Source organism: Alistipes sp. AF14-19 (genome assembly GCF_003461645.1).
GTDB classification, from domain to species: domain Bacteria; phylum Bacteroidota; class Bacteroidia; order Bacteroidales; family Rikenellaceae; genus Alistipes; species Alistipes shahii.
In genome coordinates, this window is sequence record NZ_QTXM01000023.1 from 1 (window position 1) to 40657 (window position 40657).

General features: G+C 51.9%; 43 protein-coding genes, 1 tRNA gene and 1 pseudogene. 13 read left to right on the top strand and 32 right to left on the bottom strand.

Annotated elements, in window-relative coordinates:
• The first annotated feature begins 721 nt into the window (after window positions 1-721).
• On the top strand, window positions 722-1309 hold the full coding sequence (locus DWW03_RS14420) for an HdeD family acid-resistance protein (RefSeq protein WP_118406931.1): 588 nt from the start codon (window positions 722-724) through the stop codon (window positions 1307-1309).
• Between the two features lie 71 nt (window positions 1310-1380).
• Here the strand turns inward: DWW03_RS14420 and DWW03_RS14425 are convergent, their stop codons facing one another.
• From DWW03_RS14425 to DWW03_RS14435, 3 genes are read right to left on the bottom strand one after another with little or no spacing between them, the layout of a single operon-like run.
• Window positions 1381-3876, bottom strand: a complete 2496-nt coding sequence (locus tag DWW03_RS14425; protein ID WP_147344326.1) for a hypothetical protein — start codon at window positions 3874-3876, stop codon at window positions 1381-1383.
• 12 nt (window positions 3877-3888) lie between these two features.
• Window positions 3889-4386, bottom strand: a complete 498-nt coding sequence (locus DWW03_RS14430; RefSeq protein WP_161988216.1) for a DUF3868 domain-containing protein — start codon at window positions 4384-4386, stop codon at window positions 3889-3891.
• A 12-nt stretch (window positions 4387-4398) separates the two neighbouring features.
• On the bottom strand, window positions 4399-4992 hold the full coding sequence (locus DWW03_RS14435) for a DUF3575 domain-containing protein (protein WP_044054779.1): 594 nt from the start codon (window positions 4990-4992) through the stop codon (window positions 4399-4401).
• Between the two features lie 256 nt (window positions 4993-5248).
• Between DWW03_RS14435 and DWW03_RS14440 the strand changes: the two genes are divergently transcribed.
• Window positions 5249-5605: a hypothetical protein gene (locus DWW03_RS14440; RefSeq protein ID WP_022061555.1), complete on the top strand. Its 357-nt coding sequence runs from the start codon at window positions 5249-5251 to the stop codon at window positions 5603-5605.
• Here the strand turns inward: DWW03_RS14440 and DWW03_RS14445 are convergent.
• The 8 genes from DWW03_RS14445 to DWW03_RS14475 all read right to left on the bottom strand — a co-directional run bounded on the left by DWW03_RS14445 (window position 5592) and on the right by DWW03_RS14475 (window position 12980).
• Window positions 5592-5966, bottom strand: coding sequence for a DUF488 domain-containing protein (locus tag DWW03_RS14445; RefSeq protein ID WP_015547129.1), 375 nt, complete (start codon window positions 5964-5966; stop codon window positions 5592-5594). The two genes, DWW03_RS14440 and DWW03_RS14445, sit on opposite strands and share 14 nt — an antisense overlap.
• The gene (locus tag DWW03_RS14450; RefSeq protein ID WP_015547128.1) at window positions 5963-6166 is read right to left on the bottom strand and encodes a VOC family protein; all 204 of its coding nucleotides are present in this window, start codon (window positions 6164-6166) and stop codon (window positions 5963-5965) included. The genes DWW03_RS14445 and DWW03_RS14450 overlap by 4 nt, the downstream gene beginning before the upstream one ends.
• A 96-nt stretch (window positions 6167-6262) precedes the next feature.
• Window positions 6263-6412 carry a hypothetical protein gene (locus tag DWW03_RS16695; protein ID WP_015547127.1) on the bottom strand — a complete coding sequence of 50 codons (150 nt, stop codon included), beginning with the start codon at window positions 6410-6412 and terminating at the stop codon, window positions 6263-6265.
• Between the two features lie 63 nt (window positions 6413-6475).
• Window positions 6476-7060 (bottom strand): RNA polymerase sigma factor, encoded by a 585-nt coding sequence (locus tag DWW03_RS14455; RefSeq protein ID WP_022061554.1) that lies wholly within the window; start codon window positions 7058-7060, stop codon window positions 6476-6478.
• Between the two features lie 319 nt (window positions 7061-7379).
• On the bottom strand, window positions 7380-8279 hold the full coding sequence (locus tag DWW03_RS14460) for a cation diffusion facilitator family transporter (RefSeq protein ID WP_015547126.1): 900 nt from the start codon (window positions 8277-8279) through the stop codon (window positions 7380-7382).
• 206 nt (window positions 8280-8485) lie between these two features.
• Window positions 8486-9970: a proline--tRNA ligase gene (gene proS / locus DWW03_RS14465; protein WP_022061553.1), complete on the bottom strand. Its 1485-nt coding sequence runs from the start codon at window positions 9968-9970 to the stop codon at window positions 8486-8488.
• Between the two features lie 140 nt (window positions 9971-10110).
• Window positions 10111-11796, bottom strand: coding sequence for an OmpP1/FadL family transporter (locus DWW03_RS14470; RefSeq protein WP_022061552.1), 1686 nt, complete (start codon window positions 11794-11796; stop codon window positions 10111-10113).
• 29 nt (window positions 11797-11825) lie between these two features.
• Window positions 11826-12980 carry a hypothetical protein gene (locus tag DWW03_RS14475; RefSeq protein WP_118406934.1) on the bottom strand — a complete coding sequence of 385 codons (1155 nt, stop codon included), beginning with the start codon at window positions 12978-12980 and terminating at the stop codon, window positions 11826-11828.
• 383 nt (window positions 12981-13363) lie between these two features.
• Here DWW03_RS14475 and DWW03_RS14485 point away from each other — a divergent pair.
• Window positions 13364-13450, top strand: a tRNA-Ser gene (locus DWW03_RS14485).
• Between the two features lie 226 nt (window positions 13451-13676).
• On the opposite strand, the gene DWW03_RS14490 is transcribed toward DWW03_RS14485, so the two are convergent.
• Window positions 13677-14576, bottom strand: coding sequence for a helix-turn-helix domain-containing protein (locus DWW03_RS14490; RefSeq protein WP_117706959.1), 900 nt, complete (start codon window positions 14574-14576; stop codon window positions 13677-13679).
• A gap of 136 nt (window positions 14577-14712) precedes the next feature.
• Here DWW03_RS14490 and DWW03_RS14495 point away from each other — a divergent pair, with 136 nt between their 5' ends.
• From DWW03_RS14495 to DWW03_RS14510, 4 genes are read left to right on the top strand one after another with little or no spacing between them, the layout of a single operon-like run.
• Window positions 14713-15492, top strand: coding sequence for an MBL fold metallo-hydrolase (locus DWW03_RS14495; protein ID WP_005924041.1), 780 nt, complete (start codon window positions 14713-14715; stop codon window positions 15490-15492).
• Between the two features lie 33 nt (window positions 15493-15525).
• Window positions 15526-15990 (top strand): cupin domain-containing protein, encoded by a 465-nt coding sequence (locus tag DWW03_RS14500; protein WP_005924039.1) that lies wholly within the window; start codon window positions 15526-15528, stop codon window positions 15988-15990.
• Window positions 15991-16013: 23 nt separating this feature from the next.
• Entirely contained in the window at window positions 16014-16682 is a 669-nt protein-coding gene (locus tag DWW03_RS14505) for a radical SAM mobile pair protein A (RefSeq protein WP_117706960.1), read from the top strand.
• Window positions 16679-17554, top strand: coding sequence for a radical SAM mobile pair protein B (locus tag DWW03_RS14510; protein ID WP_005924033.1), 876 nt, complete (start codon window positions 16679-16681; stop codon window positions 17552-17554). The genes DWW03_RS14505 and DWW03_RS14510 overlap by 4 nt, the downstream gene beginning before the upstream one ends.
• Window positions 17555-17700: 146 nt before the next feature.
• On the opposite strand, the gene DWW03_RS14515 is transcribed toward DWW03_RS14510, so the two are convergent.
• From DWW03_RS14515 to DWW03_RS14545, 7 genes are all read right to left on the bottom strand, one after another.
• Window positions 17701-19104: a mobilization protein gene (locus DWW03_RS14515; RefSeq protein ID WP_117706961.1), complete on the bottom strand. Its 1404-nt coding sequence runs from the start codon at window positions 19102-19104 to the stop codon at window positions 17701-17703.
• Window positions 19105-19385: 281 nt separating this feature from the next.
• The gene (locus DWW03_RS14520; RefSeq protein WP_117706962.1) at window positions 19386-20342 is read right to left on the bottom strand and encodes a toprim domain-containing protein; all 957 of its coding nucleotides are present in this window, start codon (window positions 20340-20342) and stop codon (window positions 19386-19388) included.
• A gap of 207 nt (window positions 20343-20549) precedes the next feature.
• Window positions 20550-21626, bottom strand: coding sequence for an AAA family ATPase (locus tag DWW03_RS14525; protein WP_117706963.1), 1077 nt, complete (start codon window positions 21624-21626; stop codon window positions 20550-20552).
• Between the two features lie 14 nt (window positions 21627-21640).
• Complete coding sequence (locus DWW03_RS14530) at window positions 21641-21949, bottom strand: DUF3853 family protein (RefSeq protein WP_008145895.1); 309 nt, start codon at window positions 21947-21949, stop codon at window positions 21641-21643.
• 223 nt (window positions 21950-22172) lie between these two features.
• Window positions 22173-23192: a hypothetical protein gene (locus DWW03_RS14535; protein ID WP_117706964.1), complete on the bottom strand. Its 1020-nt coding sequence runs from the start codon at window positions 23190-23192 to the stop codon at window positions 22173-22175.
• Between the two features lie 7 nt (window positions 23193-23199).
• Window positions 23200-24495, bottom strand: a complete 1296-nt coding sequence (locus tag DWW03_RS14540; protein WP_117706965.1) for a YhcG family protein — start codon at window positions 24493-24495, stop codon at window positions 23200-23202.
• 69 nt (window positions 24496-24564) lie between these two features.
• Window positions 24565-25848, bottom strand: coding sequence for a site-specific integrase (locus DWW03_RS14545; protein WP_117707019.1), 1284 nt, complete (start codon window positions 25846-25848; stop codon window positions 24565-24567).
• A gap of 444 nt (window positions 25849-26292) precedes the next feature.
• On the opposite strand from DWW03_RS14545, the gene DWW03_RS14550 reads away from it, so the two are divergent.
• The 6 genes from DWW03_RS14550 (at window position 26293) to DWW03_RS14585 (ending at window position 30308) form a co-directional block, all read left to right on the top strand.
• On the top strand, window positions 26293-27522 hold the full coding sequence (locus tag DWW03_RS14550; RefSeq protein WP_007478215.1) for a site-specific integrase: 1230 nt from the start codon (window positions 26293-26295) through the stop codon (window positions 27520-27522).
• Window positions 27523-27606: 84 nt separating this feature from the next.
• A complete protein-coding gene (locus DWW03_RS14555; protein ID WP_032536632.1) occupies window positions 27607-28137 on the top strand; it encodes an ORF6N domain-containing protein in 531 nt (176 codons plus the stop codon).
• Between the two features lie 634 nt (window positions 28138-28771).
• Window positions 28772-29305, top strand: coding sequence for an antirestriction protein ArdA (locus DWW03_RS14570; protein ID WP_007754113.1), 534 nt, complete (start codon window positions 28772-28774; stop codon window positions 29303-29305).
• Between the two features lie 52 nt (window positions 29306-29357).
• Window positions 29358-29570 carry a hypothetical protein gene (locus DWW03_RS14575; RefSeq protein WP_007754115.1) on the top strand — a complete coding sequence of 71 codons (213 nt, stop codon included), beginning with the start codon at window positions 29358-29360 and terminating at the stop codon, window positions 29568-29570.
• A gap of 22 nt (window positions 29571-29592) precedes the next feature.
• Window positions 29593-29814: a DUF3873 domain-containing protein gene (locus tag DWW03_RS14580; RefSeq protein WP_007754116.1), complete on the top strand. Its 222-nt coding sequence runs from the start codon at window positions 29593-29595 to the stop codon at window positions 29812-29814.
• An 11-nt stretch (window positions 29815-29825) separates the two neighbouring features.
• Window positions 29826-30308, top strand: coding sequence for a DUF6956 domain-containing protein (locus DWW03_RS14585; protein WP_028728958.1), 483 nt, complete (start codon window positions 29826-29828; stop codon window positions 30306-30308).
• A 203-nt stretch (window positions 30309-30511) separates the two neighbouring features.
• Here DWW03_RS14585 and DWW03_RS14590 read toward each other — a convergent pair whose 3' ends face one another.
• The 13 genes and pseudogenes from DWW03_RS14590 to DWW03_RS14650 all read right to left on the bottom strand — a co-directional run.
• Window positions 30512-30832, bottom strand: a complete 321-nt coding sequence (locus tag DWW03_RS14590; RefSeq protein ID WP_007754121.1) for a hypothetical protein — start codon at window positions 30830-30832, stop codon at window positions 30512-30514.
• A gap of 12 nt (window positions 30833-30844) precedes the next feature.
• The gene (locus DWW03_RS14595; protein ID WP_007754124.1) at window positions 30845-31303 is read right to left on the bottom strand and encodes a DUF3872 domain-containing protein; all 459 of its coding nucleotides are present in this window, start codon (window positions 31301-31303) and stop codon (window positions 30845-30847) included.
• A gap of 13 nt (window positions 31304-31316) precedes the next feature.
• The gene (locus tag DWW03_RS14600; RefSeq protein ID WP_007754126.1) at window positions 31317-31898 is read right to left on the bottom strand and encodes a conjugal transfer protein TraO; all 582 of its coding nucleotides are present in this window, start codon (window positions 31896-31898) and stop codon (window positions 31317-31319) included.
• 3 nt (window positions 31899-31901) lie between these two features.
• Window positions 31902-32837 carry a conjugative transposon protein TraN gene (traN, locus tag DWW03_RS14605; protein ID WP_007754128.1) on the bottom strand — a complete coding sequence of 312 codons (936 nt, stop codon included), beginning with the start codon at window positions 32835-32837 and terminating at the stop codon, window positions 31902-31904.
• A gap of 33 nt (window positions 32838-32870) precedes the next feature.
• Entirely contained in the window at window positions 32871-34184 is a 1314-nt protein-coding gene (gene traM / locus DWW03_RS14610; RefSeq protein WP_007754131.1) for a conjugative transposon protein TraM, read from the bottom strand.
• Entirely contained in the window at window positions 34162-34458 is a 297-nt protein-coding gene (locus tag DWW03_RS14615) for a TraL conjugative transposon family protein (RefSeq protein ID WP_007754134.1), read from the bottom strand. Before DWW03_RS14615 ends, traM begins: the two co-directional genes overlap by 23 nt.
• Before the next feature lie 4 nt (window positions 34459-34462).
• Window positions 34463-35086, bottom strand: a complete 624-nt coding sequence (traK, locus tag DWW03_RS14620; protein ID WP_004325451.1) for a conjugative transposon protein TraK — start codon at window positions 35084-35086, stop codon at window positions 34463-34465.
• Window positions 35087-35106: 20 nt separating this feature from the next.
• Window positions 35107-36102 carry a conjugative transposon protein TraJ gene (traJ, locus tag DWW03_RS14625; protein WP_028728967.1) on the bottom strand — a complete coding sequence of 332 codons (996 nt, stop codon included), beginning with the start codon at window positions 36100-36102 and terminating at the stop codon, window positions 35107-35109.
• 19 nt (window positions 36103-36121) lie between these two features.
• Window positions 36122-36748 (bottom strand): DUF4141 domain-containing protein, encoded by a 627-nt coding sequence (locus DWW03_RS14630; protein ID WP_007566703.1) that lies wholly within the window; start codon window positions 36746-36748, stop codon window positions 36122-36124.
• An 11-nt stretch (window positions 36749-36759) separates the two neighbouring features.
• A complete protein-coding gene (locus tag DWW03_RS14635) occupies window positions 36760-39273 on the bottom strand; it encodes a TraG family conjugative transposon ATPase (protein ID WP_118406936.1) in 2514 nt (837 codons plus the stop codon).
• A complete protein-coding gene (locus DWW03_RS14640; RefSeq protein WP_007566699.1) occupies window positions 39270-39632 on the bottom strand; it encodes a DUF4133 domain-containing protein in 363 nt (120 codons plus the stop codon). The genes DWW03_RS14635 and DWW03_RS14640 overlap by 4 nt, the downstream gene beginning before the upstream one ends.
• A 10-nt stretch (window positions 39633-39642) precedes the next feature.
• Window positions 39643-39939, bottom strand: a complete 297-nt coding sequence (locus DWW03_RS14645) for a DUF4134 domain-containing protein (RefSeq protein WP_004308755.1) — start codon at window positions 39937-39939, stop codon at window positions 39643-39645.
• A 170-nt stretch (window positions 39940-40109) separates the two neighbouring features.
• A pseudogene (locus tag DWW03_RS14650) lies at window positions 40110-40604 on the bottom strand (hypothetical protein); the annotation flags it as partial.
• Window positions 40605-40657 lie beyond the last annotated feature (53 nt).

The window sequence follows — 40657 nt, forward strand, 5'->3', positions numbered from 1 at the left end:
TGCACAACCTTTCATTTGTCATTTTACTAACTTTTTAATTCAACCAACGGGTTTACTTATCGAGTTTTCGGGATTTTATCGACTTGACACGAGAACGGCGCCAAGGAAAAATCCCCCCCCCCTCGCGATTTGACGAGGAAAGAGGATTCTCTCTGTCGCAAAAATAATAAAAAGATTTTATCCTAATTAATTTTTCGCAAAAAAATCATCAGCAATTACGCTCTAAATGCATAAAAAAGTCTTGCAAAATGCGCATTTTAAGAACAGATTCGCACTTCAGACCGACGGCGAAATCGGGCAGAGCGACCGCTTCGAAACTGCTCCGCCAAACCAAAAACAAGGATGGAATAAAATATACTATATATAAATATGATCTCTTTCCAGATGAGCGGACGAACCATTTCGGAAACAGTCGCCTCGCGCTCCAGTTCTCCGCTTTGAAAAAGATGACGGATGCGCTTCGAAACAGCAGGTATCTCCGTCCCGAAATCGGCGAAACGGTTCTCCCCGCCCCACCGTATCCCGGCAACCCAGTCCGCCCCGGACCGCCAACCCGAACCCTGCCCCGCTAATCAGGGTCCCGCCTCGTCAATCCGAAACCCGTCCCTGCGCCCCGCGGCTTCCCTGCCCGGCATCCGGCTGATTGTCCGGCCTTTTCCGCGTATGCGGCCCGACGGCTCTGGTACGCAAATTGCTCCGAGAGGAAGAAATTCCTCATACCATGAACAACTTTTCCTCACTGATCGAAAATTCGAAACAGGCCGTCCGCTACTGGTGGCTGCTGTTGATCATCGGCATCGCGCTCTTCGCGGTCGGCGTGCTGATTTTCGTCTACCCTGCCCAGAGCTACCTGGGCATGTCGCTTGTCTTCGGATGGCTGATGCTGATTTCGGGCATCCTGGAGGTCGTGCTCTCCTCGGCCAACAAACACTTCATCACGGGCCGCGGCTGGATGATGGCCGGAGGGATCATCGAGATCATCCTCGGCATCATCCTGATCTTCAACGTCGGGCTTTCGGCCGCCACGCTGCCCATCTTCCTCGGGTTCTGGCTGATGATGCGCGGTTTCAGCGCCATCGGACTGGGCGGCGACATGAGCGCCCTGGAGATCGCCGGTTCGGGCTGGACCATCTTCACGGGCGTGCTGCTGCTGCTCTGCTCGCTGTGGATTCTGTTCCAGCCGCTGGTCATCGGCACGACGGCCGTCATCGTCTGGGTCGGCATCACGCTGCTCCTGGCCGGCATCACGGCCTTCTCGCTGGCCCTCCAGCTCCGCAACGCCCAGCACTGCCTCCACAGCGACCGCTGACACGTCCGGCGACGAAAAAACCGGGACGCTCCCTCGTGGGAGCGTCCCGGTTTTCATCTCTCCGGCGGCATCTATTCGAAATCCTCCCGGAACAACCCGTATTTGCGGATCAGACGGGAGATTTCGGGATCGAGATTGCCGCGGAACTTCAGGTTCTCGCGCAGTTCCACCGAGCGCAGGAAATAGGTCACGGCCTGCTCCTCGTCGCCCAGACGCGACGCAAGGATGGCCAGCATGTACTGGATGTCGGGCGTCGAAGCGGCGTCCGGCTCGGCGCGCAGAATGCGGTACGCCGCGGCATCGTACCCCAGCGACATGTAGGCCAGCGCCGTATTGCGGTCCTCGTAGGGACGCAGGATCGTGAGCGCCTCCTCATACCGCCGCTTTTTGAGCAGCTCCACGGCGTGCATGTACTCGGCATCGACCTCGGTCGTGTAGACCGTATCCTGCTTCATGCCGCGGCGGTGGAGGTTGAACCGGAAATCCACAGCGCGCATCTGCGGGTAGATCACCCGGCGCATACGCTCGTAAGCCTTGGGATATTTCATCCGGATACGCCATTCGCGGGTGTCGGGATTGCCCTCCCACTTCATCATGGCCAGCACCTCCTGCTTGTCGGCGATCAGCGTGTCGGCAGCTACCAGCCGGTAGAGTTCGTCCCAGTCCTCGGCCAGCCACTTCGTGCGCAGCAGGTTCGGCAGGTCGGGAAGCTGCTCCCCGGCAGACCTGTCGAGCACCTGCCGTCCGTTCTCGTCGAGCGTATAGCTGCCCGACACCCGAAGCGAGTCGTACAGCGTGCGGAACTCCGACACGAGCACCCGGCGCAGCGCCTCGGCGCGTTCGCGGGCCAGCCGCTCGTTGACCTGCCAGGTTCCCTCGGGCGAAGCCGTGGCGCGGAGCGTGATGCTGTCGATGATGTAGACCGGATCGGTCATCAGGCCGCGCGTCAGCGAACGCACGGCGGCGATCTGACGGCGATTTGCGGTCAGCGTGTCCACAAGGGTCGATTTGCCCGACGGGAAGGTGAAGAAGAAGCGCGCGTTGGCCTCGGCGTCGCGCAGCACGATGCGCTGCATGTAGCGCGTCGTTTCGTCGAGGAACGTGGTCATCGAGGCCACGTTGTAGGTCAGCGTGTCCGACCGGGTGATCCGGTGCGTGCGGCCGCTCCGGTCCTCGACCTCCCCGGCCAGACAGAGATAGAGTTTCGACGTGTTTTCGTCGGCCTGCACCTGCTCGGTGTAATAATAGTCGATCCGCCCGTCGGGCCGGCAGATCACCGTGTCGAGCCGTGCGTCGGCATAATAGGGATGGCGCACCAGGCGCGCGAAAGCCGCAGGACTGTTCACGGCCCGCTCGTAATTGCGCCGCAGCTCTCCTTCGCGCAGCATGCCGCGCCGCACCTCCGCCGTATCGAGGGCGTTCAGCGCCGCCAGACGGTCGGCGGCATACTCCTTGCGGATGCGGTAATTCTCACGGGCGGCGCTGTCTCCGGTTTCGCGCAGCAGCCCTTCGACCTCCGGACGGCGCAGCCCCGTGTAGGCGAGCCGCCGGCCCGCCAGCGTGCGTATCCCGGCATCGTCGGCCGTATAGACCTCGCCGTAAACGCGCCCCGGATTCTCCGTCAGCGAACGGATGTAAGCCTCGCGTTCACGACCCCCGTCGACCGGGTATTCGCCCTGCACGCGGGTGTAGATCCCGCCGCCGGGCAGCACGTCGTCGCCCGTATAGGCATGCCGGTAACGCGGCGCAAAATAGTCGTTCAGATGGTCGAACTTGTCGCTGGCATCCGGCGTGTAGGAGGTCCGTTCCCGCACCTTGCGGTCGGTCGCCGTGACGTAGCGGCGCAGCCGGGCATACTGCCGGCGACGCTCCCCGCGCGTCGTCCATCCCACCTGCCTGTCGAACATCGCCTCCTCGGGCGTCATCCGTTCCAGACGGGCTTCGGCGTCGGCATACTTCGTCCGCTGCTCCGCCACGCGGTCCATATAGCGGGCATAGGCTCTCTTGTCGCCGAACCGCTCGAAGTAATCCGCGCTGTCGACGATCCGTCCGAGATAGTCGTCGTAACGCGCATATTCGCGCCGCTGCATCGTCCTAAAGCGGTCGCCGCTGTAAACCAGCGGATCGAACGCCAGCGTGTCCGCCCCCTTGAGCAGCTGCGGATCGACGACCAGCTGCCAGTTCCGGGCCTGCAATTCCTGCGGGACCGACACGACGAACTCGACGTTGATCTTGCCGTTGCGCTCCACCAGATTGCGGCGGTTCGAGGCCGAAATGACCACCTCGTCGATGGCCACCGACATCATCTTCTCGCCCGACAGCGAATCGACGTCCACGGGCGTAATGAAAAGCTCCGTGCCGTCCTGCTTGCGGTAGGTAATGATCTTCTGGGTGCGGGCCGTATCGGCGGCCTGCGCCACGGGGTTCTGTGCCGACCGGGCCGGGAGGTGCACTCCCACTTCGGGATCGCTCTTGGCCAGTTTGCGGATATTTCCGCACCCGGTCAGGAATGCGCCCGCGGCAAGAACGGCCGCCGCATACCCCATCCATTCGCGCTGTTTCATCATCCGGGCAGGCATTTACTTGCGGGAAACGTCCACCGCACCGTTCACATCGACCGTAAAGACCCGCCTGACGCCGCCGGGCGAGGTCTGAACCATGCGCAGCACCAGCGTGGCGCCGGCCATCCAGCTCTCGTAGGGCACCTTCATCTCGTAACGGAACACCTGATCGGTCTTTTTATCGGCATTGATCGTCATATAGGGCTGCCGCTCGGCCCAGTAGGCGCCGGAAAGACGGCGGCGGCGCTCCTGCATGTGCTGCTGATAGCGGCCGTTGATGAGGATGTGGGGAAAGAGTTTCACCGACTTGCGGTCGGGGGTGCTCAGCTCGGGCAGGATCGTCCAGCTCTGCGAGCGGGTCACGGCCTTGCGCGACACCGATATTTCCAGCACCATGTGCAGCTCGCCGCCGCGTTCGGCCAGCACCTTGCGCGTCACGGCGACATCGCCCACGATCTGGGCGCGGAGCGAAAGCGCCGCAACGAGAAATACGAAAAGGAAGCAGTATTTTTTCATGGGACGCATCGTTTATTTCTTGGAGTTGAACAGGTAGACGAACGTTACGCCGATCTCGGTGGGGATCGGCAGGAAACGCTTGGAGTCGACGTAGGAGCTGCGCTTCGGGCCGCTGACCGGCTCGGCATGGTAGCTCAGGCGGGCCAGTCCGGCGCCGGCCGAAAGTTCGAGGTTCCAGTGGGGGCTGACGTAAAACTGGTAACCGATGCTGATGCCTGCGCCGACGAACGAACCTTTGTAATAGTTGGTCTGCAACCCCTTGAATACCTTGTCGCCGATGAACGGAAGCTTGAAGCCGCCGACCTCGAACTTGCCGCCGATGGCGTGTACCCCGAAAAAGAGGCGCGTATACTTCTCGGTCACCCAGTAACGGTACTCGGGGCGGATGAACCAATGCTGGATCTTATTGTCCGAACCGATGGTCCAGGGGTTGTAGTTGGCCGAGAATCCCAGCGTGGAATGCTTCCCGACGGCCACCTCGGCCCCGACATTCGGAGTCGCGGCAGCCCAGTAAAGCAGATTGGTCTTCACAGCCACCTGCTGCGCCGACGCTCCGGCCCAGCAGCACACGGCCAAAAGAAGCGCCGGAAGGATCTTCTTATTCATATTCATAGACACACAAATTGATTCGTGTTTGCACATGTCCGAACCGGCCCAAAAGTCTGTTCCCGTCGCCATTTCAGACAATTAACGGTGCAAAACTGGACATAAAACACAAAAATACACGTATCATATATAACACACCGAACCTTAAAACACCGAAACGCCCAGGCCCGGAACCGCGGCGTCCGGGCACCTGCACGCGGTTTATTTGGCTTTTCGGCGGAAAATCAGTAATTTTCGCACCTAAAACGCCCTGACGATGTTGAAATTAACGATTGCAGCACTTGCGGCCATGCTGCTGACCGCATGCGGAAGTCCGGAAAAACGGACCGAAAAGCAACAGGAAAAAACGATTTTGTGCGGCGGCTATACCGGGCAGCGGCCTCTCGAAGCGTCCGATCGCGAACTGTTCCGCCGGGCGACGACCGGCATGACCGGCGTAAGCTACACCCCGGAGAGCGTCGCCACGCAGGTCGTGGCGGGAACCAACTACCGCTTCATCTGCACGGCGAAAACCACGACGCCCGGCCTCGAAACCTACGAGGCCGAAATCATCGTCTTCCAGCCGCTGCCGGGGCAGGGCGAGGCGAAAATCGCGAAGATCACGCGGTTGTAGCCCCTCCGGCAGCTCTCTGCAAATACTCCTGCAGGATGAGCGCATGGTTCTCCGCCGCATTTTTCGAGGCGTAGAGTAGCGTCACCGTGTCCACACCTTCGATTCCGCGGACGAACTCCCGCACGGCCTGCGACGCACGCAGCTCGTCGGTGTACCGGCGGCGGAACTCCTCCCAGCGGTCCCCGGGGTCGGCGTGATACCAGCTGCGCAGTCCGGCCGAAGGCGCAAGGTCCCTGGCCCAGACGTCGCAATGCAGGGCGTCTCTGCGTACGCCCCGCGGCCAGAGCCTGTCGACCAGCACGCGGCAGCCGTCGTCCGGCGCCGGCGCTTCGTAAACCCGTTTGATCCGTATCCGTGTCATGGGATTATTCCAAAAAAGGTGAAAAGTTCGATCTGACTCTCTTCCGGGGCTCTCAAACGAACGGCCCGCACTCCCCAACCGGGTATGTCGGACGGGCGATCGACAAACCCGACACCCTTTGCGGCAAGGGCTTCACAGGCATAAAAACGGAAACACTTGCCGTAGTCCCAGACCCGCAAGCTTGCGTTACTCAATTTCATAGTCGGTCAATTTTAGAGACGAGGAACAAAAAGCGGGCCTGAAAGCCCTAAAATGAAGGGCGCCTCCCGGCGCCCTTCCCCATCAAAAATTAACCCTTAAAAATTATCCCCTTTTCGGAAGACTTCCGAGAGATAGTGGTGCAGATAACATAAATCAGCGTCACCTTGTATCACTTCCCGCATCATCAAGTCTTCGTCCTCGGAGATGCCGTTGTCTGAAACCTCGTTTTTGTCGATATCCTCCATAGGCTTTGGTTTTAACTTGCTTGCATTTATATAACGCAACCCATTCGGGAATATTGTGCGGGGTCAGCTCAAGATCAGATTTTTTTCTTTGATCATCCGCCGCAGGTTGATCAGCGCATAGCGCATGCGCCCCAGCGCCGTGTTGATGCTCACGTCGGTCTGTTCGGCGATCTCCTTGAAGCTCAAGCCCGAGAAGTAACGCATGATCACCACCTCGCGCTGCTCGGAGGGCAGCAGTTCGACCAGCGCGCGCACGTCGCGTTCGATCTGCTCGCAGACCATCGAATCCTCAACCGTACGCTCGGCCAGCTTCAGCGTCCCGAGCACGTCGTAGCCGGCTTCGGTCTCGCTCACGGATTTGTTCTGCCGCTGTGCGCGGAAGTGGTCGATCACCTGGTTGTGCGCGATGCGCAGAATCCACGAAAGGAACTTTCCGTTATCGGTATAACGGCCTTCGTCGATCACACGGACGGCTTTGATAAACGTCTCCTGGAAAATGTCATCGGCCACATCACGGTCCTTGACCATCATGTGGATGTAGTCTTTCACCCTGCGGCTATGGCGTTCGATGAGTTTGGATATGGCACTACGGTCACCTGAAAGGTAGTGATTAAGCAATACCTGGTCACTTAATACTTGCACGTTCATACTCTTGTCTCCTAATTAGTTACTAAGAGTAGATTTCTTTCCCGATAGGCGATCCTTTTTTAGTTGTCTGATGTCGTTACAATTCCTTGTTCGGGCCTTGAAAACATCGGAATTTTCGGAGGCTTTACGTTGACAAGATAAGCACTTTTTCCGAAAATACCAAATTTTTCTACTCCGCCGGCAATATTCCGGCACATTTTTTCCGCCCAAAACAAACAAAATCCGTGCCAGAAACATCCCGTATGCGGACAAAATGAAGGCCCGCGCCTCCGGCGAACCGGCAAAAGCGGCCGATGAGATTCCGCCCGGCCGCGCCCCGCTATTTCAGCGGCTCCACATGAATGGCGATCATCGTGCCCTCGCCGAAGCGGGCGCGCAGGCGGCGTTCGATGTCGACCGTCAGGGCGTGGGAGCGCGCCACGGTCATCGCCCCGTCCATGCGGACGTGCACTTCGACGGCAATCGCGGCCCCGATGCGGCGGGTCCGCAGGTTGTGCGGCTGACACACCTCGGGATCGGCCGTCACGATGCGCAGAATCTCCTCCTCCACATCGGCCGGAAGCGAACGCTCCAGCAGCTCGTTCAGCCCCGTGCGGACCAGATCGAAGGCCACCTTGAAGATGAACACCGCCACGACGAGCGCCGCGATGGGGTCGGCGATACGCCACTTCTGGCCCAGAAAATAGGCGCAGGCGATGCCGACGAGCGTCCCCAGCGACGACAGGGCGTCGCTGCGGTGGTGCCAGGCATTGGCCACGACGCTCGGGCTGTCGACCGCACGGCCTTCACGGACGGTGTAGCGGTAGAGAATCTCCTTGACGACGATCGACACCCCAGCCGCCACGAGGGCCACCAGCCCCGGCCGGGGCAGCAGTCCGCCGTCGACCACGATGCGGATGTCGCGGATGCTGCCGGCGAGAATCCCGGCCCCCACGATCCCCAGCGCGAGGCTTATGATGATCGTGGCGAGGGTTTCGTACTTCCCGTGGCCGTAATCGTGGCCGTCGTCCCGGGGCTTGGCGGAAATCCGCGCGAAGGCGATCACCACCACATCCGTCGCCAGGTCGGAGAACGAATGGACGGCATCGGCCACCATCGCTCCGCTCCGCCCGACGATTCCGGCGGCAAGTTTCAGCACAGACAGCACCAGGTTGACCACGAACCCCACAAAGGTCACGCGGTAGATTTTACGTTTCCGGATTTCCGCTTCGCTGGACATAGGCTCAAAAGATTGAAATTCAAAAATACGCTTTTTTTTCGATTATCACGAAACTGAATTTAACCGAAATGCGGCTCCAAGCTATTTTTGATTTCAGAGGAGCAGGTTTGCGCTTAACCGAAGTGCGGCGCAGATGGGTAGTACTTCGGTACGTCCCATTTGCGCCACACGAGAGCAAGTGCAAAAATGCCCTATAAAATCGAAAATCAATAGCTGCGGGCGAACAGCACCCGACGATGCGACGGCCTGCCGGAGAAGACGCAGACACCCTCTTCGTCGACTGCATCGACCGGAATGCAGCGGATCGTGGCCTTCGTGGCCTCCTTGATCGCCACCTCGGTCTCCACCGTGCCGTCCCAGTGCGCCGAAAGGAAGCCCCCCTTCTCGTCGAGCACCCGCTTGAACTCCTCCCACGTGTCGACCTTCGTAATCATCGACTCGCGGTAGGCGAGCGCCTTTTTATAGATGTTTTCCTGAATCTCGGCCATCAGCCCCTCGATACGTTCCACAAGCCCTTCCTGCGAAACGGTCTGCTTCTCAAGCGTGTCGCGGCGCACCAGCTCGATCGTGCCGTTCTCCAGATCGCGTCCGCCCATGGCCAGCCGCACGGGCACGCCCTTGAGTTCGTACTCGGCGAACTTGAATCCCGGACGCACGTTGTCCCGGTCGTCGATCTTCACGCTGATGCCTTTGTCGCGCAGCTCTGCGGCAATCGCCCCGAAGCGGGCGCAGATCTCGGCGAGCTGCTCGGGGGTCTTGTAGATCGGCACCATCACCACCTGGATCGGGGCGAGTTTTGGAGGCAGGACCAGACCGTTGTTGTCCGAATGGGCCATGATCAGCGCACCCATCAGACGGGTCGAGACGCCCCACGAGGTCGCCCACACGTATTCGAGCTTGCCCTCCTTGTTGACGTACTGCACGTCGAACGCCTTGGCGAAGTTCTGGCCCAGGAAGTGCGACGTACCGCTTTGCAGCGCTTTGCCGTCCTGCATCAGCGCCTCGATGGTGAGCGTGTCCTCGGCACCCGCGAAACGCTCGTTGGGCGACTTGTGGCCCACGACCACGGGCAGCGACATCCACTCCTCGGCGAATTTCTGGTAAACGCGGATCATCTTTTCGGCCTCCTCGACAGCCTCTTCGCGCGTGGCGTGCGCCGTGTGGCCCTCCTGCCACAGGAACTCGGCCGTACGCAGGAACAGGCGCGTGCGCATCTCCCAGCGCACGACGTTGGCCCACTGGTTGCAGAGGATCGGCAGGTCGCGGTAGGACTGAATCCAGTTCTTATAGGTGTTCCAGATGATCGTCTCCGACGTCGGGCGCACGATCAGCTCCTCTTCGAGCTTGGCGTCGGGATCGACCACGACGCCCTTGCCCTCGGGATCGTTCTTCAGACGGTAGTGCGTCACCACGGCGCACTCCTTGGCAAATCCCTCGACATGGTGGGCCTCCTTCGAGAAGAAGGATTTGGGGATGAAGAGCGGGAAATAGGCGTTCTGGTGTCCCGTATCCTTGAACATCTTGTCCAGCGCAGCCTGCATCTTCTCCCAGATGGCGTAGCCGTAGGGTTTGATGACCATACATCCGCGGACGGCGGAGTTCTCCGCAAGTCCCGCCTTCACGACCAGGTCGTTATACCACTGCGAGTAGTTCTCGTCGGACTTCGTGAGATCTTTCAGTTCCTTTGCCATATCTCTAAATCTTTAATTTTGCGTTTTATCCGGCAAAATTAAAGATTTTAATTAAAAATTAAGAATTAAAATCAAGAATTATGGATACCATCTGAAAAAAGCTCCCTTTGCAGAGAGCTTTTCTGAAAATCGCCGACAGATCAGAAGCGGAATCCGAGCGTCAGCGCCACGTTGTGACGGTTGATGTCGGTCGAATAGAGGGCGCTCTCGGTGTACCCGACCTTGTCCTCGGCATAGAACAGGTAGTAGTCCGACAGTTTCGACGACACGTACTGATAGGCCAGGTCGAGCAGCACGCCCCGGGACAGGACGAATCCCACGCCTGCGCCGTAATAGGTCGTCTGCTTGATGACGGGCGATGCCGGCGGAAACTCATCGTCCCGGACCATCGAACCGCTGTAACCGAAGCCCGCACGCAGCGACAGCACCGGCAGGGGTTTGAACTCGGCGCCCACACGCACGATGTTCGAAGCCTTGAAATTCTGGCGGAACGAATCGTTGTACCACGACTGCGAATCCAGCCCCGAGGGGTTGTCCTTGATGCGGATTCCGTTGTACCAGTCGCGCTCGTAGTCGACCGAAATCACGCCCCGCTCGCCGAACGTGTACGACGCGCCGAACATCAGCCGCGTCGGCGAGACGAACGACCAGCCGTTGGGGCCGTCGTCGACCAGCAGCGGCGAGGTCATGTTGGGATCGTTCGCCGTGGAAATGTATCCATTCTTGTCGGGCGTCACGTTCGGATCGGTATCGTTGTTGGCATAGGCCAGTCCGGCCGCCGCGCTCTGGAATTTCCGGTCGAGCGAATAGTAGGTCGGAGTGTGGATCGCCGCGCCGAGACGCAAGTTCGCCGTCGGACGATAGACGATGCCCGCCTTGAAGTTGACGCCCGTGCCGTCCACGATCACGCTCTGGTTGAGTTTCCAGCGCAGCAGCTGATAGTCCAGCCCGGAATTTCCGAAATCGGGCGTGTTCTGGCTCGGCGTATCGTAGAAATACTCCTCGACATAGTCGATGTACTTGCGCTGGTAGACGCTCTGGATGCCCAGCGACGCACCGATGTAGATTTTATTGTTGATATTGGCGCCCACCGACAGCACATACTCGCCGATCGAGCCTTTGCTCCGCAGCATCGTGTAGTGGTCGACGCCCGCATTGTTCCCGACCCATGTCGGTTTCCACGTCCCGGGATCGTCGGGATCGGTCTGGTCGATCAGAAACCCGCGGTAAGCCAGCATCGCATTCCAATACTGGGGATCGTTCGGCCAAACCCAGTCGCCCGAACCGCCGTTCGTATAAAATTTGTTTTTCGAGACGCCGTCCCACTTCAGCTGACGGGCATAGGCGTCGCCGATGGTCGCGCCCTGGTTCTGCCGCACGAACCCATAGTCGTAGTTGAAATCGGCGATGCGGTTGTAGCCGAAGCCGACATTGAGGCTGATGAGCGAGCGCGAACCCTCATAAGCGTTGATCACGACACCGATGTTGGCCATCGAAAAGCGGTCGCGCGAATTGCGCCCGTACTCCGGGGCGTTGCCCTTGCTGCGCGCGAAGGACATCATCGGCGTGATCGAAATGTCGCCGTGGCGGTACATGCCCAGACCCGCCGGGTTGATCGACATCGACGAGAGGTCGGCGCCCAGCGAGGTGAAAGCCCCCGCCATGGCCATGGCGCGCGCCGTGCCGAAGTTGAACTGCGTCTGCGAGAGTTCGATCATATCGGTCGGCATCAGCAGGTCCTTGTCCATCAGAAGTCCGCCCCATTGCTGAGCCGAAGCCCCGGCCGCCGTCGCGGCGGCCGCAAGCGTGATTATCAGTCGTTTCATAGTCGTTTGCACATTAAGAAAGTCAACCGTTAACGTCCGCCGGAGTTCCGGTAGCTGCCTCCCGAAGAGGTCGTACCCGACCCGCCGCGCGAACCTCCGCCGTAACTGCCGCCCGACGAAGGCGAACTGCCGCGGTTGTAGGACGACGAACTGCCGCTGTTATAGCTGTTGCCCCGGTCGTAGGTGTTGCCGCCGGAGTTGCGGTAGCCGTTATCGTTGTATCGGCTGCCGCCGCGCGACGAGCTGCCCGAATTATAGCGTCCGCCGAACGAGTTCCGCCCGCCGCTGTTGTCGCGCACGCCGAAGGTGTTCCGGCCGCCGCTGCTGCCGCCGCGCATCGACCCGGTCGATTTCGAGCCGGAACGCGATCCCACGCCGTAGCGGGTTCCCGAAGGCGACGTGTAGGGATTGGGCCGGCGCACGATGTTCGAATGATAAGGCCGTCCGTGCCAGCCCGGCCCCCATCCGGGACCATGATGATGCCCGTGCCATCCGGGACCCCAGCCCCAGCCCGGTCCGTACCAGGGGTCGTACCACGAACTGTACCACGGTCCCCAACCGGGTCCGTACCAGGGATTGTGCCACGAGTTCCACCCGAAGCTCCAGCCCCAGCTGCCGAACGAGAAGCTCGGACCCCAGGGCCTGTTCCACCCGTAGTACCACGGATCGGAGTAGATCACCGTGCCCCACGATCCAAACATCGAGGTGATGTACTTGGGTTCCACCCACACCTGGTCGCCCATGACCACGATGTTGTAAAACGCCGGGTCGTAGGCCGACACGTAGTTGAAGGCCGAACCGTAGCGGGCATTGATGTAGCTCGATGGCATCTTGTAGGTCGGCGACTCGAATCCGCGCAGGCGGCGCGCGTAAGCGCTTTCATAGTCGTCGGCCAACACGCTCTCGTAAGGATTTGCGTCCGCAGAGCGGTATTCGTAATAGCTATTCTCCGCGGCAGCGGCCTTCGCTTCGGCGATCCGCGCCTCCCATTCGGCCCTGCGGGCTTCGGCGGCAGCGCGCTGCGCCTCGGCCTCGGCCTGCTTCCTGCGGGAGATCTCCGCGCGGTCATGCACGGCGTAGAGATCGTCGGAAGCATACCCCGCCGAGGCGTAGTAAGCCGACGAGCAGCTTGCGAGGCCTGCGGACAGGATGACGGTTCCGAATAAAATTTTCAACTTTTTCATAGCGCACGTAATGTTTGCGTTAGTTCTTCAGATACCAAACGAAAACCGTACCGGTTTTAGTATCGTTCATCTTTATAAACGGCCGCGCACGGAAAATACTGCATGCGCGAAGCGGGTCCGTCCGTTTGCAAAGATACGAACCGGCGAAAGCAAAAGCAAACTTGCCTGCATTTTGCCGGGCGGGCGTATCTTCGACGAAGTCAAAGGTACGAATAATTCCGGAAAAGCGGCAGAAACAGGGCCTCCGGAGGCGTTTTTTCAACCAAATGTGATTTTTTCCGCACGAAAATGTGCGAAAATAAAAAATATGTCTATATTTGCAGTCCCAAAACAACGGTTTTGGGTCGGGAGAACGGGGCAAGTCCTCCTCCCGCGACCGAAAAGGAGAGGTGCCGGAGTGGTCGATCGGGCCGCACTCGAAATGCGGTGTACGGGCAACTGTACCGGGGGTTCGAATCCCTCTCTCTCCGCAATAAAGGGTGTAAATCAAGCATTTGCGAGATTTACACCCTTTTTTACACCCAAGAATGTAAAATTGGGTGTTTTTGTATTTTTTAAGATTCTTCAAAAGAATGTCAATTACAAAGCGATTGGTATTTCTATGGACTGGCAGAATGAACCTTTATGACGAAAAATATAGTTATTCAAAAAAATAAATATCTTAAATATGGAATTCATTTGCCAAATATGAAATTTCTATTCATATATTCCTCTTTTGTAATTCATTAGATATTGGGTAAAAGTCTTGCCTGTTTCTTTTTTGAAAAAACGCATGAGGTGACTGGGGTCGGAAAAGTGGAACTCGTCTGCCAGTTGGCTCACATTCAGATTGGAGAACAGTAGCTCATTTTTCAGCTCTTCCAAAAGACGTTGCTTGAGTAAGTGAATGGCTGATACACCAAATTGCGCCATGACAGAATTATTCAAGGTGATACGACTTACCCGAAGCATATCAGCATATTCTTGAACGCGCTGTGTCGTTCGGATATGTTTTTCGAGTAAGTCCTTGAATTTGAATGCGTAATTGTTTTTTGGCACTTCGACAGGTAGACGATAAGTTTGAGCGTATGCCCGGTTGATAATTACCAGTAGATAATAAAGCACTGACACAATGAGGTTGTAAGTGTCTACCACAGGATGTTGTAGTTCTTGTTTTATCTTTTTTAAGAGGCGCATATATTCCGTCAGCTCCTCCGGCTCGGCAAACAAGTAGGGCGGTGTATCAGTCTGATAATAATACAACAGCCGATATACGAAGAACTTGTCAGCAATGAACGTGCGCATAAAGTCTTCGCGGAAAATAAGAAAAGTGTAATCTAGTTCTACCTCGTTCACGTGCCATTCCTGTTGCTGGTGCGGCGACAAAAGCAGCACCATACCATCCCGTAACTCCACTTTTCGGAAGTTCAGCAACAAATATCCATTGGCACGACGAAAGAAATAGAAGCTGAAAAAATCTGTCTTAAACGCCTTATGCTCGGTCAAGACACCACAGATGTCCTTGCTTTCGCCTGTGTTAATGTAGAAATCTACGCCACATTGCGTTTTATTGAACGGAACGCTTACAAGTCTTTTGGGATTGATTATAGCTTTCATCACTCTTGTTTTTTGCTTTCTGCAAATATACATCATTCTTTTATCAAAATGGCATATATTCCTGTTTTTAAGGCATAGAGACATTGGGATATCCTTTCGAACTTTGTACCCGAAAAATAATACAAAACATAACATCATGAACGAAAAAGCAATTATTCGGTTGGTACGCAGTGCCACCTTGAAAATCAACTATGCAGGACATACCATTCTTATTGACCCCGTATTTGCCGACAAAGGAACCCTGCAATCAGCTCTCGGTGTATATAAGAATCCGAGGGTACATCTCGTAATGCCTATTAGCGACATTACTGAAGGTGTTGATATGGTACTGCTCACCCACAACCACATCGACCATTACGAACCAAGTGTAAAGCAGCATTTGCCGAAAGACATTCCTTTCTACACCCAGCCACAAGATAAGGCCGCCATCCTGAAAGATGGTTTCTCAAATGTAGAAGCGATTGAAGAGAGCATAACCTTAGGTCATCTGACCATCCACCGTGCTATTGGCCATCACGGTTTCGGTCAGATAGGCCAGATGATGGGACCTGTTTCGGGCTATGTGCTGATGTCCGAAGGGCTTCCGACTATTTATATCATGGGCGATTGCAAATGGGAAGAATGTACTCTTGCTACCGTGGAAAAGTATCGTCCTAATTATATTGTGGTGAACAGTGGCGGTGCGGTATTCCCCGAATTCTCTAAGACGGACGGTTGTATCATCCCCAATGAACAGGAAGTAATGGCGATGCTTGACACACTCCCCCCACACATCAAGCTGATTACCGTACACATGGATGCCATCGATCATTGCCAGACCACCCGTGCCATCCTTCGCAACGAAGCTCGCCATCACGGGACGGATATGAGCCGACTGATTATACCGGAAGACGGAGAAAGCATAACACTTAAATAACTGTATAAACAATCATTTCAAAATATTAGAAAGATGAAAAAGATTAGGAAAATCGCGGTAGAACAGAATTTCGCCGCGATCAGTGTCGGTAAGTTGAATGAACTGAATGAATACGAACTTCAGCTTGGCCCGGATGTGAAAATTCCCGGAAAAGTATTCTGCAGCACCGCTCTCGGAACTACGGGAAGCGAGTTTTCTTTCCAGTCATTCGCCCCGGGTACAGAAACCGGATTTCTGCATAGTCACAAGAGTCATGAGGAACTTTATTTTTTCCTCTCCGGTAAAGGTGAATTTCAAGTAGACGGAACAGTGTTCCCAGTGGAAGAAGGTAGCGTTGTCAGGGTATCTCCTGCAGGAAAACGAAGTGTCCGTAACAACGGAACGACTCCGCTCCTCATGCTCTGCATACAATATTGCAGCAATACATTCTCACAGGAGGATGCCACTGACGGAATCATACTGAAAGAACCGGTAAAATGGAAAGTCTCTCCGAAATGATTCTAAAAAGGAACTCTAAGCAGATGACTATCTGTATAAAATCCCTGATAAAGAATATGAACATAGTGGTAGGCTGCTCCATCGGGTGCAGCTACTGCTATGCCCGTAACAACTGCCGCCGCTTCCATATTACGGACGACTTCTCCGTACCGGAATATATGGTGCGAAAGCTGCGTATCATCGACACGCCCAAGCCTCACGTATGGCTGATGACCGGAATGAGCGATTTCTCCGATTGGAAGCCTGAATGGAATGCGGAAATATTCAGACGAATGAAAAGCAATCCGCAACACGCTTATATATTCCTTACGAAATGTCCGGACAAGATCAGTTTCTCTACAGATGACGAGAATGTATGGATGGGCGTGACCGTCACGCGCAATTCCGAAAAAAAGCGGCTAGACGATTTGAAAAGAAATATCAAGGCCAAGCACTACCATGTCACTTTCGAACCTATTTTCGATGAAATCGGCGATATAGATTTCGAGGGTATCGACTGGATTGTCATAGGTACGGAGACCGGACATCGGAAAGGCAAAGTGGATTCCCGTCCCGAATGGGTGCTTCACATTGCCGACCAAGCCCAAACACAGGGCGTCCCCGTGTTTATGAAAGAGGATTTGCTGCCTATAATGGGCAAAGAAAGGATGATTCAGGAACTGCCGGAACAATTTACAAAACGCTTACAATGAATACCGAAATAATCAAAGAAATAGACGTACAGAGCGTTATGACCAAATCCTCACTGCCGGTCGGAGGATATTCGGTCAACCCTTACGTGGGCTGTCCCCACGCCTGTAAGTATTGCTACGCATCGTTTATGAAACGATTCACCGGGCATACAGAACCGTGGGGTGCATTTCTGGACGTGAAGAACTGGAAACCGATAGCCAATCCGCACAAATATGACGGAGAGCGCATTGTGATAGGTTCCGTGACGGATGGTTACAACCCGTATGAGGAGCAATTTTGCCGTACCCACAGGCTGCTCGAAGAGCTGCGTGGGAGCAACGCCGAGATTATGATATGCACTAAGTCCGACCTTGTCCTGCGCGACCTCGACCTGTTGAAGCGTTTTCCCAAAGTAACGGTGTCATGGTCGGTCAATACGCTTGACGAGCGGTTTCGTACGGATATGGACAATGCCGTGAGCATAGAACGTCGTCTGAACGCAATGCGTCAGGTCTATGAGGCGGGCATCCGTACCGTGTGTTTTGTATCGCCCATATTCCCCGGAATAACCGATATGAAGGCGATTATCGAGAAAGTGAAAGGATATGCCGATTTGATATGGCTCGAAAACCTGAATCTGCGCGGGCAGTTCAAGGGAGGGATAATGACGTATATCCGTGAGAAGCATCCCGACCTCTTTCCGTTATACGAAGAAATATACAACAAAAAGAGGCTTGATTACTGGCAGGCATTGGAACAGGACATTTCCCAATACGCCAAGGCACAGGGGTTTCCATATAGAATAAATGATTTGCCTTACGGGCGCTCGGAAAAAGGCAAGCCGGTTATCGTAAATTATTTCTACCACGAAAAGATACGATTGACTAAATGAGGGAAAGATATTGACAATATGGTATATTAATAGTGAATAAGATATTCTTTTATTGCTTATTTTACTTTAGAATAGTTAGACAACTTAGATTTTGTACTATATATTACGATAGAAGTACAATCCATGATGAATTGTACTTCTCTATATTACATCCTGAATCCTCTGGATTTTTGTTCTTTCTGCACTGAGTTACGCAGATGCTGCTGTAACTTCTCCCATTGTTCCTTGAACCATTCGCTGATTGGCTGTTGGTTTATAGTCAGCATCAATTTATTCTTATCGATCGGGCTTCGTTCAATTTTGAAAATTACATTTTTTGTTTCAAATCTCTGTCTATATTCTTCGGAATAGATTTTTCCACTACATCTGAGAGCTTCCTTTTTGTATAAAAGAGAATCAACCATCCCCTTGGTAAAACCAGTGACATAGCATAATTTTTCCATTCTCAGCATTTCTTTGAGCAATGGGAACCAGCATAATGCTTTTTCGAGAATGGTATTCAATCGTGATATTTCCTTGTCTTTGGCTTCAAGTTCTTGATTGTGTATTCCTTGAAGATTACGAATTTGTCTGCCATGCTGTTCCTGTATTTGTTGTATCTGAATTTTCAATTCATCAGTAGCTTTGTCCCGTTTGGTAATTTCCTGATGTAGCTGCTCGATGTGATGTTCCAGTTCTTTCAGCTTACCGCTTCCGAAAAGAGAACCTACACTGCTGGTTATGGCTGTGGCTACATCGGTAGCTGCACTTTTGAGTTTGTCCGTACGTATCTCTGCTTTTACCTGTTTGAGTTCCTGTTCGGCAAGGCTTACCTGTTGCTCCTTGTGTCGCTTGGTTTCCTCTATACGTTGCAGTTCGGCTTTCTGCTTCTCAATGATGAAATCATTTCGTTCCAGATGCTCTTTACCTGTGACAGCTTTTGCCTGCCCACGTTCCATCAGGAGAATATCGGAAGCCAAGGTCTGCATGATTGCCATATCTTCGTCATTGAGTTTTCGGCTCTTTCCGGTTTCGTGGTTCATCCAGTCGAATACGATATGGGCATGATAGTTCGGCTTGAACCATCTGCTTCCTATTTGAAAACTCTCTTTGTCTTCCGCTTCCGGCTGACCGTTTAGCCAATGTCCTTCGTCTTTGTGCAGGAAAATTTGTAGTGGAGTGATGCCCCAACGCTTTTGACACTCTTCACCGAATCTGCGTACATCAGCCAGTGTGGTGTCCGGTCTGATAAGCAATACTCCTTCACGGATGGGTGAACATCCCGCCACTTTGATAATCCTTCCATTCTTTCCCTTGCGTTCCCTTTCCTTTTCCTGCATGGCACGGCCTGTCTTTTCCTTGACCATGCGTTTGATGTTCTCATAATGCGTCTGCAATTCGAGACTGCCGAAATCCGGATTTATCCACTGTTCATTATCGGCTGTGAGTTCGGGCACGATGTAGATTTTGGACTTGCCGATGTTGCGCATATACTCGGCAGTTCTTCGGTTGTGTGCCTCGCTCGATGCGATGTTGCAAGGCTTGATATGTATGCTTGATTTTGTTGCCATAGCTTCTTTTCTTTGTTTGCAATTGATTATTTTGCTCGCTTTCGCAGAGGGGTTATTTTATGAATCTCGGCTGCATTCGGCATAGGTCAAGCAAGCTTGCCTCTGCTCTCATTTGCACGAGATTTCTTAGGGGTAACCCATAAGCGGAGATTGCAAAGAGAGGGTCACTCTTTGCTCGGGGTTCTCAGGGGTGAAACGCCTTGAGTGGGTCATTAGGGCAAAGCCCTAATCCCCTCGGGAGAGCCCACAACTACGAAAGCGGAGCGTGTAGTTATAGTGGGCTATAACCGGAAGCCGTTCTTCTTCTCCGGTGATTGGCTGCGCACCCCTTTGGCGGACTGGAGCTGCCTTTTTCTTTCAATCTGTTTCTGTAAGTATTCGTTCAGGTCTTTGCACCCGCCATAAATCTGCGAAGCGTCCCGGATGTATCGGTCTCTGCCGTATTCCATGCGGATTTGTTGGAGTACTTCCAGTCCTGCATGGTCGTTGTCGAAAAAGCAGTGGATGCGCTCATAGTTGCCCAGCGGATAGAGAGCCTTGTTTATATTCGATACGGAGTTCAATACAATGTAGTCCTGCCCGTCCAATTCCGGATAATTCGGGCAGCTTTCCTGTCTCAATGTCAGAAAGGAAAGGTAGTCCATGAAACCCTCGAACACATAGCAGGTAGTCCTTGCTTTTCCCGACTGTCTGATGTGGGAGATTTCCTTGGGGGCGATGCAGCCCTTGAAATAGGGGTTACGAACCTCAAACCCACCCGAACCGTTAGGGAAGGCAATGGCAAAGTAACGCTTGCCGTTGTGGGTGTAACGGGCTTCTCTACATTCTCTTTTTGCCAGCTCCAGATTTATTCCTCTACCTTGTAAATAGGCAAGCAGGGCAGGGGAAGAAAGCGGCACGATTTCCAACTGTTGGAAACTCGGCTCCGTAAAGGACTGCTTGCGAAAAGAGAAAGAAACGGGGTGCACGTGCGGTGCCTGTTCCTCTATGCGTTTCAAAAGGTACGGCACACTGTCCGTTGCATAGAGGTGCGAAGCCAGTGCGATGATGTTGCCGCCCTTGCCAAGTGCAAAATCATACCATTGGTTCCGCTCGGTATTCACCTTGAACGATGCTTCGGTTTCTTCCCTGAACGGCGATTTGTACCAAAGATTGATGCCCTGCCGCTTCACCGGGCTATATCCCAAGCTGTGAAGATACTCTTCCAGCCTGATTTGTTTTGCTGTCTGTATATCCATAAATGATTGTCTTTATCGCTTATTGCTTGTTTTTCTTTTCGCCAGTACCTTTTCATATAGGTTACTGGCCGTATAACCACTTCACTTTATTGTCGTATATATAGGATACGGCTTAAAGTGAAGCGGTTTGATGCACTCCTGCAACCACTTCGCTTTATTCTAATATATAGACCCGGAGAATAAAGTGAAGTGATTGCGAGGATTGGGCTAATAGTGGAAATCCGGTTCGTACCTGTACTTTCTGCCGTTTTCCTGCACTATCATCCGCTTGTTCTTTAACACTGTGATGAGTTTGACCAGCTTGTTGTCACTTAACGGAATGCCCACCAAGGCATACGATTCTTTCAGCGCCTTGCCCAGTTCCTTATACCCATACTCGTCCTGCAACGAGAATGCGGCTTCCAGAGCTATCCGGTGCTGTTGCTCGGAAATGTCCTTGCAGGCATCGAACCTTTCACCTTGGGGTCTGCCGGGTGCTTTGGTTTCTGTCTGGTAGTCCTCCATCAGTTCAGGCAATGCCCTGTCATTGATGCGGAAGGCAAACGGCTCGAAGTCCATCGCACGGATGTGCATGGCGGAAACCTTGCTTATGTCCCCGTTGCTCTTGTCCTTTTCAACGAGCAGCACGGTTTCAGCCTTGTTGTTCAGCTCCGTGCCGATATGTCCCCTTGCGTTCTCATCCCCCTTGTTCTGATGGAGTATCGTGTGGATATGTATCTGCCTGTCGTCCGTCCACTGCATCAGCTTTGATATGATGCGTGTCGATTCACTGGGGCTGTTGATGTCATATACCATGTCACGGATGCCGTCTATTATCACCAGACCAAGGTTTGGCGTATGGTAGATTGCCTGTTCGACAATCCTTATGCGCTGCTCCGGCGTGTACTTCCGCAGGGCAAGGAATTCAAGGTTTTCGTTGTCCCTGTCATCGGGCAGCCCTGCCATACGCATGATGCGCTCCATCACATTCAGACAGTGGTGGGGGCTTTGCTCCGTATCCACATAAAGCACTTTCCGTTTGGCTTCGGGAAGTTCAGCCGCATACCTGAGCACCGTACCGTTTTTCAATGCCGCCGCCACGATAGCCGACACATTGAATGTCTTCTTGCTTTTGGCTTTGCCGATGGATGCGCTGAAATTTCCCAACGTGCCGATAACGGAACCTTTCACACTGAGGATTTCAGGGGCTTTCTCGTATTTTCCCGACAGGCTCAGCCGTGAGGCTTGCCAGAGGATTACCGCCTGTTCGTCCGATATTTCCCGGATGTCTTTCATATAGTCCATAGTGATTCCTCCCGTTACTTGCGTCCGCCTGTTTTCTTCCCTGCCAGTTCAAGGGCAAGTTCCGCGTCCACGATAATCTTGCGCCCTATCTGGGTGATGGCCTTGTCTATCTTTCCGCTTTTCTTTATGCGGTTGGCGGTAGGCAGGCTGCACCCGAACAGCTTGGCTATGCCGAGTATTCCGTACACATACTTCCTGCCTGTGTCCGTTACGGGCTGCGGCTGCGCTTCCGGCTGACCGGATGCGTGCCTGCTTAACATGATGAACTCTTCGCCTGTCATCTGCCAGACGGGTTTGGATAATAATTCTTGGATATTTGTCATAGTCCAATCTAATTAGTCGTTAAACAATCAGCCCTGCGCACTGGCTGTTATTTCTGTTCTCGAACGATGCAAAATTAGATATGGATACGGGTGGTAAGGATGGGGATGATATAATCCGAATTTCGTTGTATCTTATTGAATATCAGAAAATAAAAATACCACTCAAAAATTAATTTGAGTGGTAAAAGTGGAACTTTCGTAAAGAATCAGGATATATCACGGATTATCTGAATATATGTTCCATTTCCTTGGCGAAATTCTGGTTGCTGTCACTGGGGAAATCAGAAACTGGCTCCTTGTACTTTGACTTGTAGTAGCTGTCATCAATATCCAGCAGTTTCAGTATTCCGGCTTTCCATTTGTCCCTGTCCTGTTTGGGGAGCTTTTCGCTCATGAGGAATATCAGATAACATACACGTATCTTCTCTCTCGGTTTGGTTTTCAGCTTGCAGTTGCAGGGGTGCAGGTTCATGTTGGCATAGAAATCCGGTGCGGAAATTTCTTCGAACTGTTCTCCCACACATACCTCATGAATGAGCGAAAGTAATTTCATGCTGAAGTATTCGTGTCGTTCCGTTGTTGTTTCCTGCTGGCTGACCGGTTTGCCCGGCTCGTCCTGTCGTTTCCCGTCAGGAATGTATTTCTTCAATATATCCAGAAAAAGACAGCTTTGGCGGTATATGTCCGCACAACGGTTCTTCATATATTGGAATGCCTCATTTCTTGCAGCCTTTTGCAGGTCATAGAGTTCGTTCAGTCTGGCTTTTTCCCTGTCATATTCAGCCTTGCAGCGTTCATATTCTTTTTCTGCCTGTTTTTCCTCTTCGGCAGTATGTTCCCGGTAGCCAATGGAATCATACCTGTTGTTGGCTTCATTCAGCGGCTTGTTCAGACTTCTTGTGACATCCAGCTGGGCTTCAATTTCAAGGGAATACCTTTCCATGTGCTGATGGCAGACACGCTCTATGGCACTGTTACTTATGGGGCGTGTTTCATAAGCCTGTATGCTCTTTTCTATTTCAGTTTTCAGGCTGTTGAGTATCAGGGTGTATTGTTCTTTTTGCCTGTCAAGCACCAGTTCAAGGATGGCGGCTTCAAAAGATTTCATGTCATTGTACTGCTGACAGAAATCGGAAATGAATTTTTGCCTGTCAAAAGAAAAAGTGCTGTTGTCCATATAGTCCCTGTATATTCTGTTGAGTTCCCCGTATCGGGGAATCATCGTCTGTATATTGTCTGCCATAGGTGTCCTACTTTTGTCTGTTCTTTTCATTGTCAAGAAGCATCGTCAGTTCTTCTTCCACCTGTTCTATGCTCGGCAGTGCCGATTTCAGGTTTTCCGGCACAGCCTTGCTGAGCTGATAATCGCTGATGCCGATAGGCTGGTCATAGCCGGTCAGCGCATATTGTGCGACAATCTCATCCTTGCCTTTGCACAACAGCAGCCCGATGGTCTTGTTGTCATTCTCTCCCCTAAGTTTGTCGTCCACCACATTGATGTAGAAGTTCAACTGCCCGGCGTATTCCGGTTTGAACGGGGTAGCTTTCAGTTCCACGACCACATAGGCATGGAGTTTTATGTTATACAGGATTAGGTCGGCATAGAAATCGCTGTCGCCAATCTGGAAATGCTTCTGCCTTGCGACAAAGGCGAATCCGTTGCCCATTTCCAACAGGTAACGGGTGACGTGCTTCACCAGTTGTTCCTCTATGTCCCTTTCGTCCGCACGTTCTTTGGCTCCCGCCAAGTCAAAGATATACGGGTCTTTCAACAGGTAGTTGGCAAGGTCGCTTTGGGGCACAGGAAGCGTGGCGGTAAAATTATTGACCTTGTGGCTGTTGATTTGCCTTTCGTACAATTTGCTTTCAATCTGCGTTTTAAGAGTATTACTGCTCCAACCCATTTCCACGGATTGCTTCATATACCAGTAATCGACACCCAACGGAAGGGAACTGTTCAGCAGAATCACATGGCTTGCCCAATTGATTCTTGCAACAGGTGATGCCAGGAACAGTTTTTCTATGTCCTCAATCGCTATTTGGTAAGCGGCAGCGACTGTTTGGGCTACATCCTGAATTTGTGCAAGAGGTTCTTGCACAATTGCAACTTCCTTGTTGTCTGAAGATTGAATTTGCGCAAGAGGCTCTTGCGCAAATGTCATATTGTTCAGGCTTTGAAGTTCATCCGTGATTTTCTGCACACTTGGAGTAAGTAATTTCGTATCGGTTTCTATAAAACTCCGTAATGCGCCCAATGGATAGGAGCGTGCGAACTGGCACATATAAGCCAAGTTCCTGACCGAATATCCTTTCTTTTCGGGATAACTGAACCGTATCGCCTGCGCCAGTCTCTTGATGACCTTGCCGCCCCAGCCTTGTCGGTTCTGGTGGTACAATATGTAATTGCCCATCTTCCAGTAGTGGAACAGCATCTGCGCATTGGCTGCACTGATGAGCCGGACTTGCGCCTGCTCTATTTCCGAGCCGATGGCATTGACGAAAGCCTCGAAACTTCTTTTCTCTATGTTGTTATCGTTGTTGCTCATTGTTGTATGTATTGAAAGTTACAAAGATAAGCCCAATAACAGGCATACCATGAAACTTGCTGATTGTTTTTATAGTTGGTTGAATTTATTCATTGCATTTGCCTTAATGTCATCTGCGATGTCAATGTAAGGTTTCATGGCTTTATAATCGCTGTGTCCCGTCCATTTCATTACAACCTGTGCCGGGATGCCGAGAGCCAAGGCATTGCAGATGAAAGTTCGTCTTCCTGCATGGGTACTGAGCAATGCGTATTTGGGTGTCACTTCATCTATACGCTCATTTCCTTTGTAGTAGGTTTCCCGTACAGGCTCGTTGATTTCTGCGAGTTCCCCCAGTTCTTTCAAATAATCGTTCATTTTCTGATTGCTGATAACGGGCAGTGCCATGTTGTTCTCAAAGTGAATGTCCTTGTATTTTTCAAGTATGGCTTTGCTGTATTTGTTCAGTTCAATGTTTAGGCTGTCTGCCGTTTTGACGGTAGTAACTTCTATGTGGTCGGATTTGACATCACTTCGCTTCAAGTTACGGACATCTGAATACCTTAGACTTGTGAAACAACAGAACAGGAAAACATCCCTGACACGTTCCAGATATTGTTTGTCTTTGGGTATCTGATAATCTTTCAATCTATTCAATTCGTCCCATGTCAGAAAGATTACCTTCTTTGAGGTGGTTTTCAATTTCGGTTTAAATGTATCGTATGCAATGTTTTGATTATATCCCTTTTTGAAGCTCCATCGCAGGAACCATTTGAGAAATCCTATCTGTTTGCCGATGGTACTGTTTCTCATGTCTTTTTTGTCACGCAGGAAGTTTACATACTCGTTTAGTCCGAACTCATCGAAATACTCAAAAGTCACATCTTCTTTGAACTCTTTCAGGTGATTTTTTACGGCTGCAAATTTTTCGTATGTGGATTCTGTCCAGTTGTTCTGATTGCCACATTCCTTGACAAACTCATCAAATATCTCCCAAAAACTTATTTTAGTATCTTCCTGCTGCTCCTCGTTGTTATTTTTCATTTTCAGATTGAACGCATCTTTTAACTGTTGGGTGGTCGGCATGGTTTCCTGTACCTCAAATTCTTTGAATACGTTTTGAATTTCGGCATAGTATCTTAGCAAATCCGCATTGATTTCGGATGCGCTTTGCTTTAATTTATTGGTACATCCGTTCTTTACACGCTGCTTGTCTGCATCCCACTTGGCTATATCAATGCGGTAGCCGGTTGTAAACTCGATGCGATGGCTTGCGTATATGACACGCATACGGATGGGTACGTTCTCCACGATTGGAACGCCGTTCTTTTTGCGGCTTTCAGGTGCAAAAATGATGTTTCGTTTGATGTTCATGACTGGGTGTATTTGAAATTCCGCACCCAAATATACACCCAAAAATTGAAATAGCGAGCGATATTCGATAATATTTAGATTTAATTATGATTGTAATAAGTTGGTTATTAATAGGTATTTGCAATTGTGTGATATTTTGAGATAGCAAAGGTTCAAGAGCCTCTCTCTCCGCTGAACGTGCTGGACAGAAATGGTCAGCAAACGGACAAAAAGCTACAAATCAATGATTTGTGGCTTTTTTTATTGCCCGAAAGTCCTGCTTCCAAGACTTCAAAAGTACGGTAAAAGACAAAGTTTCGTTACTAAATCGTTACCTATTCCCCGCCGGACAAAAACGGTAACGATTTGTCCATAAATGACCTGATAATGACTTGATTAGTCCATAGTCTGCATAACTCGAAAACGAGAGGTAAAAATTAATTTTGCAACTAAAAAAAGTGAGTTATGAAATCGACATTCAAGGTTCTTTTTTATTTGAAGAAAGGTTCTGAAAAGAAAAACGGCGAGGTTATGATTATGGCACGCATCACCATAGACGGCAAACTTTGCCAGTTCAGTACGAAACAGAGCATCCAGCCCGACAACTGGAGCATTACTGCGGGCAAAGCCAAAGGCAGGGATGCCGGGAGGATAAACGCCCTTTTGGACGACATACGTTCTTCCCTGAATACCATTTACCACGAAATGCAGCGGCGTGACAATTACGTGACCGCCGAGAAAGTGAAAAACGAGTTCTTGGGACACAGCGAGAGCCACGAAACAATCCTTTCATTGTTCCAAAAGCACAATGACGATGTGAAGCAGCTTGTAGGCATATCCAAGACGATAGCGACCTACCGCAAGTATGAAGTGACCCGCCGCCACCTCGCTGAATTTATCCAAAGCAAGTACAACGTATCGGACATATCCATAAAGGAGATAAGCCCGATGTTCATTACCGATTTTGAGTTGTATTTGCGTACCGCCTGCAAGTGCGGCTACAACACCACCGCCAAGTTCATGCAGTTCTTCAAGCGTATCATCATCATCGCCCGTAACAACGGCATACTGGTGGGCGACCCTTTCGCCAGCTACAAAATCCGGCTGGAAAAAGTGGACAGGGGTTATCTGACAGAGGACGAGATTAAAATTATCCTTAAAAAGAAAATGGTTTCCGAACGGCTGGAACACGTCAGGGACTTGTTCGTCTTTTCCTGTTTCTGCGGTCTGGCATACAGCGATGTCGCCAATTTGCGGCAGGAGAATATCCAAAAGTCTTTTGACGGCAACCTTTGGATAATCACCAAGCGGGTAAAGACCAACACGGACGTGAATGTCCCCCTGCTGGATATTCCCAAGATGATTTTGAAGAAGTACAAGGGCAAGTTGCCGGACGGCAAGATACTTCCCGTAATCAGCAATCAGAAGCTAAACGCCTACTTGAAAGAGATTGCCGATATATGCGGTATTAAAAAGAACCTGACATTCCACCTTGCCCGGCACACGTTCGCCACGACCACCACGCTGTCAAAGGGCGTACCCATTGAAACGGTGTCCAAGATGCTGGGACACACAAACATAGAAACTACGCAAATCTACGCCCGCATCACCAACAGCAAGATAGGCAGCGATATGCAGGGGCTTGACAAGAAGTTTGTCGGCATTGAGAAGATTTACAAGGAAGTTGCCATGTAATCTTGATTATATGGAACTGGTCACAATTTGTGACCAGTCCTTACTATTATTCCAACATTGCTAAATCTCCTAAAATATACGATTATGGATTTGCAGATTATCCAAAACAAGATTTTTGAGGTCAGAAGTTGCCGGGTGATGCTCGATTATCATTTGGCAGAACTCTACCAAGTGGAAACACGAGCCTTGAAGCAGGCGGTCAAGCGCAATATCGAGCGTTTTCCGGGTGATTTTATGTTTGTACTCACCCAAGAGGAAGCTAACTTGCTGTTATCCATAGGGGTATCACAAAATGTGATACCCCCTGCTTACAACTTCGGCGTTGCTATGCCTATGGCTTTCACCGAGCAGGGCGTAGCCATGCTTTCTTCGGTTCTCCGCTCCAAAGTAGCCATAGAAGTAAACATTTCAATCATGCGGGCTTTTGTCCTCATGCGCCAAATGGCAATCGGTTACGAGGAACTGTCAAGGCGCATCGAGGAACTGGAGGTAAGCACCGATGCGCAGTTCAACGAACTGTACCAAGCCCTTACCCAGCTTTTGAGCCAGTCGAAACAACAGAAAGAACGCCGTCCGGTAGGTTTCGTTACCTATAACCGTGGCAAGAACGAATAGGTAACGATTTCGGTAACGAAATTCCACTTAATAACCTATATCCCAGCATTGTACATTCTTCCACCTTGCGGGCAGTCTACCGACTACCCGCATTTTTTATATCCTTTTCCAACTGGCACATTTCCCGAAACGCCAGCCGTGCGTGGCATGGCTGACTGTATTTCGTGAAAAGAGCCGTTGGAAACCCGCACAAGCGTATTGCAAGCAAGCTCACAACACCCTTGCCTTTCCCGCCCGCATGGAGTGTTCCCTAAAAGATGAAAGAGAACAGGCACTTTTCCCCAGTTTCCCTATTTGTAAATCTTCCTCTTACGCAGTCCCCCAGCCGGGACAGTCGTTTTAATCATTTCAATAGGCAAAGGTAGTTACGTGTTCTTCACGATTTTGCAAGGTCGAGCCGTTCCGGTTTGGCGAAAAAATCTTCCCTGCCTTGCGAGGTATTTTTTGCCCAAAACCTTGCAAACTCTAAACACTACCCTTTTACGCCTATGTGAAACGAAAACGACCGACCCGACCGGAAGACGCATAAAAAAAAAGTCGGATTTACGGGAAACAGGAAAAAAATTCAGTGAAACTTCAACTCCCTCACCTCTCAAATCCGCATAAAATTAAAAACTTAAAAAATTACAGCAATATGGAAGCAAAGGTATTATCGGAAGCAAAAGTTTATGTAGGCACTTATGCCAAGTACAACAACGGTTCATTGTCCGGCGCATGGCTCGACCTTTCGGACTATTCGGACAAGGAAGAATTTTATGAAGCCTGCCGGGAACTTCACAAGGACGAGGAAGATGCGGAATACATGTTTCAGGACTGGGAGAACGTGCCGGAGGGCTTAATCGGCGAAAGCTGGATTTCTGAAAACTTCTTCGCCCTGCGTGATGCGGTGGAGGATTTGAGCGACACCGAGCAGGAAGCCTTTTTCGTGTGGTGCAACTATAAAAGCCATGATTTGGGCGAGGAAGATGCGGACGACCTTGTACGTGATTTCCGGGACGAGTATCTGGGTCAATATGACGATGAAGAAGATTTCGCCTATGAAATTATCGAGGAATGCTACGACCTGCCGGAGTTCGCAAAGACCTATTTCGATTATGAAAAGTTCGCCCGTGACCTTTTTATGTGCGATTACTGGTTTGATGACGGTTTTGTGTTCCGTGCGGCATAACAACCAATCCGGGCGGGGTGTCAAAGCCCTGCCCGTTAAAAACGACCAAGCGATGAAACGGAAAAGCATTTATAAAATCCTTTGGCGGGTGTTGCTGCTCTGCCTTGCATGGCGGTTTACCAGCGTAGCCGGAGCAGGCACGGCGATAACGGCGTATATCGTGTTTTGTGCCGCCCGTTTCCTGCTCCGGGTCTGCCTTTCAGCCCTTTATGCGCTGGGCGTGGCTCTGCTTTTCCTGCTGTTGCTTTCTTTACTGATATTATAACCATTAAAAAAAATAGAACATCATGCAGTCACTTAACAAAAACGGGGTAAGCATTACCCAAACACCGGGAGAAGAAAAGTTCGTGAAATGCTGTTTAGGGGCTTTCAGGGGACAAATTTATTATCAATATGACTACCGCCACACGGACGGCGAACTTTTCAGCACGGTAGCCAAAACGCTGGACGAGTGCCGCCGCAGGCGTGACGAATGGATAGCGAAGAAGAACGGAGTAATAAACAAGTAAATTTTAGGGACATGAAAACAACAGAAGTAAACAAGGAGCTTATCGGCAGGCGTTGCGAGTGCATTTTTACGGGCTTAATGGTAACGGGCGTTATCGAGGACACAGAAGAAAACGAACACACCATAGAGGTAAAAGTCCGTTTCGACCACCCGCACCAGTGGGGCGATGATTTGTATAATGATGTGTGGGCGTGGGGGCGCAAAATAGACGAGTTCGGCACGCTGCACCATTTGCAACTGTTGGAGGATAAACCGGACTTTCAGATAATGACGGTAGTTTTCGGCGAACCAATCAGCCGGATAGACCGCAGTGTTTTTGAAGATGTTGCAACGTGGGGTGTCTGTTCCCTGCAAGGCTGGGTAAACAGCTATGAAAGTGTCCGGTTTGTAGCTATAGACGACCATACGGCAATCATCACGGGCGAATATAACATGGAGCAGGTAAAGGTGTGGTTAGAGAAATACACGTCCATAAAGAGCCTTAAAACCAGTTGATAGAAAACGGCGGCTGCTTGCCGCCGTTACTTTCTTCCGTGAGCCTGCCAGCGGGTGAAGAAAGTAACAAAGAAGCCTTTCGTTTTCCCTATCATGGAAACATCCCGCCGATGCTTCCCGGCGGGATGTCTGCCCGATATTTACGCTTTGCGTATCATTCCATACCCGGTTTCCCAAGAGGATGATAAAAACGAATGTCGCAACTATAAATCCTCATAGTGAATAAATTTTACACCAAGTATGCACACGGTTTCTTCTTCCTCGATGTCATATTTCCATGTCCGTTTATTGACAAGCATTTCCGTGTCGCAATCGAACCATTCCATTACAGGCGCATCATCTTCTTCGTCCGCCCATTTGAAAACCTGATTGGACGGCGTTTTCCATAATTCAGCACTGTCACGTTCGGAAATACAGTCCTTGTCCATAATGATGATGTCACCTACTGCCGGAACTGTATCTGTTTCCAACGTGGTTTCTATGTACCACGAGATGCCTTCTATATCCAATTCTATTTTTACCATGTCGTTTTATTATTAGGGGGTTATTGTTTCCGTTTCTTCTTCGCTGTTGTCATTATTAAATGATAGTGTAAGTTGCTGCATCTGCCCGAAGCTGTCGATGATATAAATGTCAATCGTCTGCTGGTCGGTCGATGCCGAGGTGTAGTAGAGCCAGAACGTTTCTTTCTCCAGCGGGTAGAGGTCATTGGGCAGGAACACCGTGCCGTTATCCATTTCCAGCTTCCCTTTGCCGTCCGGCTGGAAATACCTTATCTGATAGGTAGTCGGCTGGTAATAGCCGCCACGCACCAGTCGACAGCGTATTTCGGCGGTTTCCCCGACTTTCAGCCTTTTGGGTACTGGCAGTGTTTCGATGCTGAACGGGTACGCCTGCTGAATATCCAAGTTGTCATTACAGGCGGTGACAAGCACGAGGGCGGCCACGATGTAGCAGCCCATGATGATTTTATACATTACATTCTTCATATACATTATTATATAGCGGTCAGTTGATAATGAATTTCAGTCCCAAAGATACCTGCGTGTGGAACTTGCCTATGTCCGAGCCGAACAACGCCCGTTCCCTTGCACTGACAAGCAAGGCTATCCGGTCGGTCAGGTAGGCTTCCAGTTCCAGCGTCAGCGCACCGCCGTAGATGAAGCAATCCTTATCCAGCAAGGTAGAGCCGTCCGGCAGCAGCTTTTCGCTTCGGTTGCTTGTTTCGTACCCGGCGAGAGCCGACAATCCCAATGAAAGGAAAAAAGTCTTTCGCCTGTCCGATAGGAATTTCAGGTAATAGCCGCCCTCTGCGGTGAACTGTTCTACGGGTATCTGCATATCCTTGTAGTCATACTTCTTGTGCAGGTATTCGCCGCCAATCACCCAGCGGTTGGCGTTCTTGGTGTAAACGCTGTACGCCGCCCCGATGTGGTAGGCAAAATCCGTGTCGGAGTTCCAATGCACCCCGTCCGCCATGCCCGCCGTGACTTGCAAGCCTTTCATGCCCGGCAGGTATCTTTGCGCATGTGCCTGAAACGAGGTCAGGCACAGCGCAAAGAGCATCATTATAAAGATGTGTCTTTTCATTCCCTATTTGATTTTTAGTTCGTCAATCACTTCTGCGTTCACGATGTCGGCGTTCTCCACCCGTATGGTCTGATGCCGCCCGCCGTTCTTCTCGTAGAGTTCCACGACCAGCAGCTTGTCGTCAGGAATGGTGAACTTCGGCAGGGCGTACACCGTGCGCACGGTACTTTTTCCTGCAATCTCTATCACCTCGTTGTAGCTACGTACCGCATCCAGCACCGTTTCCTGAATAGCCGTGCGCTTGGGTACTTTCTTATCGGTTATCTTAAACTTGATGAAGTCGGTATCGAAAGGCACGTTGGAACTGTTCTTTGTCTGCGTGTGTACATAGAGCATCCCGTTATAGGTGTAAATCCCCTTGATTAAGAACTGTATGCCGAAACGCTTGCTACCCAAGTGGCGCACTTTCCGGTCATTGTTCTTGTAGATGCTCTGCATTATCAGTTTCACCAATAGCGGGCTTTCATTCCCCAGTTCCCGGAAATAGATGTTCATCCGGGTATGTGAGAAGTCGGACGTATCTTCATTCTCCAAGAAGTCTTTCATTTCGATGTTGAGCATTTCCGGTTCACGGGCGTACTTGGCGTTGAACGAAAAGAAACTGCCGTCCTCGCAGATAACGGAGAAGTTCGTTTCTCCCGGAAAGCCCTCTGTCGTGGCTTTCACCCTGATTACGTTCTCCGCACCGTCCGCCTTGCCCGCTATGATATGGTTGCTTCCCAAATCGACATAGCGGACGGCGGCGGGGAAGATGATATGCACCGTCTTGGCAAAGGTCACTTCCACGCCGTAGGGCGTAACCATTTGGCGGTACGGGAGTTTCCGGGTAATCCCCCGGTACAAGTCGTTGCCAGCCGCATACTTCACGGTGTCAGTGGTTTGTGCGTTTGCCGCACACACGCCCAGCAAGAGGGCGAACATTACAAAAATCTGTTTCATTGCTAATTGAAATTTTAACGGTTGATAAAATGGTTATTGTTGTTTGGCGTAAAGCATCACCCTGTACCCGGCTTTCAGCTTCACTTTCACGGTTCGGAACTTCTTGGCGAGGTAGCCGGACGTTCCTTGCAGCAATCCCCTTGTCACGTCCATAGCCACCTGCTGCCCGGCACTTTGGGCAAAGGAAATGCTTGTACCCAGCCCGCTTCCGATATTCGCCATAGCTTCGTTGAACGCTTCCTGCTCCATAGAGGACGGGACGGACAGCCCCTTTTGCCCGTCCGTGTCGAACACGGCGAGTTCCACCGGGATGATGTTGCCAGCGTACTCAATCGAGGACACCAGTATGTCAAGCCGCTCGCCCTGCACCTTTGCCGTCCCCGCCACGAGGGTATTCTTCGGCACGACTATGTTCCCCGCCTGCATGGGTTCGAGCAGCCGTAGTTTCACCGCCTGCCCGTCCGTCAGGGTTTGGTCTTGGTGGATGCAGGCGGCTACCGTGTTCTTTCCCATAGCGTACCCCGTGCCTACTGCCGTGTTGAAGCCGTAGTTTCGTGGCTGGCTGTAAGCCCGGATGAAGTCGGCATCGCTCATGGGCTGCCGCAATCCCGAAACGGTCGTTTCCCTGACAGCCTGCACCGCCACCGCATCCGGCTTGCGGTCAATGTCGCCCGTTACCGGGACTTGTGCGACTTGTCCCTGCCCGCCGTTCATGTACTTTGCCGCCAGCTCGTAGGACTTTTCCAAGAGTGCCATTTGGTCGTCAGCGGTGGGTGTGGCGTTCTGTTGTTGCAGCCTATCGGTCAGTTCCGCTACCTGCCGCTTCAAGTCCTCTTTTTCCTCGTCCACCGCCGGAGTTTCATAGAACGTGCTTAACTGGCGGTTGATGTCCCGGTAAGCGTATGCCGAAGAAGCACCGCCGCCCCTTTGGGGCTTCGCATCCTCTTCCGGCATCAGGTCGATTTCCGCTTGCGGTTCTTCCGCTTCATCGTTCCCGGTGAAACCGAAGTCCTGCAAGGACTGTATCTTCTCCTGCTGCCTGCGGCTTATCATCGCCTGTTCGTAAGCCTTTTGCTTGTCGGCTATAATCCCGTCCTCTGCGGGCAGGGGTATGTCGGCGTTGAAGCCGCCCACGCTTTCCACGTTCACGTCCTCTTTGCCGGAGGGTGCGAATATCAGGTACATGCACCCGGCAAAGGCAAGGAACATCAGCGGGAAGACTATCATTTTCCTGCGCTGCTGCACCTGCTGCGGGGTAAGTTCCCGTTTGGGTTTATCTTCCTTTTTCGGCTTCCCGTCCGCCTGCGGTACGGTCGTGCCGTTCTCATTCTTCTGTACTTCTTCCATATTGCGGTCTGTTTAAGGGGTTGATACTTTTGGTTGTGTCGTTGCCGTGCAACGGCAGTTGCCTGATGTGTTCTATTTGCAGCCGCCTGCCGTCCCGCTTCCCGATGTTGTAGATTGATGAAACGGTAATGTAGATAGACAAGCCGCCAAGGAAGAAGAACATCACGAGGATAACCGCCAGCCTTTTGCCCGGCGTAATCCGTCCGCACATTCGGCGCAGGCGGTCGTCCGCCCAGTCCCGCACCTTTCCGATGTAGTTTCGTTTTCTTTCCATAAGGCTATCTCTTAATGGTCTGCAAATCCTTGTTCTCGGTAATGGTGAACGCTTCGATGATGAAGCCGTGCGGGTTGTTGTCGCTCCGTGTGGCGTTGAGCAGGCGGCACGAGGTCACAAGGCTTCGCACCGTCAGGCTGCTTTCCCGGACAATCAACTGGCGGGCATACGTGTTCACCTTGTAGGGGTACTGGTCGAAGTCGCACTTCACGCTGTCAATCTCCACCGTCTGCGTGACGTTTCCGGAAATCACCCGGTTGTAGTAGCCCTTTTCCGCCAAGTCCTTGTAATAGTTGAAAGCGGTCTTGTCGGCGAGGAACAGCGAGCGTTTGATGTTGCTTTCGATAGCCCCCTTGTCGGGTGAGAGCGTGAAGAAAAGTTCGTGGAAACGCCGCACGTGCGACTTGGCTTCCACGGGTCTGTTCTGCGCCATGTCCTGCGAGAGTGCCAGCATCAGGCTTTTGCCGTTGTCGAGGACGTATATCTTCTGCCGCTGCTTTTCGGCGAAGCTGTACGAGTTCCACACGGCAAAGCCCGTCACCAGTGCGCACAGGCAGATGAATACCAGCGCAAAGAGCCTGATTTGCCGGAAACTCGTTTCGATGTTCGTTAATGACTTAAATTCCATATACTAAATATTGATGTTGGTTATTTGAGTAGTTTCCCGGTTACTTTCCCGCTTGCCGCACCGACCGCCGCCCCGGCGATTGACCCAGCCCGTGCCACGTTGCGGTTATAGGCAGACGTACCGCCAGCCGACACTATCCAGCTTGCCACCGTTGGAATGGTGAAGTAGCCCACGATGCCGATAATCATAAAGATTACATACACGGTGCTGCTCCCGTCAGGAATGAAATTCGGGTCTGAAAGCTGCTCGATGTCTTTTTGTAGCATCAGGGTTTGTATGCGTGCCAGCACGCTGCTGAACAAGTCCGACACGGGTAGCCACAGGTAAATGGATATATAGCGTGAAATCCACTGGGTCAGCGTGCTTTGGAAACCGTCATAGACGGAAATCGCAAACGCCAGCGGACCCAGTATGCTTAACACGATTAGGAAGAACGTGCGCAGCGTGTCTATAATCAGCCCCGCCGCCTGAAAGAGCATTTCCAGCAGTTCCCTGAACCAGTCCCGGACGGACTTCTTTATATTGTACGCCGCCCTGTCCATATACATACCCGTCATAGTTACCATATCGGAGGGCGACCAGCCCAGTTCTTCCAGTTGCCTGTCAAATTCCTCGTCCGAAGCGAGGTAAGCCGTTTCGGGGCTACGCATCAGGGCTTCATATTCCAGTCGGTCTTTCTGTGCCCGGTATTCGTTCATGTCGAAAGTCTGCGTTTCCATAAGTTGGTTGCACCCTTTCACCACTGGCGACAATACCGTGTTGATAGTCCCCAGCACGAACGTGGGAAAGAACATGATGCACAGCCCCAGCGCAAAGGGACGCAGGAGCGGGTACACGTCTATGGGTTCGGCACGTGCGAGCGACTGCCACACTTTGGCGGCTACATAGAACAGCGCACCCAGCCCGGCTATTCCTTTGGCTACCCCCGTCATGTTGCTGCACAAGGGCATCATTTCATCGTACAGCACCCGCAACACTTGGTGCAGGTTGTCAAAATCCACCGCTGCTAATAACATAGGCATACCGATTTATATGTTACCAGTAGCGTTCATCCGCCGAGCCGTAGAGAGCCAGCACCCGGTCTGTGTCGTTCTTCTTCTTTGCCCGCAGGTAGGACACGGATATGTTCTTTCGGGTGTAGTAGTTCACGAGGTTGCGGTAGTTGAGCAGGCTTTTGTAGGCGTTGTTGATTACCGCCAGCCTTTCGGCATCCGTCAGCGACATACCCGTCACGTTCACTACATTCTTCAAGTCCTGCAACACGTCCGCACTTTCGGAGAGCAGCTTGGCATACCCGGCTGAAATGGCGGTGAGTTCATCCGGCGTGTAGTTCGGGTCAGCCAGCATGTTCTGGTAGTTTCGCACGTAGATTTCGGATATTTCCGCCACCAGTTCAATGGACTTCTTCACCTTGATGCCGCCCTTGACAACATCGTGTACCGCTTTGAGCGCATCGTAATAGACTTTTCCCTGCTGGAAAATCTTCTGCGCTTCCATGAAGCCGTCCAGCGTGTTTTTGGCTGTGGTGGAAGTCTGCACTATCTGCTTGGTGGTGTTGATGATGCCCTGTGCCAAATTGCCGGGGTCTGACACCACCCACTGTGCGGATGCGTTGCCGATGAAGCAAAGGCATACCGCCATAAGGAGAATTGTTCTTTTCATGTTCCTGATTTTTAAGTTGTTGATGATTGGGGATTACGTTTGCTTTCTGCAAGCCTCTTGATAGCCAGTTCAAGGTTGCCGCCCAGCTTGTCGGCAAGTGCGAACAGTTCCATTTTCTCGCTTTCCTCTGTCGTGAAGGTGTAATATTCTTCCAATGAAACTTCTGTGGCGTACACCGCCGACTGCGTGCCGCCCAGCGAGAAGAAAACTTCCTTGTACTTCCGTCCGGGGTGGTTCGCCATGTTGATAGACAATATCTGCGAACGCTCCTTGTCGGTCAGTCCCAAGAGGTTCTGTATGCTGTCAAACTTGTTGAGATATTTTCTTTGGTCTAACAGGATTTTGCAGTCCGAGTTATTGATGATACTCTCTTTCACGATAGGGGAAGAAATAATATCCTCAATCTCTTGCGTGACTACAATCGCTTCCCCGAAATATTTTCGGACGGTTTTGTAGAGGTAGCGGATATAGTCCGCCATGTTCGCCGATGCAATCGCTTTCCACGCTTCCTCGATTAGTATTAACTTCCTTATTCCCTTTAACTTGCGCATCTTGTTTATAAAGGCTTCCATGATGATGATAGTCGTTACCGGGAATAAAATCTTGTGGTCTTTGATGTTGTCCAACTCAAAGACAATGAAGCGTTTGTGCAACAAATCCAGTTCCTTGTCGGAGTTCAGCAGGTAGTCGTACTCACCGCCACGATAGTACGGTTCAAGCACGTTCAGGAAATTGTTTATGTCAAAATCCTTTTCCCTGACGTTCTTCTGTTCAAGCTGTCGGCGGTAATCATCCCGGACAAACTCGTAGAACGTGTTGAAGCAGGGCGTTACCGAACGGTCTTTGCCTGTCAGTTCGATATAGGCACTCACGGCGTTTGACAACGCCACTTCTTCCGACCGCTTCGGGGCTTCATCATCCCGCTTCCACAGGGTGAGTATAAGGGTCTTGATGCTCTCTTTCTTCTCTATGTCGAATACCCCGTCCTCGACATAGAACGGGTTGAACGCTATCGGGTTCTCGTTGGTGTAGGTGAAATAAATCCCGTCCTCGCCGTGCGTGCGGTTGTGGATAAGCTGGGACAGCCCCAAGTAACTGTTACCCGTATCTACCAGCAGCACGTGCGCCCCCTGCTCGTAATACTGACGCACCATGTGGTTGGTAAAGAAAGACTTACCCGACCCGCTCGGCCCAAGTATGAACTTGTTGCGGTTGGTCGTGATGCCTTTCTTCATGGGCAAATCCGATATGTCGATATGCAGCGGGCGACCGCTCACCCTGTCCACCATTTTGATGCCGAACGGCGAAAGCGAACTCTTGTAGTTCGTTTCTTCCACGAACAGGCAGAGAGCCTGCCCCAAGAACGTGTAGAAACTTTCCTCTGCGGGGAAGTCCGCTTCGTTTCCGGGTATGCCCGCCCAAAAGAGCGTGGGCGTATCGACCGTGTTGTGGCGTGGCTTGCACTCCATTAGCGCAAGCTGGCTTCCCACATCGTTGCGTATGCGTTTGAGTTCTTCCCGGTCGTCACTCCATGCCATGACGTTGCAGTGGCAGCGCACCGATACAAGCCCCTTGCTGTGCGCTTCGTTCAGGTACTCGTCTATCCATTCCTTGTTCACTTGGTTGGCACGGGAATAACGGGAGAGCGATTGCATGTTCCGGGCGGTCTGCTCGAAGTTCTTCAGGTTTTCGGCGTGGTCGTCTATGAAGATGAACTGGTTATAGACGTGGTTGCACGACAACAGCACGCCCACCGGGGCGGCGAATGACAGTCGGCAGTCGCTCCGGTCAGTGGACAGCTTCTCAAACCGTGTGTCCGTCCCGACCTTTCCGGGCAAATCTTCCACGTCCGAAAGCGTGTGCAGGCACAGTATGTCGTCCCCGACACGCATTTCTTCCGGGTACAGCCCGATGTCTTTCAGGCAGGTGGTATCTGTCTGCGATAGCGAGAAGTATTTCTCGATGATGCCCGCCTTTCCGTCCTGCCCGGTGATTTCCGATGCCGCCAGCCGGGTAAGGGTGACAAACCCGCTGTCGTTCATAATCCTTTCAAACTGCCCGACCGCTTCGATGAACTTTGCCGCCGCTTCCTTGTCGGCTATCTCCTGCGGTACAATCCTGCCCCGGCATAGGGTGGAGAAGTCGCTCTGTCGGCGGCTTCTCCCCCTTGTCGTCTTTGTCAGGAACAGGTAGCAGTAATGGTTCAGGAACGGGCGTTCATTGAAGTGCCGTTCAAAGGAGCGGCTTAAAAAACTAAGCTCGTCCCTTTCCGTGTCGGGCTGGTAGTTCTCCTTGATGAAGAAGTCCTGCTTGTGTACTATGGAGTAGTCGGGCAGCACCTTGATTGCCTTGTACCATGCCGAATGTATGGCTTCGTACTCGGCACTGGTGACGGTGAACAGTTCGGGCAGTTCCACCCTGAAAGCCACCGTTATGTCCGCATCCTTTGAAATGATGCAGCCGTTCTCCACCGCCAAAAGGGGGAATTTCCTTTCCAGCGTGGTAGCCTTTAACATATTTCTCATGGTCTTTCTTCCTTTCTTTTTTTGTAGGTGAATAATCGGGGTATCGCCTTTCGGCTGATAATGAAGCGTGGATGCCGTTTGCGTGCGGCGGCTTTCATCAGCCCGTGCGTGCCGTACTTGGCGTTGAGCCGGAACGTCTGCCACACGAGCAGCAGCGAAGCCGACACGATGAAACCGATACATAGCCACTGGTTCACGCCCGCCATGAACAGGACGATGAACACCACGAAGACGGCGAGCAAGCCGCCGCAAAAGATAAAGAGGTACTGGCTTTTCAGCCCCTTGAACTCCACGGGCTTCCCGATACCCCTGTTTACCTGATATTTTTCGGGCTTAGCCCTCAACAACTCGTCAGACATAGCCGCAGGTTTAGAGGAAGAACGAGCGCAGGATAGTGGCGGCTACAATCAGGAAGATGCACGCCCCGAACCAACTGGCGGCGGTCTTTGAGGTGTCGGGGTCGCCGCTTGAAAACTTGTTATATACTTTTACCCCGCCAATCAAGCCGCAGACCGCCCCGATTGCGTACACCAGTTTTGTTCCGGGGTCGAAATACCCGGTGATTAGGTTCGTGGCTTCGGTGATGCCCGCCTGCCCGTTTCCTTGTGCGTAGGCACTTACCACGGCGGCAAGTATAGCCGCCGACAAGAAGATTTTCTTTCTCATTGTGATTTGTTTTTAATGCCGGGCGGCGGGTGGATAGTCCGCCTTTCCCGGCTGGTGAATAATTTGAAATTTTAGTGGTCGGGGATAGTCCCGTTTGTCTGTTTGGTTTTCAGGTTGCCAATCAACCGTAATCACGCTGTTTCATGCTGTCAGGCTTATACATTATTATATTATAGGAAATCGTTCATGTCGAACGCTTCGTGTTCCTTGCTTTTATTGCCAGCTTCGGCAGGGACAGCAGCCGCAGCCAGTTCCGCTTCGTTGCGTCCCAGCAGTTCCGCCACCTTTGCCAGCCCGCCGTTGATGTTCTCCACCACCGCATCGTAGAGGTTCGTCCCCTCAATCCTTGCCAGTGTCCCGGCGGCTTGCCGCTGTTCCGTTTCGGTGGGGTTGTCGGCGTTCGCCGTGCGTACCGCTTCGCCCAGTTCGTCAAAGCTCACGCCCGTAGCCCGCCCGGTATCATCGTCACCGTCCATGTACCCGGCTATTTCCTCGTCCTCGTAGTCGGGTTCGTCATTCTCGTAACCGGGCGTTTCTTCCGGCAGTCCGTCAGCCTGCGGCGCAAAAATAGTATCATTTTCAGCCGCTTGCGGGAGGTGTCCCGATTTGTCCTGCGCTGTCTGAAATTGTCCGCTCTTGTATCGGCTTTCACCTATCAGCGTGTATGTCCCGTCCTGAAAAAGGTTTACAAAAAAGAGTAAATCTTATGCAGCAAACA

Coding starts and splice junctions, on each gene's coding strand:
- DWW03_RS14420 (WP_118406931.1), top strand. CDS start 722: ATGAACAACTTTTCCTCACTGATCGAAAATTCGAAACAGGCCGTCCGC.
- DWW03_RS14425 (WP_147344326.1), bottom strand. CDS start 3,876: ATGATGAAACAGCGCGAATGGATGGGGTATGCGGCGGCCGTTCTTGCC.
- DWW03_RS14430 (WP_161988216.1), bottom strand. CDS start 4,386: ATGAAAAAATACTGCTTCCTTTTCGTATTTCTCGTTGCGGCGCTTTCG.
- DWW03_RS14435 (WP_044054779.1), bottom strand. CDS start 4,992: ATGAATAAGAAGATCCTTCCGGCGCTTCTTTTGGCCGTGTGCTGCTGG.
- DWW03_RS14440 (WP_022061555.1), top strand. CDS start 5,249: ATGTTGAAATTAACGATTGCAGCACTTGCGGCCATGCTGCTGACCGCA.
- DWW03_RS14445 (WP_015547129.1), bottom strand. CDS start 5,966: ATGACACGGATACGGATCAAACGGGTTTACGAAGCGCCGGCGCCGGAC.
- DWW03_RS14450 (WP_015547128.1), bottom strand. CDS start 6,166: ATGAAATTGAGTAACGCAAGCTTGCGGGTCTGGGACTACGGCAAGTGT.
- DWW03_RS16695 (WP_015547127.1), bottom strand. CDS start 6,412: ATGGAGGATATCGACAAAAACGAGGTTTCAGACAACGGCATCTCCGAG.
- DWW03_RS14455 (WP_022061554.1), bottom strand. CDS start 7,060: ATGAACGTGCAAGTATTAAGTGACCAGGTATTGCTTAATCACTACCTT.
- DWW03_RS14460 (WP_015547126.1), bottom strand. CDS start 8,279: ATGTCCAGCGAAGCGGAAATCCGGAAACGTAAAATCTACCGCGTGACC.
- proS (WP_022061553.1), bottom strand. CDS start 9,970: ATGGCAAAGGAACTGAAAGATCTCACGAAGTCCGACGAGAACTACTCG.
- DWW03_RS14470 (WP_022061552.1), bottom strand. CDS start 11,796: ATGAAACGACTGATAATCACGCTTGCGGCCGCCGCGACGGCGGCCGGG.
- DWW03_RS14475 (WP_118406934.1), bottom strand. CDS start 12,980: ATGAAAAAGTTGAAAATTTTATTCGGAACCGTCATCCTGTCCGCAGGC.
- DWW03_RS14490 (WP_117706959.1), bottom strand. CDS start 14,576: ATGAAAGCTATAATCAATCCCAAAAGACTTGTAAGCGTTCCGTTCAAT.
- DWW03_RS14495 (WP_005924041.1), top strand. CDS start 14,713: ATGAACGAAAAAGCAATTATTCGGTTGGTACGCAGTGCCACCTTGAAA.
- DWW03_RS14500 (WP_005924039.1), top strand. CDS start 15,526: ATGAAAAAGATTAGGAAAATCGCGGTAGAACAGAATTTCGCCGCGATC.
- DWW03_RS14505 (WP_117706960.1), top strand. CDS start 16,014: ATGACTATCTGTATAAAATCCCTGATAAAGAATATGAACATAGTGGTA.
- DWW03_RS14510 (WP_005924033.1), top strand. CDS start 16,679: ATGAATACCGAAATAATCAAAGAAATAGACGTACAGAGCGTTATGACC.
- DWW03_RS14515 (WP_117706961.1), bottom strand. CDS start 19,104: ATGGCAACAAAATCAAGCATACATATCAAGCCTTGCAACATCGCATCG.
- DWW03_RS14520 (WP_117706962.1), bottom strand. CDS start 20,342: ATGGATATACAGACAGCAAAACAAATCAGGCTGGAAGAGTATCTTCAC.
- DWW03_RS14525 (WP_117706963.1), bottom strand. CDS start 21,626: ATGGACTATATGAAAGACATCCGGGAAATATCGGACGAACAGGCGGTA.
- DWW03_RS14530 (WP_008145895.1), bottom strand. CDS start 21,949: ATGACAAATATCCAAGAATTATTATCCAAACCCGTCTGGCAGATGACA.
- DWW03_RS14535 (WP_117706964.1), bottom strand. CDS start 23,192: ATGGCAGACAATATACAGACGATGATTCCCCGATACGGGGAACTCAAC.
- DWW03_RS14540 (WP_117706965.1), bottom strand. CDS start 24,495: ATGAGCAACAACGATAACAACATAGAGAAAAGAAGTTTCGAGGCTTTC.
- DWW03_RS14545 (WP_117707019.1), bottom strand. CDS start 25,848: ATGAACATCAAACGAAACATCATTTTTGCACCTGAAAGCCGCAAAAAG.
- DWW03_RS14550 (WP_007478215.1), top strand. CDS start 26,293: ATGAAATCGACATTCAAGGTTCTTTTTTATTTGAAGAAAGGTTCTGAA.
- DWW03_RS14555 (WP_032536632.1), top strand. CDS start 27,607: ATGGATTTGCAGATTATCCAAAACAAGATTTTTGAGGTCAGAAGTTGC.
- DWW03_RS14570 (WP_007754113.1), top strand. CDS start 28,772: ATGGAAGCAAAGGTATTATCGGAAGCAAAAGTTTATGTAGGCACTTAT.
- DWW03_RS14575 (WP_007754115.1), top strand. CDS start 29,358: ATGAAACGGAAAAGCATTTATAAAATCCTTTGGCGGGTGTTGCTGCTC.
- DWW03_RS14580 (WP_007754116.1), top strand. CDS start 29,593: ATGCAGTCACTTAACAAAAACGGGGTAAGCATTACCCAAACACCGGGA.
- DWW03_RS14585 (WP_028728958.1), top strand. CDS start 29,826: ATGAAAACAACAGAAGTAAACAAGGAGCTTATCGGCAGGCGTTGCGAG.
- DWW03_RS14590 (WP_007754121.1), bottom strand. CDS start 30,832: ATGGTAAAAATAGAATTGGATATAGAAGGCATCTCGTGGTACATAGAA.
- DWW03_RS14595 (WP_007754124.1), bottom strand. CDS start 31,303: ATGTATATGAAGAATGTAATGTATAAAATCATCATGGGCTGCTACATC.
- DWW03_RS14600 (WP_007754126.1), bottom strand. CDS start 31,898: ATGAAAAGACACATCTTTATAATGATGCTCTTTGCGCTGTGCCTGACC.
- traN (WP_007754128.1), bottom strand. CDS start 32,837: ATGAAACAGATTTTTGTAATGTTCGCCCTCTTGCTGGGCGTGTGTGCG.
- traM (WP_007754131.1), bottom strand. CDS start 34,184: ATGGAAGAAGTACAGAAGAATGAGAACGGCACGACCGTACCGCAGGCG.
- DWW03_RS14615 (WP_007754134.1), bottom strand. CDS start 34,458: ATGGAAAGAAAACGAAACTACATCGGAAAGGTGCGGGACTGGGCGGAC.
- traK (WP_004325451.1), bottom strand. CDS start 35,086: ATGGAATTTAAGTCATTAACGAACATCGAAACGAGTTTCCGGCAAATC.
- traJ (WP_028728967.1), bottom strand. CDS start 36,102: ATGTTATTAGCAGCGGTGGATTTTGACAACCTGCACCAAGTGTTGCGG.
- DWW03_RS14630 (WP_007566703.1), bottom strand. CDS start 36,748: ATGAAAAGAACAATTCTCCTTATGGCGGTATGCCTTTGCTTCATCGGC.
- DWW03_RS14635 (WP_118406936.1), bottom strand. CDS start 39,273: ATGAGAAATATGTTAAAGGCTACCACGCTGGAAAGGAAATTCCCCCTT.
- DWW03_RS14640 (WP_007566699.1), bottom strand. CDS start 39,632: ATGTCTGACGAGTTGTTGAGGGCTAAGCCCGAAAAATATCAGGTAAAC.
- DWW03_RS14645 (WP_004308755.1), bottom strand. CDS start 39,939: ATGAGAAAGAAAATCTTCTTGTCGGCGGCTATACTTGCCGCCGTGGTA.